This window comes from Streptomyces sp. NPDC040610 (assembly GCF_055594065.1).
The window spans coordinates 418062-475181 of sequence record NZ_JBVIXA010000005.1; the positions used below are offsets into that span (position 1 = coordinate 418062).

49 protein-coding genes and 1 tRNA gene (2 of these 50 running past the window's edge) are annotated in these 57120 nt (G+C 71.9%); 24 read left to right on the forward strand and 26 right to left on the reverse strand.

Annotated features, from left to right (window positions below; genetic code table 11):
• Positions 1-232, reverse strand: the 5' portion of a protein-coding gene (locus ACZ6AA_RS20625) for an ATP-binding protein (protein ID WP_471459334.1). The gene continues 464 nt to the left of window position 1, outside the view; only the first 232 of its 696 coding nucleotides appear in the window; it begins with the start codon at positions 230-232; its stop codon lies off the left edge, out of view.
• Between the two features lie 111 nt (positions 233-343).
• Between ACZ6AA_RS20625 and ACZ6AA_RS20630 the strand changes: the two genes are divergently transcribed.
• A complete protein-coding gene (locus ACZ6AA_RS20630; RefSeq protein WP_030359450.1) occupies positions 344-1132 on the forward strand; it encodes a helix-turn-helix domain-containing protein in 789 nt (262 codons plus the stop codon).
• Complete coding sequence (locus ACZ6AA_RS20635; protein ID WP_468459982.1) at positions 1129-1308, forward strand: DUF397 domain-containing protein; 180 nt, start codon at positions 1129-1131, stop codon at positions 1306-1308. The genes ACZ6AA_RS20630 and ACZ6AA_RS20635 overlap by 4 nt, the downstream gene beginning before the upstream one ends.
• A gap of 499 nt (positions 1309-1807) precedes the next feature.
• Here ACZ6AA_RS20635 and ACZ6AA_RS20640 read toward each other — a convergent pair whose 3' ends face one another.
• The 5 genes from ACZ6AA_RS20640 to ACZ6AA_RS20660 all read right to left on the reverse strand — a co-directional run bounded on the left by ACZ6AA_RS20640 (position 1808) and on the right by ACZ6AA_RS20660 (position 8654).
• Positions 1808-2656 (reverse strand): EamA family transporter, encoded by an 849-nt coding sequence (locus ACZ6AA_RS20640; RefSeq protein ID WP_468482545.1) that lies wholly within the window; start codon positions 2654-2656, stop codon positions 1808-1810.
• Entirely contained in the window at positions 2653-3204 is a 552-nt protein-coding gene (locus tag ACZ6AA_RS20645; RefSeq protein ID WP_468482544.1) for a YbaK/EbsC family protein, read from the reverse strand. The genes ACZ6AA_RS20640 and ACZ6AA_RS20645 overlap by 4 nt, the downstream gene beginning before the upstream one ends.
• 114 nt (positions 3205-3318) lie before the next feature.
• Entirely contained in the window at positions 3319-5022 is a 1704-nt protein-coding gene (locus ACZ6AA_RS20650; protein WP_471459337.1) for a penicillin-binding transpeptidase domain-containing protein, read from the reverse strand.
• Between the two features lie 151 nt (positions 5023-5173).
• Positions 5174-6811 (reverse strand): penicillin-binding transpeptidase domain-containing protein, encoded by a 1638-nt coding sequence (locus ACZ6AA_RS20655; protein WP_471459339.1) that lies wholly within the window; start codon positions 6809-6811, stop codon positions 5174-5176.
• 100 nt (positions 6812-6911) lie between these two features.
• Positions 6912-8654, reverse strand: coding sequence for a dolichyl-phosphate-mannose--protein mannosyltransferase (locus ACZ6AA_RS20660; protein ID WP_468459945.1), 1743 nt, complete (start codon positions 8652-8654; stop codon positions 6912-6914).
• A gap of 62 nt (positions 8655-8716) precedes the next feature.
• On the opposite strand from ACZ6AA_RS20660, the gene rsmI reads away from it, so the two are divergent.
• From rsmI to ACZ6AA_RS20710, 10 genes are all read left to right on the forward strand, one after another.
• Entirely contained in the window at positions 8717-9637 is a 921-nt protein-coding gene (gene rsmI / locus ACZ6AA_RS20665; RefSeq protein ID WP_471459340.1) for a 16S rRNA (cytidine(1402)-2'-O)-methyltransferase, read from the forward strand.
• Between the two features lie 270 nt (positions 9638-9907).
• Positions 9908-10342, forward strand: coding sequence for a hypothetical protein (locus ACZ6AA_RS20670; protein ID WP_468459943.1), 435 nt, complete (start codon positions 9908-9910; stop codon positions 10340-10342).
• 228 nt (positions 10343-10570) lie between these two features.
• Positions 10571-11443: a TatD family hydrolase gene (locus tag ACZ6AA_RS20675; protein ID WP_471459342.1), complete on the forward strand. Its 873-nt coding sequence runs from the start codon at positions 10571-10573 to the stop codon at positions 11441-11443.
• Positions 11444-11601: 158 nt separating this feature from the next.
• Positions 11602-13284: a ubiquitin-like domain-containing protein gene (locus tag ACZ6AA_RS20680; RefSeq protein ID WP_468459940.1), complete on the forward strand. Its 1683-nt coding sequence runs from the start codon at positions 11602-11604 to the stop codon at positions 13282-13284.
• A gap of 535 nt (positions 13285-13819) precedes the next feature.
• Entirely contained in the window at positions 13820-14734 is a 915-nt protein-coding gene (rsmA, locus tag ACZ6AA_RS20685; protein WP_468459938.1) for a 16S rRNA (adenine(1518)-N(6)/adenine(1519)-N(6))-dimethyltransferase RsmA, read from the forward strand.
• Between the two features lie 114 nt (positions 14735-14848).
• Positions 14849-15796 carry a 4-(cytidine 5'-diphospho)-2-C-methyl-D-erythritol kinase gene (locus tag ACZ6AA_RS20690; protein WP_471459344.1) on the forward strand — a complete coding sequence of 316 codons (948 nt, stop codon included), beginning with the start codon at positions 14849-14851 and terminating at the stop codon, positions 15794-15796.
• Between the two features lie 98 nt (positions 15797-15894).
• Positions 15895-17712 carry an ABC-F family ATP-binding cassette domain-containing protein gene (locus tag ACZ6AA_RS20695; RefSeq protein ID WP_468482541.1) on the forward strand — a complete coding sequence of 606 codons (1818 nt, stop codon included), beginning with the start codon at positions 15895-15897 and terminating at the stop codon, positions 17710-17712.
• A 146-nt stretch (positions 17713-17858) separates the two neighbouring features.
• Positions 17859-19631: an outer membrane protein assembly factor BamB family protein gene (locus ACZ6AA_RS20700; protein ID WP_468459932.1), complete on the forward strand. Its 1773-nt coding sequence runs from the start codon at positions 17859-17861 to the stop codon at positions 19629-19631.
• A gap of 49 nt (positions 19632-19680) precedes the next feature.
• Positions 19681-21615: an outer membrane protein assembly factor BamB family protein gene (locus ACZ6AA_RS20705; protein ID WP_468459930.1), complete on the forward strand. Its 1935-nt coding sequence runs from the start codon at positions 19681-19683 to the stop codon at positions 21613-21615.
• 293 nt (positions 21616-21908) lie between these two features.
• Entirely contained in the window at positions 21909-22634 is a 726-nt protein-coding gene (locus ACZ6AA_RS20710; protein WP_468459928.1) for a helix-turn-helix transcriptional regulator, read from the forward strand.
• On the opposite strand, the gene ACZ6AA_RS20715 is transcribed toward ACZ6AA_RS20710, so the two are convergent.
• The 4 genes from ACZ6AA_RS20715 to galT all read right to left on the reverse strand — a co-directional run bounded on the left by ACZ6AA_RS20715 (position 22631) and on the right by galT (position 26445).
• Complete coding sequence (locus tag ACZ6AA_RS20715; RefSeq protein ID WP_468459926.1) at positions 22631-23104, reverse strand: carboxymuconolactone decarboxylase family protein; 474 nt, start codon at positions 23102-23104, stop codon at positions 22631-22633. The two genes, ACZ6AA_RS20710 and ACZ6AA_RS20715, sit on opposite strands and share 4 nt — an antisense overlap.
• 122 nt (positions 23105-23226) lie before the next feature.
• Entirely contained in the window at positions 23227-24390 is a 1164-nt protein-coding gene (gene galK / locus ACZ6AA_RS20720) for a galactokinase (RefSeq protein WP_471459347.1), read from the reverse strand.
• A gap of 7 nt (positions 24391-24397) precedes the next feature.
• Positions 24398-25369 (reverse strand): UDP-glucose 4-epimerase GalE, encoded by a 972-nt coding sequence (galE, locus tag ACZ6AA_RS20725; RefSeq protein ID WP_471459349.1) that lies wholly within the window; start codon positions 25367-25369, stop codon positions 24398-24400.
• Positions 25369-26445 carry a galactose-1-phosphate uridylyltransferase gene (gene galT, locus ACZ6AA_RS20730; protein ID WP_471459351.1) on the reverse strand — a complete coding sequence of 359 codons (1077 nt, stop codon included), beginning with the start codon at positions 26443-26445 and terminating at the stop codon, positions 25369-25371. The genes galE and galT overlap by 1 nt, the downstream gene beginning before the upstream one ends.
• Positions 26446-26692: 247 nt before the next feature.
• Between galT and ACZ6AA_RS20735 the strand changes: the two genes are divergently transcribed.
• Both ACZ6AA_RS20735 and ACZ6AA_RS20740 read left to right on the forward strand, forming a co-directional pair.
• Positions 26693-28381 (forward strand): sodium:solute symporter family protein, encoded by a 1689-nt coding sequence (locus ACZ6AA_RS20735; protein WP_468482535.1) that lies wholly within the window; start codon positions 26693-26695, stop codon positions 28379-28381.
• Positions 28382-28455: 74 nt separating this feature from the next.
• On the forward strand, positions 28456-28734 hold the full coding sequence (locus ACZ6AA_RS20740; RefSeq protein ID WP_468459917.1) for a hypothetical protein: 279 nt from the start codon (positions 28456-28458) through the stop codon (positions 28732-28734).
• A gap of 221 nt (positions 28735-28955) precedes the next feature.
• Here ACZ6AA_RS20740 and ACZ6AA_RS20745 read toward each other — a convergent pair whose 3' ends face one another.
• Complete coding sequence (locus ACZ6AA_RS20745; protein ID WP_468482534.1) at positions 28956-29399, reverse strand: GNAT family N-acetyltransferase; 444 nt, start codon at positions 29397-29399, stop codon at positions 28956-28958.
• A gap of 274 nt (positions 29400-29673) precedes the next feature.
• Here ACZ6AA_RS20745 and ACZ6AA_RS20750 point away from each other — a divergent pair, with 274 nt between their 5' ends.
• Positions 29674-30450 (forward strand): response regulator transcription factor, encoded by a 777-nt coding sequence (locus ACZ6AA_RS20750; protein ID WP_030359480.1) that lies wholly within the window; start codon positions 29674-29676, stop codon positions 30448-30450.
• Here the strand turns inward: ACZ6AA_RS20750 and tamR are convergent.
• Positions 30409-30906 carry a MarR family transcriptional regulator TamR gene (gene tamR, locus ACZ6AA_RS20755; RefSeq protein ID WP_030359481.1) on the reverse strand — a complete coding sequence of 166 codons (498 nt, stop codon included), beginning with the start codon at positions 30904-30906 and terminating at the stop codon, positions 30409-30411. The genes ACZ6AA_RS20750 and tamR overlap by 42 nt on opposite strands.
• A 164-nt stretch (positions 30907-31070) precedes the next feature.
• Here tamR and ACZ6AA_RS20760 point away from each other — a divergent pair, with 164 nt between their 5' ends.
• A complete protein-coding gene (locus ACZ6AA_RS20760; RefSeq protein ID WP_468460012.1) occupies positions 31071-31910 on the forward strand; it encodes a trans-aconitate 2-methyltransferase in 840 nt (279 codons plus the stop codon).
• Positions 31910-32287: a VOC family protein gene (locus tag ACZ6AA_RS20765; protein WP_468459913.1), complete on the forward strand. Its 378-nt coding sequence runs from the start codon at positions 31910-31912 to the stop codon at positions 32285-32287. The genes ACZ6AA_RS20760 and ACZ6AA_RS20765 overlap by 1 nt, the downstream gene beginning before the upstream one ends.
• A 243-nt stretch (positions 32288-32530) precedes the next feature.
• Here the strand turns inward: ACZ6AA_RS20765 and ACZ6AA_RS20770 are convergent, their stop codons facing one another.
• Together ACZ6AA_RS20770 and ACZ6AA_RS20775 are read right to left on the reverse strand one after the other, a co-directional pair.
• A complete protein-coding gene (locus ACZ6AA_RS20770) occupies positions 32531-33250 on the reverse strand; it encodes a TetR/AcrR family transcriptional regulator (RefSeq protein ID WP_468482532.1) in 720 nt (239 codons plus the stop codon).
• Positions 33247-34278, reverse strand: coding sequence for an acyl-CoA desaturase (locus ACZ6AA_RS20775; protein ID WP_471459355.1), 1032 nt, complete (start codon positions 34276-34278; stop codon positions 33247-33249). The genes ACZ6AA_RS20770 and ACZ6AA_RS20775 overlap by 4 nt, the downstream gene beginning before the upstream one ends.
• 355 nt (positions 34279-34633) lie before the next feature.
• On the opposite strand from ACZ6AA_RS20775, the gene ppc reads away from it, so the two are divergent.
• Complete coding sequence (gene ppc / locus ACZ6AA_RS20780; RefSeq protein ID WP_468459907.1) at positions 34634-37402, forward strand: phosphoenolpyruvate carboxylase; 2769 nt, start codon at positions 34634-34636, stop codon at positions 37400-37402.
• Between the two features lie 84 nt (positions 37403-37486).
• Here ppc and ACZ6AA_RS20785 read toward each other — a convergent pair whose 3' ends face one another.
• The 7 genes from ACZ6AA_RS20785 to ACZ6AA_RS20815 form a co-directional block, all read right to left on the reverse strand.
• Positions 37487-37942 (reverse strand): hypothetical protein, encoded by a 456-nt coding sequence (locus ACZ6AA_RS20785; RefSeq protein ID WP_468459905.1) that lies wholly within the window; start codon positions 37940-37942, stop codon positions 37487-37489.
• Positions 37943-38027: 85 nt separating this feature from the next.
• The gene (gene pth, locus ACZ6AA_RS20790; protein ID WP_468459903.1) at positions 38028-38624 is read right to left on the reverse strand and encodes an aminoacyl-tRNA hydrolase; all 597 of its coding nucleotides are present in this window, start codon (positions 38622-38624) and stop codon (positions 38028-38030) included.
• Between the two features lie 88 nt (positions 38625-38712).
• A complete protein-coding gene (locus tag ACZ6AA_RS20795) occupies positions 38713-39303 on the reverse strand; it encodes a 50S ribosomal protein L25/general stress protein Ctc (RefSeq protein ID WP_468459901.1) in 591 nt (196 codons plus the stop codon).
• 223 nt (positions 39304-39526) lie between these two features.
• Positions 39527-40513 carry a ribose-phosphate diphosphokinase gene (locus ACZ6AA_RS20800; protein WP_468459899.1) on the reverse strand — a complete coding sequence of 329 codons (987 nt, stop codon included), beginning with the start codon at positions 40511-40513 and terminating at the stop codon, positions 39527-39529.
• 125 nt (positions 40514-40638) lie between these two features.
• Entirely contained in the window at positions 40639-42096 is a 1458-nt protein-coding gene (gene glmU, locus ACZ6AA_RS20805; RefSeq protein ID WP_468459897.1) for a bifunctional UDP-N-acetylglucosamine diphosphorylase/glucosamine-1-phosphate N-acetyltransferase GlmU, read from the reverse strand.
• A 114-nt stretch (positions 42097-42210) separates the two neighbouring features.
• A tRNA-Gln gene (locus tag ACZ6AA_RS20810) sits at positions 42211-42285 on the reverse strand.
• Positions 42286-42313: 28 nt separating this feature from the next.
• Positions 42314-43171, reverse strand: coding sequence for a hypothetical protein (locus ACZ6AA_RS20815; RefSeq protein ID WP_471459358.1), 858 nt, complete (start codon positions 43169-43171; stop codon positions 42314-42316).
• 189 nt (positions 43172-43360) lie between these two features.
• Here ACZ6AA_RS20815 and ACZ6AA_RS20820 point away from each other — a divergent pair, with 189 nt between their 5' ends.
• Entirely contained in the window at positions 43361-44710 is a 1350-nt protein-coding gene (locus ACZ6AA_RS20820; RefSeq protein WP_468459893.1) for a sensor histidine kinase, read from the forward strand.
• A gap of 42 nt (positions 44711-44752) precedes the next feature.
• Here the strand turns inward: ACZ6AA_RS20820 and ACZ6AA_RS20825 are convergent, their stop codons facing one another.
• Together ACZ6AA_RS20825 and ACZ6AA_RS20830 are read right to left on the reverse strand one after the other, a co-directional pair.
• A complete protein-coding gene (locus ACZ6AA_RS20825) occupies positions 44753-45241 on the reverse strand; it encodes an SUKH-3 domain-containing protein (RefSeq protein ID WP_468460010.1) in 489 nt (162 codons plus the stop codon).
• 83 nt (positions 45242-45324) lie between these two features.
• Positions 45325-45891 (reverse strand): YwqJ-related putative deaminase, encoded by a 567-nt coding sequence (locus ACZ6AA_RS20830; protein ID WP_468460008.1) that lies wholly within the window; start codon positions 45889-45891, stop codon positions 45325-45327.
• Between the two features lie 266 nt (positions 45892-46157).
• Between ACZ6AA_RS20830 and ACZ6AA_RS20835 the strand changes: the two genes are divergently transcribed.
• From ACZ6AA_RS20835 to ACZ6AA_RS20845, 3 genes are all read left to right on the forward strand, one after another.
• On the forward strand, positions 46158-47147 hold the full coding sequence (locus ACZ6AA_RS20835) for an SMI1/KNR4 family protein (protein WP_468459891.1): 990 nt from the start codon (positions 46158-46160) through the stop codon (positions 47145-47147).
• 7 nt (positions 47148-47154) lie between these two features.
• On the forward strand, positions 47155-50028 hold the full coding sequence (locus tag ACZ6AA_RS20840) for an SUKH-4 family immunity protein (protein ID WP_471459360.1): 2874 nt from the start codon (positions 47155-47157) through the stop codon (positions 50026-50028).
• Between the two features lie 303 nt (positions 50029-50331).
• The gene (locus ACZ6AA_RS20845) at positions 50332-51297 is read left to right on the forward strand and encodes a cellulose-binding protein (RefSeq protein WP_471459362.1); all 966 of its coding nucleotides are present in this window, start codon (positions 50332-50334) and stop codon (positions 51295-51297) included.
• 13 nt (positions 51298-51310) lie between these two features.
• Here the strand turns inward: ACZ6AA_RS20845 and ACZ6AA_RS20850 are convergent, their stop codons facing one another.
• The 3 genes from ACZ6AA_RS20850 to ACZ6AA_RS20860 form a co-directional block, all read right to left on the reverse strand.
• The gene (locus ACZ6AA_RS20850) at positions 51311-52933 is read right to left on the reverse strand and encodes a sodium/solute symporter (protein ID WP_471459456.1); all 1623 of its coding nucleotides are present in this window, start codon (positions 52931-52933) and stop codon (positions 51311-51313) included.
• A gap of 13 nt (positions 52934-52946) precedes the next feature.
• On the reverse strand, positions 52947-53435 hold the full coding sequence (locus ACZ6AA_RS20855; RefSeq protein WP_468459885.1) for a DUF485 domain-containing protein: 489 nt from the start codon (positions 53433-53435) through the stop codon (positions 52947-52949).
• A gap of 111 nt (positions 53436-53546) precedes the next feature.
• Entirely contained in the window at positions 53547-55250 is a 1704-nt protein-coding gene (locus tag ACZ6AA_RS20860) for an MFS transporter (protein ID WP_471459364.1), read from the reverse strand.
• Between the two features lie 432 nt (positions 55251-55682).
• Here ACZ6AA_RS20860 and ACZ6AA_RS20865 point away from each other — a divergent pair, with 432 nt between their 5' ends.
• Positions 55683-56471 carry an ABC transporter ATP-binding protein gene (locus ACZ6AA_RS20865; RefSeq protein ID WP_030360651.1) on the forward strand — a complete coding sequence of 263 codons (789 nt, stop codon included), beginning with the start codon at positions 55683-55685 and terminating at the stop codon, positions 56469-56471.
• On the forward strand, positions 56468-57120 hold the 5' end (the start) of the coding sequence (locus tag ACZ6AA_RS20870) for an ABC transporter permease (RefSeq protein ID WP_471459366.1). Its footprint extends 1933 nt past the window's final position; 653 of the gene's 2586 nt are visible here — the first part of the coding sequence; it begins with the start codon at positions 56468-56470; the stop codon falls past the right edge of the window. The genes ACZ6AA_RS20865 and ACZ6AA_RS20870 overlap by 4 nt, the downstream gene beginning before the upstream one ends.

Here is a 57120-nt window from a genome sequence, read left to right on the forward strand (position 1 = left end):
GGCTGACGATCTCGAATTCTCGTTGCTCTCCCGGGAGGGCCCGTCGGCAGTTCAGGCGCCTCGTCTCCCAGGAGAGGCCTGCGGGCCGAGTCACCGTCAGCACCTCACCGTCCGCAGCCGTCACTTGGACGACGCGCCCTCGGCGCGTGTCCACGACGACGTCCCCCACGGCCGTCGCCGTGCTTGCGTCAGGCGGCTCCATGCGCTGGCGCGTCCCGTTGTCGTTGGTCATGGGTGGTACCTCGTAGGGGAGATGGTCCTTCTGTGGGACTCCCAGACTGCTCACCTGCGGGTACGTTGACCAGGAGTAGCGATTCCGGAACCGGACCGTGGAACGGGGCATATGCCAGGCGCTAACGAGCTCGATCCGGCCGAGAGCCTTGAGGCGTACATCGGGAACCAGGTCAGGGAGGCGCGGCGGGCGAAGGGCTGGTCCCAGACCGACCTCGCGGCCAAGGTGTTCAGCAACAAGAGCAGGATCTCCGAGGTGGAGAACGGGGAGGCGCTGGACCGCGCCCTGGCGGCCAAGCTGGGTGTGGTGCTCGAACTGGGCGACTCTCTGACGGACTTGGTCAAGATCCAGGAGCGGAAGACTGTTCGCGAATACGCCAAGCCGTACCTAGCGAAGCAAGAAAAGGCGGCGCTGATCCACACCGCTGGATTCGTCGTTCATGGACTGCTTCAGACTCCTGACTATGCACGCGAGCTCATTCTGGCTGGCCAGGATGATGACCCGTCCGTCGTCGAGTCATACGTCGAGCAGCGCATGGAGCGCCAGAAGCTGTGGGAGCGGGATAACCCCCCGTGGTTCGCAGCCGTCCTCGACGAGGCCACCATCGCTCACGCCACAGCCCCTCAACTGGAACGCCTGCGTGAGGCGCAGGAGCAGCCGAACATCACGCTCCAGCTTCTCCCCTTCGGAGCTGGCAGGATCATGGGAACCATGGCTGTCCTGACGCAGCCGGACGGTTCGCGAGGCGCGTACACGGAGGGCCTTCTGGTCGGCCAGTACTTCGAAGAACCAGCAGCTGTCCTGCGGCTCCAACGAATCTATGATCGGCTCGCCTCCAGCTCATTGACGGCTGAAGCGACCACAGTTCGCATCGAAGAAGCATTGAAGAGGTACAAGTGAGCAACCCGAATTGGCACAAGTCGACTTACAGTGGGAACGCCACCAACGACTGCATAGAGGTCGCCGACAACCAGCCGCTCATCCTGATCCGCGACACCAAGGACCACGCGGCCGGACTCATAGAGGTGACCCCCGCGGCCTGGGCCGCGTTCACCGGCCACGTGAGCCGAGGCTGAAGCGGACGGAGTTCCGGGCCCCAAGATCGAAGAGAGCGATCCCGTGGCTTACGAAAGCTCTAACGCCGCCCTGCCCGCCTCCGCCCAAGCCGGGCTACGGCAAGCGATCCGCACCTGACCAAGGGCGACACCGGGACCGGCACGCGTTGGGTCTTCCGCACGTACTGGACCCGTACCCGCTGACGTGCACCGCGGCGCCACCCAGGTCCGCCGCGCCCTCGCCGGGCGGGCTGTTCCGGCAGGCAGTAAGGGCGGGTGGGTGGGGGAAAGCCCGTCCGGCGATTGAGGACGAGGCCGGAGGCCGACTCTCTGGGACCACCCCGTTCGGCGCCCGAGAGTGCCGGGCTGTTGGGCGGCCCCGGGGATGGTTGGGCGGGTGGGTGGGAGAAAGCCTGTCCGGCGGTCTGAGGACGAGGCGCGGAGCGCCGATCGGGGGGAGTTGTCCCACCCGCACTGGACGTGTGCGCAGGCCGAGGTCCAGCAAGGCGCCCCCGCCAGCTCACGCGTGGAGCATCAGGCCGATCCCCGCAACCATGACCCCCGCCGCAACGATCCGCGACCACCCGAACTTCTCCTTGAAGAAGAGCGCCCCGATGGCCGCCCCGACGATGATGGAGGACTCGCGGAGGGCGGAGATGGGCGCGAGGTCGGCCCGCGTCTGGGCCCAGAGGACGAGCCCGTACGCGGCGACGGACAGCGCGGCCCCGAAGAGCCCGACGCCGACGAACGGCCGCAGCCGCGCCCCGAGTTCCCCGCGCCACCGGTACCAGGCGTACGCGGGCACGGCGATCCCTTCGAGAATCATCAGCCAGGCGATGTACCCGAGGGACGACCCGGAGGCGCGTACCCCGAGCCCGTCCACGACGGTGTACGCGGCGATGGACACCCCGGTCGCCAGCGCGGCCCCGATCGCCGCCCAGTCGGGCCGCCGCCCGGACCCGCGGATCCCCCACACGGCGAGCCCGGTGAGCCCGGCGGAACAGACGAGGACCCCCGCGGCCTGCCACCCGCCGGGCACCTCACCGGCGAAGACGGCGGCGAGCACGGTCACGACGAGCGGCGCGCTGCCACGGGCGATGGGGTAGGCCTGCCCGAAGTCCCCGAGCCGGAAGGACCGCATGAGCAGCACCATGTAGGCGACGTGCAGGACGGCGGAGAGGAGGAGGTAGGGCCAGGCTCCGGCGGCGGGGAGCGGGGCGAAGGGGGCGAGGAGGAGGCCGATGAGGGCGCCGCCGCCGGATATGAGGGTGAAGCCGAGGAGCTTGTCGGTGATGTGGTGGGCGATGGCGTTCCAGCTGGCGTGGGTGACGGCGGCCAGGAGGACGGCCCCCGCGACCAGCGGGGTCACTGAGCGGAGCCGGAGGTACCGGACTGCTCGCCCGCGCCGGACGGCGCCTCGCGTACGTCCACCAGCGTTCCGCCCGCCTGCGCGACCAGCTCCTCCGGCGCCATCGGGAAGACGGTGTACGGCGTACCCGCGGCGGCCCACACCACGGAGTGGCCGAGCAGCGACCGATCGGCGAGCACCCGCGTCGGGTTGGCGTGCCCGAAGGGCGGGACACCCCCGATCGCGTACCCCGTGGTCTCACGCACGACGTCCGCCTTGGCCCGCGTGACCTTCTCCGCGCCCAGCGCCCGCCGCACCAGCTCCACGTCGACACGCGACGAGCCGTCCATGAGGACGAGGACGGGCACCCCGTCGGCGGCGAAGATCAGCGACTTGCAGATCTGGCTGAGCTCGCAGCCGATCGCGGCGGCCGCCTCGGCCGCGGTCCGGGTCTGGTCCGGGAAGCGGCGGATGCGGTCGGGCAGGTCGTCGAGGCCGAGCCCGCGCAGGGCCTCGACGAAGCGGGGGTGGGCGCCGGATGCGCCCGTGGCGTTGTCCGTAGTGCTCATGCGCCGCACGCTAGCGGTACGTGTGTGGGCCACGCGACTGCGTATCGCGGCATCCCGGATACCGGACACCCGGCCCCGCGCACGGGACCAGGCGCACCCCGCACCCCGCCGTGCCTACTTCCCCACCAACAACATCTGCCGCACCACCGGCCCCGCCGCTTCCCCACCGTGCCCGCCGGCCTGCACGACCGCCGCCGCGGCCACGTCCCCGCGGTACGCGGTGAACCAGCCGTTGGGCTTCTTCTGGCCGTCGACCTCCGCGGATCCGGTCTTCGCGCCGGAGTCCGAGCCGAGGCCCGCCATGGGCTTGGCGGCGGTGCCGGACACGCCGGTGTAGTGCATGAGGTCGCGCAGGGCGGACGCCGTCTTCCCGGACATCTTGCGCGGCGCCGTGGCGAGTTGGCGGTCGTCGACGTCGGGCGAGACCAGATAGGGCTGGCGGAACGTGCCGGACTTCACGGTCGCGGCGACCGACGCCATGTTCAGCGGGTTCATCCGGACGCCGCCCTGGCCGATGAGCGAGGCCGCCATCTGCGCGTGGGACTGCACCGGCACGGCGCCGTCGAACGAGGAGACGCCGACGGACCAGTTGTCACGGCCGAGGCCGAACACGTCCTGGGCCTGCTTCGTCAGGTCGTCGTTCGACAGCTTCTTCGCCTGCGTGATGAAGGCCGTGTTGCAGGACCGCGCGAAGCTGGCCCGGAACGTGCCGCCCTTGATCTGGAACTTGTTGTCGTTCTGGAACTTCCAGCCGCCGTACGTCTCGTACTTCGGGCACGGGTGCTTCTTGTCGACGCCCGCGAGACGCTTCTCCAGGAGCATCGACGAGGTGATGACCTTCATCGTGGAGCCGGGCGCGAGAGAGCCCTGGAAGGCCGTGTTGAAGCCGCCGGGGTTGGAGTTGGCGACGGCGAGGATCTCGCCCGTGGACGGCCTCACCACGACGACCGAGGCCTGCTTGCGCTTCGCCGTCTGCTTCTCCGCCTCGGCCTGCGTGCGCGCGCTGATCGTCGTCTTCAGCGTGCCCGGGGTGCCGGGGGACAGGGCGAGGAGCGTCTTGTCGGGGGTGTCCTTCGCGTCGCTCTTCTTCGCGGCGCCCTTGGCGCCCTTGGCGTCGTCGGCCGACTTCGCGTCGGCACGCACCACCCGCAGCTCGACGCCCGCCTTGCCGCCCGCCTCCTTGCCGAACTTCTCCCGCAGGCCGTCCAGGACCGTGCCGAGGGAGGGGTACTTGGCGGCCGTCAGCGGACCGCCGTTCCGGTCCACGGCCTTGATCGGCGGCACGCCCGCCGCGCCCGTGACGAGCCGGTCGCCGTCCCGCAGTTCGGGGTGGACGACCGACGGCCGCCAGGAGACGAGGACCCGGCCGTCGGCCGCGCGGCGCGCGACGCTCAGCGTGGAGTCGTACGCGTACCGCTTGTCCTTTCCCCCGTACGAGATCGTGGCCGCCGCCTTGAACGGCACCTTCGCGCTCTTGCGGGTGGCGGGCTTGCCCGGCTTCAGGCGCACCGCGGAGACCTTGGCCTCCTCGCGGTAGGCGGTGAGCGCGGCGCGGGCCGCCTTGCGGTCGTCCGTCAGGGCCGCGGCCGCGGCCACGTCGCCCTTCTCCCAGGCGGTGAGGAACGCCCGCGTGGTGGTGCGCACCTCGGCGGCGGTCGGTGGTCCCGTCGCCACCGTCTTCCCGTCGGACTCGCCGTCGCCCCCGCCGGACAGCGCGTACGCGGCGACCCCCACGCCGCACACGATCGCCACCGCCGCGCCGCCGAGCACGGCCGGGTGCGCCTTCTTGCGCTCGGTCGCACGTCTTCTCTTGCCCACAGACCCTCCGCCAATCCCCTTCGGCCCCCGCCGCACCCAACTCACCGGCTGCCCAACCTAGCGGCACCCGCGCACCCCTTCGACCACGGCATCGCCCGCCCGGGCGACCGGGCGCAGCAGCCGTAGCCCTGTCGTCACCCACGCGCACCCGTCACGCGCCCGTACGCAGCACCGCCGCCACGATCGGCCCCGCGGTGTCCCCGCCGTGCCCGCCCTCCTGCGCCATCGCGGCCACCGCCAGGTCCCCGCGGTAGCCCGCGAACCAGCTGTTGGGCCGCCGCTGGCCGTCGACCTCCGCCGACCCCGTCTTCGCGCCGACGTCCCCGCCGAGCCCCGCCATGGCCCGCGCGCCCGTGCCCGCGACCGCCGTCCGCCGCATCATCTGCCGCAGTTGGGCGACGGTGCCCGCGGACAGGCCGTGCGCGGTGGCCAGTTCCTCGCCGATGAGGGACTTCGGTACGAGGACGGGCTGGCGGAAGGAGCCGGTCATGGCCGTCGCCGTCACCGACGCCAGGTTCAGCGGGTTCAGCTGCACCTGGCCCTGGCCGATGGCGTTGGCGGCGCGGTCGGGCCCGGTGGACGCGGGCACCACGCCGTCCGACGACGTGATGCCGGTGCGCCAGTCGTCCCGGCCGAGCCCGAAGTTGCCCTGCGCCTCCTCGGTCAGCGAGGCGTCCGTGAGCGGCTTCTCGTCGACCAGCTTCACGAACGCGGTGTTGCAGGACCGCGCGAAGCTGTCCGCGAGGGTCGCCCTGCCGTTCGGCGCCATGCCCTTGAGGTTGTGGAAGGTCTGGCTCTGCCAGGTCGCCTCGGGGGTGCAGGGCGCGGGCCCCGAAGCCTTCGTGACGCCCCGGTCGATGAGCATCGCCGCCGTCACGATCTTCATGGTGGAGCCGGGCGCCAGCTTGCCCTCGAAGGCCGCGTTGAACTCGTCCTCGCGGTGGTTGGCGACGGCGAGCACCTCGCCGGTGCTGGGCCTGACCGCGACCACCGACGACTCGGCGTACCGGGCCACCGCGCCCTCCGCGGCCCGCTGCGCCGCGGCGCTCAGCGTCGTCCGCAGCGTGCCGGCCCGGCCCTCGGCGAGGGTGAGCAGCGTCGTCGTACCGGTGTTCGCGCCCTCACGCTCGATGTACAGCTCGACGCCGGGCCTGCCGCCCGCCCGGTCGCCGTACTTGGAGCGGAGCTGCTCCAGGACGGGCGCGAGCGACGGGTACGCCTTCGCGGTCAGCGTCCGGCCGTCGCGGTCGACGGCCCTGATGGGCGGCGCCGCGGCCTCGCCGGTCTCCAGCGTGTCGCCCGCGCGCAGGTCCGGGTGCACGACGTCCGCCCGCCAGTCCACCAGGGCCCGCCCGCTGTGGACCCCGCGGACCACCTTGAAGGCGGAGGAGTACCGCAGCGGCTTGCTCTTCCCGTCGTACGCCACCGTGGCGCGCACCGTGAACGGCACCCGCGCCCCGCTGATCCGGCCCGCCGTCAGCCGCACCTTCCCGATGTGCGCGTCCTCGCGATAGCCGGTCAGGGCCTCGGCGGCCACCGCCGCGTTGTCCGTGTACGCCGCCGCGCCGTCCGCGTCGCCCTTCGCCCAGGCGGCGAGGAACGCGGCGGCCGTCTCCTTGACCTCCGCGCGCGTCGGCGGCCCGCTCCTGCGCGCGGCGCTCTTCGCCGAGGACGACGAACCGCCGTCGGCGTTCACCGCCGTCACCACGTTGTACGCGCCATACCCGGAACCCCCCACCAGGACGGCGAACACCCCACCGACCAGAGCAGCCTTCGCTCCTTTGCGCATCAAGCGCTCCCTCCCCAGGAATCCCATCAGCCTAAGAGGGCCCCGGGACGGGAGGCGCGAAAAGCGTCGGGTGTTATCCGAAGGTGTCCGTTTATCGCTGTCAGACCCAGGTATCAAGCCACATTCTGGACCGCCAGGAATCGATCGGGATCGCCTGGCCGGTATAGATCGGCCAGAAGTAAATGAAATTCCAGAAGATCAGCAGGACCAGTACGCCGGACGCCGCCGCGCCCACCACCCGGCGGCGTTCCGAGGAACCCGGTGGTCCCAGGATCGCGCCGATCATCATGGCGAGGGCCAGGCACAGGAACGGCACGAAGACCACGGCGTAGAAGTAGAAGATGGTCCGTTCCTGGTACATGAACCAGGGCAGATATCCCGCCGCGACCCCGCACACGATCGCGCCCGCGCGCCAGTCCCTGCGGAAGAACCAGCGCCACAGGACGTAGAGCAGCGCGATGGCGGCCGCCCACCAGAGCAGGGGCGTGCCGAGCGCGAGGACCTCGCGGGCGCACTTCTCCTTGGTGTCGGCGGGACAGCCGTCCGTGCCGGGCGAGGGCGACTCGTAGAAGTACGAGACCGGGCGGCCGTCGACGATCCAGCTCCACGGGTTGGACTGGTAGGTGTGCGGCGAGGACAGGCCGACGTGGAAGTCGTAGACCTTGTTCTCGTAGTGCCACAGGCTGCGCAGCCAGTCCGGCAGCCAGGACCAGCCGCTGTCCTTGCCGTCGGTCGCCGCCCAGTTGCGGTAGTAGCCGCCGCTGCCGTCGCTCGGCGAGAGGATCCAGCCCAGCCACGACACCAGATAGGTGAACACCGCGACCGGCACCGTGGCCACGAACGCGGGCAGCACGTCCCGCCGCACCGCCGCCAGATACGGCCGGTCCGCCCCGGCCACGCGCCGCGCGCCCACGTCCCACAACACGGTCATCAGGCAGAAGAAGACCATGATGTAGAGGCCGTTCCACTTCGTGGCGAAGGCCAGGCCCAGGCAGAGCCCGGCCGCCCAGCGCCACGGCCTCCGCCCCAGGCGCAGGGTGTGCGCCACGTACGCGTCCGGGCGCGCGATCCCGTCGGCGTCCACCGGCAGCGCCGCCGCGAGTCTCGCGCGCGCCTTGTCCCGGTCGATCAGCAGACAGCCGAACGCCGCGAGCACGAAGAACATCAGGACCTGGTCGAGCAGCGCCGTGCGGCTCATCACGAAGTGCAGGCCGTCCACGGTGAGCAGCGCGCCCGCGAGACACCCGAGGAACGTCGAGCGGAAGAGGCGGCGCCCGATCCGGCACAGCATCAGGACCGACAGCGTGCCGAGCACCGCCGTCATGAACCGCCAGCCGAACGGGTCGAAGCCGAACAGCCACTCCCCGACGCCGATCACGTACTTGCCGACCGGCGGATGCACCACGTACGCCGGGTCCGTGGGCAGCGCGATGTCGCCGCCCTGCTTGATCACCGACTCGTTGATCTTGTCGGGCCAGCTCAGTTCGTAGCCCTTGTGGATGAGGGCCCAGGCGTCCTTCGCGTAGTACGTCTCGTCGAATATCACGTCCTTGGGGCTGCCGAGGTTCCAGAACCGCAGCACCCCCGCCACCAGCGCGACCGCCAGCGGGCCCAGCCAGCCCGACCAGCGCATCAGCCGCTGCGACAGCTGCCGGGGCACCCCGAGCGCCACCCACAGCCGCTCACCCGGCTGCGCGTACGGCGGGACGAGCCGCTCCCGCACATCTCCTCTGGGCCGGGCCGCGTGGCCGAAGCGGCGCAGCCGGTGCTGCCACGACGACGGCTGGCGCTCCTCGGCTGCCTGGCCCTGGCGGGTGTCCGGGGAAGACGCGGTACTGGTCACCGCGCCATCGTAGGGAACCCGACTGTGACAGTCCCGCGCCCGGCCCCTGCGAGGATGGATCCGTGACAGGAAGCGCAGATTCAGTCGTCAGTCCGTCCGGAAGCGCCGAGACCCCGGCTTCCGTCGGCACCCTCGTCCTCGCGGGCACCCCCATCGGCGATGTCGCGGACGCGCCGCCGCGGCTCGCCACGGAGCTGGCCGGGGCCGATGTCGTGGCCGCCGAGGACACCCGCAGGCTGCGCCGGCTCACGCAGGCGCTCGGCGTGCAGGTGGGCGGCCGGGTCGTGTCGTACTTCGAGGGCAACGAGGCGGCGCGCACGCCCGAGCTGGTCGAGGCCCTGGCCGACGGGTCGCGGGTACTCCTGGTGACGGACGCGGGCATGCCGTCGGTGTCCGACCCCGGCTACCGCCTCGTGGCCGCCGCCGTCGAGCGCGGCATCCGGGTCACGGCCGTGCCGGGGCCCTCCGCCGTCCTCACCGCCCTCGCCCTGTCCGGGCTGCCCGTGGACCGCTTCTGCTTCGAGGGCTTCCTGCCGCGCAAGGCGGGCGAGCGGCTCTCGCGGCTTCGCGAGGCGGCCGAGGAGCGGCGCACGCTGGTGTACTTCGAGTCGCCGCGCCGCCTGGACGACACCCTCGCCGCGATGGCGGAGGCCTTCGGCGACGAGCGCAGGGCCGCGGTGTGCCGGGAGCTGACCAAGACGTACGAGGAGGTCCGCCGCGGCTCGCTGAAGGAGCTGGCCGAGTGGGCCGCGCCCGGCGACGTACGCGGTGAGATCACCGTGGTGGTCGAGGGCGCCCCCGAGAAGGGTCCCGCGGAGCTGGGTCCTGAGGAGCTGGTGCGCAGGGTCCGGGTGCGCGAGGAGGCGGGGGAGCGGCGCAAGGAGGCCATCGCTGCGGTCGCGGCCGACGCGGGGCTGCCCAAGCGGGAGGTGTTCGACGCGGTGGTGGCGGCGAAGAACGCGGGGGCCCGAGCGGGCGGGTGACCCGGCGCACAGGTCACGGTTCCGGCGCAGGGGGCGCGCGGAAGAGCCCATCGGCGGGCAAAGGACTATCGTGAATGTTAAAGCGCGGGTCGCGCACCAGGCCGGTTTTCTATGGAAAGGCCAAATCGCGCCCAACAGTCGACAGGTCTGATGCGCTCGCTTCGGGAAAGGCGTCCACTGGTTTCAGGGGCGCACCCGTCCCACACTGTCGGACCGGGTCAGGAAAGATCCCGGCCGGCGGTGCTTGTCCAGCGGACAAGAGGAGCTGGCATGAGTGAGATCGCAGACACCGGTCACCGCACCGCGGCTGTCAATGTCGTCCATGAGTCCTATGCCTTCGCCTGCATGCGCTGCGGGCACGGCTGGGAGCAGTCGTACGAGATCGAGCACCACGTCGACGGCAAGGGCCAGGAATTCGTGATGTACGTGGCGGACGGCCAGCGGGTGCCGTCGCCGCTGACCCGGCCCACCTGCCTGAACTGTGGCGGGCACGTGGTGCGCATCATGCGGGCGGGTCAGGTGTCCTCGGTGCGGTCGGCACTCGAGTCGCTGCATCATCGGCAGGCCGCTCAGCGTGTGGCCCGGGGCGGGACGGCTGCCGCCGCAGAGGGCGCGCCCGCCGCCGACGAGTCGGGCCCCGAGCCCAAGCACCACTGGCACCTCTCGGACCTGCTGCACCCCTTCCACCACCGCAAGGCGGGCTGACCTTCGCGGGGCGCCCCAGGCCCGCCCCTTTCCCGAAACTGGGGCTCCGCCCCAGACCCCGCTCCTCAAACGCCGGAGGGGCTGGATCTTGCGGCACATATCCAGCCCGTCCGGCGTTTGAGGACGAGGCGCGGAGCGCCGATCAGCGGGGTCCAGGGGGCGCAGCCCCCGGTTTCGGAGAAGGGGCGGGATTGGGGAAAGCCCCGCAGGGCTTCGTACGATCGCCGCATGCCTGCCGACAAGAACGCCGCACCCCCGCAGCCGGAACCCCTGCGCGTGCCGGTCGCCGACTCCCACACCCACCTCGACATGCAGTCGGGCACCGTCGAGACCGCCCTCGCCAAGGCGGCCGAGGCGGGCGTGACGACGGTCGTGCAGGTGGGCTGCGACGTGGCGGGCTCCCACTGGGCCGCCGACACCGCGGCCACCCACCCGCAGGTGCACGCGGCCGTGGCCCTGCACCCGAACGAGGCACCACGCATCGTGCACGGCGACCCCGACGGCTGGTCGCGCCAGGGCGCCCGCCCCGCCGGGGGCGAGAGCGCCCTGGACGAGGCGCTCGCCGAGATCGACCGGCTCGCCGCCCTCCCGCACGTGAAGGGCGTCGGCGAGACCGGCCTCGACCACTTCCGCACGGGCCCCGAGGGCAAGGCCGCCCAGGAGCGCTCCTTCCGCGCCCACATCGAGATCGCCAAGCGGCACGGCAAGGCCCTGGTCATCCACGACCGGGAGGCCCACGAGGACGTGTTGCGGATCCTGAAGGAGGAGGGTGCCCCCGAGCGCACCGTCTTCCACTGCTACTCCGGCGACGCCGCCATGGCCCGGATCTGCGCGGAACACGGCTACTTCATGTCCTTCGCGGGCAACGTCACGTTCAAGAACGCCCAGCCGCTGCGCGACGCGCTCGCCGTCGCCCCGCTGGAACTCGTCCTCGTCGAGACCGACGCGCCCTTCCTGACCCCCGCCCCGTACCGCGGACGGCCCAACGCCCCCTATCTCATTCCGGTCACGCTCCGCGCCATGGCCGAGGTCCGGGGCATCGACGAGGACACCATGGCCGCGGCGATCTCCTCGAACACGGCCCGCGCCTTTGATTACTGATCGATAACGACCGAAGGTTTCCCGGGCCTGACAGCTTGGGTCAACACGGCGACACAGAGTAGTCATCCTGCTTTGGAGAGTGACGGCACCTCCGCTAGGTTCTGCAAGCCGATCTGCACTTGGCTTGTCAGTGGTCACTTGTCAGCTGGAGCGTCGTCGTGAGCAAACCGCAGTACGAGACGTACGAACAGCCGCAGTACGCGCCGCACGGGCCGCACGGTTCGTACGACGCCTACGACGCCTACGACCCGTACGGGCCCGCGTACGGATACGAGGGCGCGGGCGTCGGCGGGGGCGCGGCGGACGGGCCCGCGACGCAGGTGTTCACCGCCGCGGAGTTCAGCGCGGCGGACGCGTTCGACCGGGCCGAGGGGTTCGCCGGGAACGGGGTGCCCACGCAGGTCTTCGGGGCGGGCGGCGCCGTCGTGGACGAGCTGCCGACGCGGGCGTTCACGCCGGACGCGTTCGCCGGGGGCGGCTTCGCGGTGGATCCGTCGGTGGACCGGGGCGGGGGCGCGTACGGGTATCCGCACTCCGGTGCGCAGGGGTACGCGGGGGCGGCGGACGGGCGGGACGGCCGGGGGGCCGGCGAAGGGGTGGCGGGGGACGTGGCGTTCGACGACGAGGGGCTCGGCGACGGGGTGGCCGGGGACGAGGGGGGCGACGGCGAGGCGTTCGACGGCGATGGCGACGGGGTCGGTGACGGGCGGGCCGGGGCGCGGCGGGGGGCGCGGCGCAGGCGGAGCGCCGAGCGGCCCGACGGACTGCGCAGGCTCGTGCCGCAGGCGCTGGTCGTCGCGTTCCTCGCGGGCGGCACCTCCGCCTTCATCGCCAACGACAAGGCCGTCCAGCTCACCGTCGACGGCAAGGCACGCACCCTGCACACCTTCGCCGACGACGTGGGCGAACTCCTCGCCGACGAGGGCGTGGACGTCGGCGCGCACGACATCGTCGCCCCCACCACGGCCACCGCCCTCGCCAGCGGCGACGAGATCGCCGTCCGCTACGGACGGCCCGTCCAGCTCACCCTCGACGGCCACCGCCGCGAGGTCTGGACGACCGCCCGCACCGTCGACGGGGCGCTCCAGCAGCTCGGGGTGCGCGCCGAGGGGGCGTATCTGTCGGCCTCGCGCAGCAAGCGCATCGCCCGTGAAGGGCTCGACCTGGACGTCCGTACCGAACGCACCGTGACGATCATGGCCGACGGGCGGTCCCGGACCATCCGTACGAACGCCGCGACCGTCGGCGAGGCCGTCGAGGAGTCCGGGGTGACCCTGCGCGGCTCCGACACCACCTCCGTGCCGCCCGGCAGCTTCCCGCGCGACGGGCAGACCGTCACCGTCATGCGGATCTCCGGCCGCAAGGAGGTCCGCGAGGAGCCGATCCCGTTCGACGTCCGCAAGACCGAGGACGCCTCGCTGCCGCGCGGCACGGAGGTCGTGGCGCAGGCCGGGCGGGCGGGCGCGCGGCGGATCACGTACTCGGTACGCACCGTCAACGGCGTGAAGCAGAAGCCGAAGCGGTTGCGGAGCGAGGTGGTGCGGGAGCCGCAGACGCGGATCGTGAAGGTCGGCACGAAGGTCGTGCCGACCGCGGTCGCCGGGGCCGAGGGGCTCAACTGGGGCGCCCTCGCGGCGTGCGAGTCCGGGGGGCGGGCCTCGGCCGTCGACCCCTCCGGCACGTACGGCGGGCTCTACCAGTTCGACACCCAGACCTGGCAGTCCCTCGGCGGCGCGGGCCGCCCCCAGGACGCCCCCGCCGCGGAACAGACCCACCGGGCGAAGAAGCTCTACGTCCAACGGGGTGCCAGCCCCTGGCCCCACTGCGGCCGCCGCCTCTGACGTGCGACTGGCGCAACCAGCCCCTCCCCGCCGCTCCGCGGCGGATGCCTCCCACCCGCCCACCCATGACTGGAACCGCCAGGCTTCGGGCCGGCACCAGACTCCCCGGCACCACACCCCCAGCCACCCCGTGCTCCCGGTGCCGCGTCCGGCTGTTCGGCGTCGCTGGGGTGGGTGGGGGAGGAGGGGGCTCCGAGCGAGCCCAACGGTCGGGATTCCGGCCTGTCCGGCACTTGGGCACGGGCAGGGGTGCGGTGGCGGGCGGGGTTCCGTTCTGTCCGGCGTTCGGGGACGGGCAGGCTGCGGCCGACGGTGGGTGTTTCAGCCCGTCCGGCGTTTGAGGACGAGGCGCGGAGCGCCGACAGCGGGGGACAGGGGCGGAGCCCCATAGTCGGGGCGGCCGGGCCGAACGGCCCGGCGGCGGGCGCGGGCCGAGGGGGGGCGCGGGCCGACCGGCCGGCGGGGCCGGGGGCGGCGCGCCCCCGGGGCAACCGCACGAGCAGGTGAGCGGCGGACCCAGGGCTACCCTGGGGCGGTGAGCACCACCGAGCAAGGCCCCCTCCTCGGCCCCGCCGACATCCGCGACCTCGCCGCGACCCTCGGCGTACGCCCGACCAAGCAGCGCGGCCAGAACTTCGTCATCGACGCGAACACGGTCCGCCGTATCGTCCGCACCGCGGACGTCGGCCCGGACGACGTCGTCGTCGAGGTCGGCCCGGGCCTCGGCTCGCTGACCCTGGCCCTCCTGGAGACCGCGTCCCACGTGACCGCCGTGGAGATCGACGACGTGCTCGCCGCGGCCCTCCCGGCGACGGTCGAGGCCCGCATCCCGCAGAAGGCGGCCTCCTTCGACCTGGTCCACAGCGACGCCATGCTGGTGCGCGAGCTCCCGGGGCCCGCCCCGACCGCCCTGGTCGCGAACCTCCCGTACAACGTCGCCGTACCGGTCCTGCTGCACATGCTCGACACCTTCCCCAGCATCGAGCGCACGCTGGTGATGGTGCAGGCGGAGGTCGCCGACCGCCTCGCCGCCGACCCCGGCTCGAAGGTCTACGGCGTCCCGTCGGTGAAGGCGAACTGGTACGCCGAGGTCAAGCGCGCGGGCGCCATCGGCCGCAATGTCTTCTGGCCCGCCCCGAACGTCGACTCGGGCCTGGTGTCGCTGGTGCGCCGCGCCGAGCCCCTGAAGACCACCGCGTCCAAGCGGGAGGTGTTCGCCGTCGTCGACGCGGCCTTCGCCCAGCGCAGGAAGACGCTGCGCGCGGCCCTCGCGGGCTGGGCGGGCTCCGCCGCGGCGGCCGAGGCGGCGCTGGTGGCGGCGGGCGTCTCGCCGCAGGCGCGCGGCGAGTCCCTGACGGTGGAGGAGTTCGCGAGGATCGCGGAGAACAAGGCGGGGGCCACCGCGGAGATCAAGGCCGAGCCCACCGGCGACGGGTCCACCGCCGACTAGCCCACCGCCGACCAGCCCAGCGGCAACGGGCCCCGACGGCCAGCCCGCCGCGAGCGCCCGCCGAGCACCGCCCGAAACCACCACCCAGCGCAAGGGAAACAAGGACCCCCGCCAGTGACCACGCCCCCCGGCACCACCACGCCCCCCGGCACCACCGCCCCCCGCGGCATCACCGTCCGCGTCCCCGCCAAGGTCAACGTCCAGCTCGCCGTCGGCGCCGCGCGCCCCGACGGGTTCCACGACCTCGCGAACGTCTTCCTGGCCGTCGGCCTGTACGACGAGGTCACGGTGACCCCGGCGGACGAGCTGCGGGTGACCTGTGAGGGTCCGGGCGCGGACCAGGTCCCCCTGGACCGGACGAACCTGGCGGCGCGCGCGGCGGAGGCGCTGGCCGCGCGGTACGGCCGCCGGGCCGACGTGCACCTCCACATCGCCAAGGACATCCCCGTCGCGGGCGGCATGGCGGGCGGCAGCGCGGACGCCGCGGCCGCCCTGCTGGCGTGCGACGCGCTGTGGGGGGCCGGGGCGTCCCGGGCCGAACTCCTCGACATCTGCGCCGAGTTGGGCAGCGACGTGCCGTTCGGCCTGGTCGGCGGCGCCGCCCTCGGCACCGGGCGGGGCGAGAAGCTGACCGAGCTGCCCGTCGGCGGCACCTTCCACTGGGTGTTCGCCGTCGCCGACGGCGGCCTCTCCACCCCGGCGGTGTACCGCGAGTTCGACCGCCTCACGCCGGAGGCCCCCGCCCCCGAGGCGTCCGAGCCCCTGCTCGCGGCCCTGCGCACCGGCGACGCCACCACCCTCGCGGGCACCCTCGCCAACGACCTCCAGGCCGCTGCCCTCTCCCTCTTCCCGTCGCTCGCCGACACCCTGAGGACGGGCACGGCCGCGGGCGCCCTCGCCGCGATCGTCTCCGGCTCCGGGCCCACCACGGCCTTCCTCGTCAAGGACGAGGAGGCGGCGGAGCGCGTGGCCGGGGCCCTGCTCGCCTCGGGCACCTGCCGGGCCGCCCGGGTGGCGCGGTCGCCCGCCCCGGGCGCGACGGTGATCGAGCCGCGCGCCTAGGACGGCCGCGTACGTCCCGCCCAGCGGGCACCCGCCGCCGAAGACCCCGGGGCCCGACTACGCTGGACGATCGATCGCATTCCGTCGTCAGGAGAGAAATGGCCGTCAACCTGGTCAATGTCGAGGCAGTCAGCAAGGTGTACGGCACCCGCGCGCTGCTCGACGGTGTCTCGCTCGGTGTGTCCGAGGGGGACAGGATCGGCGTGGTCGGGCGCAACGGTGACGGGAAGACGACCCTCATCCGCATGCTCGCCAAGCTGGAGGAGGCCGACACCGGACGCGTCACGCACAGCGGCGGGCTGCGGATCGGGGTGCTCACGCAGCACGACTCGCTCGACCCGGCGGCCACCGTGCGGCACGAGGTCATCGGCGACCTCGCCGACCACGAGTGGGCGGGCAACGCGAAGATCCGGGACGTGCTCACGGGCCTGTTCGGCGGGCTCGACCTGCCCGGGTTCCCGCAGGGGCTCGACACCGTCATCGGCCCGCTGTCCGGCGGCGAGCGGCGGCGCATCGCGCTCGCGCAGCTCCTGATCGCCGAGCAGGACCTGATCGTCCTCGACGAGCCGACCAACCACCTCGACGTGGAAGGCATCTCCTGGCTCGCCCGGCATCTGCGCGAGCGCCGCTCGGCGCTGGTGTGCGTCACGCACGACCGGTGGTTCCTGGACCAGGTGTGCACACGGATGTGGGACGTGCAGAAGGGCACGGTCTACGAGTACGAGGGCGGGTACTCCGACTACGTGTTCGCGCGCGCCGAGCGCGAGCGCATCGCCGCCACCGAGGAGACCAAGCGGCAGAACCTGGTCCGCAAGGAGCTGGCGTGGCTGCGGCGCGGCGCCCCGGCCCGCACGTCCAAGCCCCGGTTCCGGGTGGAGGCGGCCAACGAGCTGATCAAGGACGTGCCGCCGCCCCGCGACACCAGCGAGCTGATGAAGTTCGCCACCACCCGGCTCGGCAAGACCGTCTTCGACCTGGAGGACGTGAGCGTCCAGGCCGGGCCCAAGCTGCTCCTGAAGCATCTGACCTGGCAGCTCGGCCCCGGCGACCGCATCGGCCTGGTGGGCGTGAACGGCGCGGGCAAGACCTCGCTGCTGCGCGCCATGGCCGAGGCGGCCCGGACGGCCGGTGAGACGCAGCCCGCCGCGGGCCGGGTCGTGGTCGGCAAGACGGTCAAGCTGGCCTATCTGTCGCAGGAGGTCGCCGAGCTGAAGCCGACGCTCCGGGTCCTTGAGGCCGTGCAGCAGGTGCGGGAGCGGGTCGACCTCGGCAAGGGCCGGGAGATGACCGCGGGCCAGCTGTGCGAGACGTTCGGGTTCAGCAAGGAGAAGCAGTGGACGCCCGTCGGCGACCTGTCCGGCGGTGAGCGGCGCAGGCTGCAGCTGCTGCGCCTGCTCATGGACGAGCCGAACGTCCTCTTCCTCGACGAGCCCACCAACGACCTCGACATCGAGACGCTGACGCAGCTGGAGGACGTGCTCGACGGGTGGCCCGGCTCGATGGTGGTGATCTCCCACGACCGGTTCTTCGTCGAGCGCACCACGGACCGGGTGTTCGCTCTCATGGGTGACGCGACGATGCGGATGCTGCCGCGCGGCATCGACGAGTACCTGGAGCGCAGGAACCGGATGGCGGAGGCCGCGGCGGCCTCGGTCGCCCCGGCGCCCGCCGCCGCTGCCCCGGGCGGGACGAAGGCCGTGTCGGCCGCCGACGCGCGCGCCGCGAAGAAGGAACTCCAGAAGATCGAACGGCAGCTGGACAAGATTTCCGAAAAGGAGACCAAGCTGCACGCGCAGATCGCCGATAACGCCACAGACTTTGAAAAGGTGGCGAAATGGGACGCGGAGCTACGCGAACTTGTCGGCGAGCGCGAGGAGTTGGAGATGCGTTGGCTGGAACTCGCGGAGGATGCGTGAGTTTCCCGTAACAGACGCATTACAGGCCGGTCCTCCCTTGGGAACAGGGGCAGGACCGGCCCCGTCGATGGCCGGATCGGAGTGATAGAAAGGGCAGCCTGAGCACCACTTGGCGTGCCGAAAAATCAGTGAAGGGGGAAGCGCTGATGACTCAGCCGCCCAACCAGCCGCCCCATGGCGGCTTCGGAGCTCCACAGGATCCACAGCAGGGCGCGACCCCGCAGCCCGGCTATGGGTACCCCCAGCAGCAGCCCGGCCAGGCAGGCCCCTACGGCTATCCGCAGCAGCCAGGACCGTACGGCCAGCCCACGCAGCCGGGGCAGGCGGGCCCCTACGGCCAGCCCACCCAGCCCGGCCAGCCCGGTCCCTACGGCCAGCAGCCCGGCCCCTACGGGCAGCCCACCCAGCCCGGCCAGCCGGGCCCCTACGGCCAGCAGCCGGGCTACGGCTACCCGCAGCAGACGCCCACCGGCGCCCCGGGCACCCCGCCCCCGAGCGGCGGCAAGGGGCCCTTCAAGGGCAAGACCGCCGTGATCATCGGGGCGGCCGTGGCTGCCCTCCTGGTCGCGGGCGGCGCCGTCTTCGCGCTCTCCGGCGGCGACGACAAGAAGAAGTCCGAGTCGAAGAACAAGAACCCCAAGTCCTCCGCCCCGGCCAACCCGGGCGACGGCAGCGGCGACGGCCACGAGGGCAAGGAGAACCTCAACGAGGGCCGCCAGTCCGGCGAGGCCAAGGTCCTCTGGTACAAGGAGGCCCCCAAGGCCCCCGGCAAGGGCGCCGACGCCCCCGGCATGTGGGTCGAGGACGGCATCGCGGTCAAGGCCGCGTACCGGGAACTGCTCGCCTACCACGTCGACTCCGGCAAGCCCGCCTGGGACGCGATCAAGCTGCCGCAGGAGATCTGCGCGGCAACGCCGCAGGTCAGCGACGACGGCAAGATCGTCGTCGCGTACAAGGCCGGGATGAAGCGGACCGCCGAGTGCGACCAGCTTCAGGTCATCGACCTGAAGACGGGCAAGAAGGGCTGGCAGAAGCAGACCACGGAGAAAGGTCTCTTCGACTCCACCGTCGGCCTGGAGCTGAGCATCACCGGCGACACGCTGATGGTCGGCCGCTCCCAGTCCGGCACCGCCTACAGCGTCAGCGACGGCGACAAGCTGTTCGACGCGGAGAAGAAGGACGAGGGCACCTGCTTCCCGGCCGGGTTCACCGGCGGCGACCGCATGCTGATGAAGTTCTCGTGCGGGGCGAGCACGCCCACCGAGCACGACGAGGTCGTGGAGCTCGACCCCAAGACTGGCAAGATCCAGTGGACGAAGAAGTTCCCCAAGGGCTGGCGCCTGGAGCACGTCTACTCCACCAGCCCCACCGTCCTCTACGCCACCAACGAGGACAAGAAGCAGTGGAACATCACCACGCTGAAGTCCGGCAGCTCCGCCACCCGCTCCGAGGTCCAGGTGAACGAGGACTTCGCGCCCGAGTGCGGCTGGGGCGGCCTCGGCGGTGACCTGCAGGCCTGCTCCGGCGCCGTCGCCGACGACAAGTACCTCTACCTGCCGACCAAGAAGACGTCCGGCGCCAACCAGATCGTCGCGATCAGCCTGGCCAGCGGCAAGGAGGCCTGGCGGACGAAGTCCCCGCTGGCCACCTCGATGGTGCCGATGAAGACCCAGGGCGGCGACCTGGTGGCGTACGTCGAGCCGTCGTACGACTCCGGCGGTCGCGTCGTGTCCATCGGGACCAGCGGCTCGCACACACCGAAGACACTGCTGCAGAACCCGGCGGGGACGTCGAAGATCGAGAACGGCTTCTACTCGAAGGCGGTCGACTACGTGGACGGGCGCTTCTACCTCTCCACCACCCGGCTCTCCGGCACCGCTCAAGGCCGCGAGAAGCTGATGCTGGCCTACGGCAAGTGACCCTCCCCACCGCTCAGTCACCCCTTCCGTCCCCCCAAGGAAAGACGTCATGACACAGCCGCCCCAGCCTCCCAACCAGCCGCCGCAGGGTGGGTTCGGCGCCCCCCAGGACCCCCCGCCCGGAGGGTTCGGCGCTCCCCAGCCGCCCCAGCAGCCCGGTTACGGCTACCCGCAGGCGCCGCAGCCCCCGCAGACCCCGCCGCCCGCGGCCCCTGCCGCCCCGCCCGCGGCCCCGCAGACGCCTCCGCCGCCCCCGCAGGGCCAGCCGGGCCAGCCGAACTACGGCTACCCGCAGGCGCCGGGAGCCCCCGGCACCCCGCCGCCCGCCGCGCCCGGCACCCCGCCGCCCTCCTACGCCCAGCCGACGCAGGCGGCCTTCCCGGCCGTGGGCCAGCAGCCCCCCGGCTACGGCTACCCGGGCCAGCCCGGCCAGCCCGCCCCGCAGCAGGGCTACGGCTTCCCGCAGCCGCCGACCATGCCGATGCAGCCCCAGCCGGGCGGCGGCGGTGGCGGCAAGAAGCCCAACAAGCAGATGCTGATCATCGTCGCGGCCGTCGCGGCCATCGGCCTGATCGTCGGCGGCGGTGTCATCTACGCCGGTTCGAAGAAGGACGACGACAAGAAGAACAGCGCCGACGGCGGCGACGGCAAGGGCGGCAAGGGCAAGAAGGGCGGCTCCGACGGACCGCCCGCCGCCGGTGGCCCCGCCAAGGAGAAGGTCCCGGGGAACACCAGCGCCAAGGTCGGCTTCCAGGTCCCGGCGCCCGAGGTGCCCAAGGACAGCGTGTGGAGCGTCGCGGGCTCCTGGCTCACCGACGACACGTACGTCAAGAGCGGCTACACGGGCAAGGACAAGGACCACGCCCTCATCGCCTACGACCCCGCCTCCGGCAAGCAGAAGTGGACGATCCCGCTGGCCGGTGAGACCTGCGCGGTCTCCAAGGAGGTCACCGACGAGGGCATCGCCGCGGTCGTCTACAAGGACGCCAAGTCCACCAAGGCGAACAAGTACCCCGACTGCAGCCAGGTCTCCGCGGTCGACCTGAAGTCCGGCAAGAAGCTGTGGACGGAGAGCGTCTCCGGCAGCGGCTCGCCCGTGGAGTTCGAGGAGATCGCCATCTCCGGCGACACCGTCGCCGCGGGCGCGGGCACCGGCGGCACCGGTGCCGCCTGGAGCCTGTCCGGCAAGCTGCTGTGGAAGCCGAAGATCGGCGACGAGTGCAAGGACGCCGGTTACGCGGGCGGCGACCAGCTCGTCGCGGTCCGCAAGTGCGGTGGCTACGGCGACGAGAAGCTGAAGATCCAGCTCCTCGACCCGAAGACCGGCAAGGACAAGTGGAGCTATCCGCTGACCGCCGGCGTCGACAACGCCAAGATCATCTCGACCAACCCGATCGTCTTCGGCCAGGACACCGAGGAGATCACGGCGAGCGGCGCCACGGACGTGTTCTCGCTCAGCAACGCGGGCAAGCTGCGCGCCCGCATCAAGCTGGAGGACGGCAAGTACTCGCACGACTGCGAGGTCAACAAGTGGGCGAGCTGCAGCGCCATCGTCGTCGGCAACGACAAGCTGTACGTGCCCACGCGCCAGCACGACGCGGGCGGCTCCGACTACGGCTTCACCAACGAGATCATCGCGTTCTCGCTGGCCACCGGCAAGACGACCGGTGACCGCGCCGACGCGGGCGACGACGGCGAGATGTTCCCGATCCGCATGGACGGCGGCAACCTCCTCGCGTACAAGGGCGGCGGCTACAACAAGGGCGCCAAGGTCGTCTCGCTCGACGGCAAGTCGATGAAGGAGACCACGCTCCTGCAGACGCCCGCGACCGAGTCCGTCAGCCGCGCCATCAGCGGCATGGTCCCGAAGTCCAACGAACTCCTCTACACCGGCGGCAACTTGTTCTTCGGCAAGAAGCTGATCAGCAAGCCGTACTCCAAGGACGACAAGGAGTTCATCGCGCTGGGCTTCACCACCCAGTAGCCGCTCCCGAAGCGTCACCCGGCCCCGCGCTCGCCCGAACGAGTGCGGGGCCGTTTCGCGTTGCCCGGGTTCACGCTCCGTACTCGCGTGCTGGACCCGCTGTGCGCATACCGGGAGGCCGCCGTGTCCATGCTTCTGAACGGCCTTGATTGAGGCATTCCGGGCCGCTTCTGCACGGTAGGGGCAGCGCAATGTCGAACAAGCGTGTAGCTTCCGGGGGATGGAGGGCCGGGGCCCCCGATCCGTGGGGGGATCATTGGGGGAATCCGTGGGGGACTTTGGGGGGTTGCGCTGTGGGTGTGCGGCTCATGGTGGTCGACGACCACCGATTGCTCGCCGAGGCACTCGCCTCGGCGCTGAAGCTGCGCGGGCACCGGGTGCTCGCCGCGGCGGCGCCCGCCGCCGGGGCGGCGGAGCTGGTGATCAGTCGGGCGCCGGAGGTGTGCCTGCTCGGCACGGCCACACCGGCGGAGCCGGGCATGTTCGACCCGGTGGTGCGGATCAAGCGGGAGCGGCCGCAGGTCGCCGTGGTGGTGCTCGGGCCCGTTCCGTCGCCCCGGGGCATCGCCGCGGCCTTCGCCTCCGGCGCGTCCGGATACGTACGTCATGACGAGCGCATCGAAGGAGTCGAGCGCGCCATCATGAAGGCGCGCGCCGGGGAGGCCGCCGTCGCGCCCCAATTGCTCCAAGGCGCCTTCAGCGAGCTGCTCAATCCCGCCGCCCAGCCCGACGACGAGGGGCAGCGGCTCCTTCAGATGCTCACTCCGCGTGAGGTGGAGGTGCTTGTGCGGGTCGCCGACGGGGAGGACACGCGGCTCATCGCCGCCGGGATGGGGATCGCGCCCAGTACGGCACGGACCCATGTGCAGCGGGTGCTGATGAAGCTCGGGGTCGGGTCCCGGCTTGAGGCGGCCGCGCTCGCCGCGCGGACGGGGCTGCTCGATCGGGCCGAGCGGAGTGGGGGTGGGGAGGGGGAGCCCGCCGGGGGCGGGGAGCCCCACGACGGGCTGAAACGTTAGGCGTACTGGCCCGGGACGTAGTCGCCCGCGGGCTGTTGGGTGATGACGTTTCCCCGGTTGAAGGTGTTGATGAGGGCGATCTGGCCCACCAGTGCGGCGAGTTGCTCCTCGTCGTAGTGCTTGGCGGCGTTCGCCCAGGCCTCGTCCGTGACTCCGCCCGCGGCGTCCGCGATGCGGGTGCCCTGTTCCGTCAGCTCCAGGGCGGCGCGCTCGGCGTCGGTGAAGACCTTGGCCTCGCGCCAGGCGGCGATCAGGTTCAGGCGGAGCGAGGTCTCGCCGGCGGCCGCCGCGTCCTTGGTGTGCATGTCGAGGCAGCCGCCGCAGCCGTTGATCTGGCTGGCGCGGATCTTCACCAGTTCGAGGGTCGCGGCGGGGACCGTCGACTCGGCGAGGACCTTGTTCGCCGCGATGATGTGCTTCCAGAACTTCATCGCGGTCGGGTTCGCGAACATGTTCAGACGGGCTTCCATGGCGTGCTCCTCTGCCGTTGTCATGGGCTTGCACACCTAGGACGGAGGTGGGGCGGGGCCATGTGACATGGACGGGTGTGACCTGCGTCGCAGCAGTCCGGTGAGCCCTCCCTCCGGTGGTCCTACAGGCGGTGCGCCCCCGCCGACGCCACCGCGGGGAAGACGCGCGGCTCCGCGTGACCGGCCGCCGCGAACGCCTCCTGGACCGACTTCGCGAGGGACTCCGCGTCCGCCGCCTCGGCCAGGACGACCGCGGAGCCGCCGAAGCCGCCCCCGGTCATCCGGGCCCCGAGCGCCCCGGCCGCGACCGCCGTCTCCACCACGAGGTCCAGCTCCGGGCAGGAGATGCGCAGGTCGTCCCGGAGCGAGGCGTGGCCCTCGGTGAGGACGGGGCCGATGCCGCGCACGTCGCCGGCGTCGAGGAGGGCGATGACCCGCTCGACGCGGTGGTCGTCGGAGACGACGTGCCGGACGTAGCGGCGCACCTTCTCGTCGTTCAACCGGCCGAGGGCGGTGGGGAGTTCGGCGTACGGGACGTCGCGGAGGTGGGAGACGCCAAGGGCCCGCGCGCCCGCCTCGCATCCGGCCCGCCGCTCCGCGTACGCCCCGTCGCCGAGGGCGTGCTTGACGCGGGTGTCGACGACCAGGAGCGTCAGGCCGTGCGCGGTCAGGTCGAAGGGGACGTGGCGCACGGACAGGTCGCGGCAGTCCAGGTGCAGGGCGTGCCCGGGCTCGCAGGCCGCGGCCGCCATCTGGTCCATGACGCCGCAGGGCACGCCGACGAAGGCGTTCTCGGCGCGCTGGGCGAGCAGGGCCAACTCGCGGCGGGTCAGGTCCAGTTCGTAGAGGTCGTTCAGGGCGAGGGCGGTGACCACCTCCAGGGCGGCGGAGGAGGACAGGCCCGCGCCGGTCGGGACGGTGGACGCCAGGTGCAGGTCCGCGCCGCCGACCGCGTGGCCCGCGTCCCGCAGCGCCCAGACGACACCCGCCGGGTACGCGGCCCAGCCCCCGTCGGACAGCGGCGTCAGGGAGTCCACGGCCAGCTCGACGACGGGGCCCCCGATGTCCGCGGAGTGCAGGCGCAGGACCCCGTCGTCACGCCGGGCCACCGCGGCGACCGCGGTGTGCGGCAGCGCGAGGGGCATCACGAAGCCTTCGTTGAAGTCCGTGTACTCGCCGATGAGGTTGACGCGGCCCGGTGCCGCCCACACCCCGGCGGGCTCGTGGCCGTACAACGCCCTGAAGGCGTCGATGAGTTCGGCGGTCGGCTTCGTGACGGCGGACATCTGCGGGTTACCCCCTCTGCTGGGCGAAGGCCCAGGCGTCGGCGACGATGCCCGCGAGGTCCGCGCGGGACGGGTTCCAGCCGAGCCGCTCACGGGCGGTGGCGGCGGAGGCCACGAGGACCGCCGGGTCGCCGCCGCGGCGGCCCGCGACGACCTCGGGGATCGGGTGGCCGGTGACCTGGCGGGCGGTCTCGATGACCTCGCGCACGGAGAAGCCGTTGCCGTTGCCCAGGTTGCAGATCAGATGCTCGCCGGGCGTCGCGGCGTCCAGGGCGAGCAGATGGGCGTCGGCGAGGTCGGCGACGTGGATGTAGTCGCGCACGCAGGTGCCGTCCGGCGTCGGGTAGTCGTCGCCGAAGACCGAGATGGCCTCGCGCCTGCCCTGGGCGACCTGGAGGACGAGCGGGATGAGGTGCGACTCGGGGTCGTGCCGCTCGCCGCAACTGCCGTACGCACCCGCCACGTTGAAGTACCGAAGGGACACGGCACCGAGTCCGTGCGCCGCCGCCTCACCGGTGATCATGTGGTCGACGGCGAGCTTGGAGGCGCCGTAGGGGGAGGTGGGGGCGGTCGGGTCGGTCTCGGTGATGGGGGTGCTCACGGGTTCGCCGTACGTCGCCGCCGTCGAGGAGAACACCAGCTTGCGCACGCCCGCCTCGCGCATCGCGGAGAGCAGCGCCATGGTGCCGCCGACGTTGTTGTCCCAGTACTTCTCGGGCTTCACCACGGACTCGCCGACCTGCGAGAAGGCGGCGAAGTGCAGCACCGCGTCGTACGGGGCCCCGCCGTCGACGTGCAGCCACTTGGCGGCGTCACGGATGTCGCCCTCGATGAACGTCGCGCCCGCGGGCACGCCCTCGCGGAAGCCGGTGGAGAGGTTGTCGAGGACCGTCACCTCGTGCCCGGCCTCGATCAGATGCTGGGCGACGACACTGCCGACATAGCCGGCGCCACCCGTGACCAGGTACTTCCCACTCATCAACTCGCTACCTCTCGCAGTCGCTGGGCCGCGGCCTCCGGCGGCACATCGTTGATGAACACACTCATGCCGGATTCGGAACCCGCGAGGAACTTCAGCTTGCCCGAAGTGCGGCGAATGGTGAAAAGCTCGAGGTGGAGCGCGAAGTCGTCCCTGTTGACGCCCTCGTACTCCGTCAGCGCCGTGAACGGCGCCTGGTGCCAGGCCGCGATGTACGGCGTCGGCGGCTCGGCGCCGCCCTCGCGCTCGCCCGCGCCGAAGATCCGGTCGAAGCGCCGCAACAGTTCCAGGTACACCTGGGGAAACTCTGTGCGAGCCGCTTCGTCGAGGCCGAGCAGGTCGGGCACGCGGCGCTTGGGGTAGAGGTGCACCTCGTAGGGCCAGTGCGCGGCGTACGGCACGAAGGCCACCCAGTGCTCGGCGTCCAGGACGACGCGCTCACTGGCGCGCTCCTCGGCGAGGACGTCGTCGAAGAGGTTGCGTCCTTCGGTGGCCGCGTGGTGGTCGGCCAGGGAGCGCAGCATCAGGGCCGTGCGCGGGGTGACGAAGGGGTAGGCGTAGATCTGCCCGTGCGGGTGGCCGAGGGTCACGCCGATCTCGGCGCCCCGGTTCTCGAAGCAGAAGACCTGCGCGACGGACGGCAGGTGCGACAGCTCGGCGGTGCGGTCCGTCCAGGCGTCCAGGACCAGCGCGGCCTGCTCCTCGGTGAGGTCGGCGAAGGACGCGGTGTGGTCGGGGGTGAAGCAGACGACCTCGCAGCGGCCCGCGTCGCCCGCGAGGGAGGGGAAGCGGTTCTCGAAGACCACGACGTCGTACGAGGAGTCGGGGACCTCGGTGCGGCGGCCGCCGGTGGAGGGGCACAGGGGGCACTCGTCGGCCGGGGGGTGGTAGGTGCGGCCCTGGCGGTGCGAGGCGATGGCGACGCTGTCGCCGAGGAGGGGGTCGCGGCGGACCTCGGAGGTGGTGGCGACGGGGTCCAGGGGCCTGCTGTCGACCGCCGTGCGGACGGCGTCGTCGCGCACGTCGTAGTAGATGAGCTCACGACCGTCGGCGAGACGAGTCGAGGTCTTCTTCACGTTCGGGGCTCCTTACACCGCCCGCCAACAGAACCGAACACAACAAACCACAAGCCAACAAGCTCGTCAATGCCTGCGGTGCTTGTCGGAGCGTCGCCCCCTCGCCCAGCTCGCCCGATGATCCACGGCGAGAAACGATCATGGACTCGATCACAATCAAACAAAGAACATCAACAGAACTGTTCACTTACTGAAGGTCGAGGCGTAGGTTCCGGTCTGATCAGTTCGCGCGACGAAGCGAGTTCACATGCAGTCCCCTGCGCACATCACCCTCGCCGAAGGGCTTCGGCTGCCCACCAACGGGCTGGACTACGCGATCCTGGCGATCTACTTCGTGGTCGTCCTCGGCATCGGATTCGCCGCCCGGCGCTCCGTGAAGACCAGCCTCGACTTCTTCCTCTCCGGACGCTCCCTGCCCGCCTGGGTCACCGGCCTCGCCTTCGTCGCCGCCAACCTCGGCGCCACCGAGATCCTCGGCATGGCGGCCACGGGCGCGCAGTACGGCGTCGCGGTCGTCCACTGGTACTGGATCGGCGCCATCCCGGCCATGGTCTTCCTCGGCCTGGTCATGATGCCCTTCTACTACCGCAGCAAGGTCCGCTCGGTCCCCGAGTTCCTGCTCCAGCGCTTCGACAAGTCCGCCCACGTGCTCAGCTCGGCGCTCTTCGCCTTCGCCGCCGTGCTCATCGCGGGCGTCAACCTCTACGCCCTCGCGATCGTCGTCGAGGCCCTGCTCGGCTGGCCGCAGTGGGTCGCCATCGTCGTCGCCGGGTTCTTCGTGCTCGCGTACATCACCATCGGCGGCCTGTCCTCGGCGATCTACAACGAAGTGCTCCAGTTCTTCGTCATCCTCGCCGCGCTCATCCCGATCTGCGTCATCGGCATGAAGAAGGTCGGCGGCTGGGACGGGCTCACCGGCTCCATCGAGAAGCAGCACGGCGAAAACTTCATGACCGCCTGGGGCGGCACCGGCATCGGCGACGCCAACCCGCTCGGCGCCAACTGGCTCACCATCGTCCTCGGCCTCGGCTTCGTGCTCTCCTTCGGCTACTGGACGACGAACTTCGCCGAGGTGCAGCGCGCCCTCTCCGCGAAGAACCTCTCCGCCGCCCAGCGCACCCCGCTGATCGCCGCCTTCCCCAAGATCTTCATCGTCTTCCTGGTGATGATCCCCGGCCTGGTCGCCGCCGTCCTCGTGCCGCAGATCGGCACCAAGGGCTCCGACCTCACCTACAACGACGCGATCCCGTACCTGATGCAGGAGTTGCTGCCCAACGGCGTGCTCGGCATCGCCGTCACCGGGCTCCTCGCCGCCTTCATGGCGGGCATGGCCGCCAACGTCTCGTCCTTCAACACCGTCTTCACGTACGACATCTGGGCCAAGTACGTCGTCAAGGGCCGTGAGGACGGCTACTACCTGAAGTTCGGGCGGCTCATCACCGCGATCGGCGTCTTCGCCTCCATCGGCACCGCCTTCATCGCCTCGTCCTTCTCGAACATCATGAGCTACCTCCAGACCCTCTTCTCCTTCTTCAACGTCCCGATGTTCGTCGTCTTCATCATCGGCATGTTCTGGAAGCGGGCCTCCATGAAGTCCGGCGTCTGGGGGCTGTTCGCCGGGACCACCGCGGCGATGGTCAACTACTTCTGGATCTACAAGCAGGGCGTCATCGACATCCCCACCGACCAGGGCGCCAATTTCGTCTCCGCCATCGTCGGCTTCGTCGCCGGTGCGGTCGTCATGGTCGGCGTCACCCTCTTCACCGCGCCCAAGCCGGAGGCCGAGCTGGCCGGGCTCGTGTACGGGACCGTGTCGCCGGGCGCCGAGGACGACGTGGTCGAGGCGGGGGACGATGCCTGGTATCGCAGGCCCGCGTTGCTGGGGTGGGGGGCTGTGGTGCTGGCCGCCGCGTGCTACGTCCCGTTCTCGTTCTGAACGCGACCCCTTGCCCTTCCGCTCTCCTCCCCTCTCCTCCTCGCGTCCCGACCCCACTCACATCCTGAGGAATCATGTCCGACCTGCATAAGGAAGTCTCCGAGCTGGAGCGGAAGTCCGCTACGGCCGCGCGTCTCTTCGACATCCGGCGCATCATCGGTGGGCTGTTCGTCGTCTATGGCGTCATCGTCACCATCGCCGGGGTCACCGTGTCCGACGCCGACCTCGACAAGGCGGAGGGCATCAACATCAACCTCTGGACCGGCCTCGGCATGCTCGCCCTCGGCCTGTTCTTCCTGGCGTGGCTGTGGCTGCGGCCGGCTGCGGCGCCGGGGCCGGAGGGCGAGGCGTAGGCCTCGCGGGGCGCCCCAGTCCCGCCCCTTCTCCGAAACCGGGGGCTGCCGCCCCCTGGACCCCCGCTGATCGGCGCTTCGCGCCTCGTCCTCAAACGCCGGACGGGCTGAAACCTTGCCGCACCGGCGACATATGTAGCCCCTCCGGCGTTTGAGGAGCGGGGTCTGGGGCGGAGCCCCCAGTTTCGGGAAAGGGGTGGGACTGGGGCGCCCCGCGAAGGTCAGGCGAGGCGCTTCGTCAGCGTGAACTCCTTGTGGCCCTCGGGGTAGTCGGGGATGACGGCGACGACTTCGTAGCCCTGCCCGCGGTAGAAGGCGGGAGCCTGGAAGTCCCAGGTCTCCAGGCGGGAGTTGAGGCAACCGCGCTCCACGACGGCGAGCCGCTCGGCATCGGCGAGCAGCCGCCCCCCGAGCCCCGCCCCCCGCGCGTCCTCGGCGACCCACAGCAGACCCACATGCAGCCACCGCCCCCACGTGTACCCCGAGAGCCCCCCGACCAGCTCACCCCGGTCGTCCAACGCCCAGACACCGACCGGCTCTTCCCGCTCGTCGGGCGTGCCCTGGAGGGCGCGAAGCGCAGCGGAGGCATCCCGGTTGGAGTCCCGCAGCCGCCCCCGAAGCAGACGAAGACGTTCTTTGTCGACTCCTGTCTCAATACGAAACATACGGCCCACCATAAACGCGCTGGCCAATCAGTTCTGCAAATCCGCTTCCGCTCGGGGCCCCCGTCCGTACTCTGAAGGGCAGCGCCGGTGGGGGCCGGCGCCGATCAGGGGGCGAGACAGTCGGGTGCGACGCCCGGCGTGGGGGTGGCAGTCACGGCACGGCGGCGGCCGTGCGGCTGCGGCGTCCCCACTCCGGGCGCCGCGCCTGTTCCGGTCGCTCTCCGACGTTGGGGTATCCCCTGCTCCGTTCAGGAGCTTGGGGAAGGGGGTTTCCGTGGTTCGAATCCGAGTCCTGGTCGTCGACGACCACCGTATCTTCGCCGAGTCGCTGGCCGCGGCGCTCGCCGCGGAGCCCGACGTGGAGGTGTCCGCCGCGGGCAGCGGCCCCGCGGCCCTGCGCTGCCTGGACCGCGCGGCCGCGGAGGGCCGCAGATACGACGTTCTGCTCGTGGACGCCGACCTGGGCAGCTCCGCCTCGGCGCTGCAGGGCGCCCGCCCCGCCGTGCCGGTGCACGACGGCCAGGCCGACGGGCTCGTGGACGGCATCTCGCTGGTGGCGGGCGTGCGTTCGGGCCAGCCCGCCGTGCGCACGGTCGTGCTCGCGGAGAAGGACGACCCGCGCCGCGCGGCCCTCGCCCTCGGCGCCGGGGCGTCCGGCTGGGTGGCGAAGGACTGCTCGCTGTCGCGGCTGCTCACGGTCATCCGGGGCGTGCTGCGCGACGAGACACATCTGCCGCCCGCGCTGCTCACGGGCGTCCTGCGCGAACTGACGGCGGCGCGCAAGCATCGTACGGAGAGCGAGCGGCTCGTGGAGTCCCTCACCCCGCGCGAGCGCGAAGTGCTGCGGTGCATGGTCGCGGGGCTCGGCCGCAAGGCCGTCGCCGAGCGGCTCTTCCTGTCGCCGCACACCGTCCGCACCCATATGCAGAACGTCCTCGGCAAGCTGGGCGTGCACTCCACGCTCGCCGCCGTCGCCCTGGCCCGCCGGGCCGGGGTCGGCCCCGCCGACCTAGCCGGGGACGTTGTCGAACGGGGCGGTCAACTGGCGTAGCAACGCCGCCAGTTCACCGCGCTGGGCGCGTGAGAGCTCACCGAGGATCGCCCGCTCCTGGTCGAGCAGGCCCGCGAGGGCCTGGTCGGCCCGGTCGCGGCCCTCGTCGGTGAGCCGCACCAGGACGCCGCGCCGGTCGCTGGGATCCGGCAGCCGCTCCACCAGGCCCTTCTTCGTGAGCCTGTCGATGCGGTTGGTCATCGTGCCGGACGTGACCAGGGTCTGGGTGAGGAGCTGGCCCGGCGAGAGCTGATACGGCGCGCCCGCGCGCCGCAGCGACGTCAGCACGTCGAACTCCCAGGGCTCCAGCTCGTGCTCGGAGAACGCCAGCCGACGCGCGCGATCGAGGTGGCGCGCCAGCCTGCTCACGCGGCTCAGCACCTCGAGCGGTTCCACGTCGAGGTCAGGGCGCTCCCGACGCCATGCAGCGACCAGCCGGTCGACCTCGTCCTCCATGACGATCAGTGTAGGGGGTCCCTCGACATGAAGTCTCTTGACGTCAAGATACTTCGGGTCGAGGATGGGGCCGAAGGTGGAGCCGACCGATGCGGTACGCGTTCACGGCGACGTCGGTCGTGCGCCACCTCGCCGTCGTCACCGCCGTCGCAGAGGAGCACCCCATGCCGCCCACCGCGTCGCCCACCTGGGACCCCGACCAGTACCTGCGCCACTCCGGCCACCGCGCCCGCCCCTTCCGCGACCTCCTCGCCCGGGTGCCGCCGCTGCCCGCCCACCCCGACGGCCGCCCGCCCCGCATCGCCGACCTCGGCTGCGGGCCCGGCAACGTCACCGTCCTGCTCGCCGAGCGCTGGCCCGACGCGCACATCACCGGCTACGACAACTCCCCGCAGATGCTGAGCCAGGCCGCCGCCCTCGCCGGGCCCACGGCGGGCGGCGGGCTCCTGGAGTTCGCGCCCGCCGACGCCGGGGACTGGGCGCCCGCCCCGGGGACGTACGACCTGATCCTGTCGAACGCCACCCTCCAGTGGGTGCCCGGGCACGCCGACCGCCTCCCCGACTGGGTGGCGGCGCTGCGGCCCGGCGGGGTGCTCGCCGTCCAGATGCCCGCCAACTTCGGGGCGCCCAGCCACACCCTGATGCGGGAACTGTGCGGGAGCGGGCGCTGGCGGGAGCGGCTCGGCGGGGTGCTGCGGCACGCCGACGCCGTCCTCGAACCCGCCGCCTACCTGGAGCGGCTCACCGGGCTCGGCTGCGCGACGGACGTCTGGTCGACCACGTACCAGCATCTGCTCACCGGCGCCGATCCCGTCCTCGACTGGGTCAAGGGGACCGGCCTCCGGCCCGTCCTCACCGCCCTGGCCGACGATCCGGAGGCTCGGGACGCGTTCCTCGGCGAGTACCGCGATCTGCTGCGTGTGGCCTATCCGGCCGGGGCGCACGGGACCGTGTTCCCCTTCCGGCGGCTCTTCGCGGTGGCCCGCGAGGGCGGTGCGGCCTGATGCTCGCCGCCGTCGACCATGTGCAGCTGGCCGCACCGCCCGGCAGTGAGGGCGCGCTGCGGGCGTACTACGTGGACGTGCTCGGGATGGCCGAGGTGCCGAAGCCGCCTGTTCTCGCGGGGCGCGGGGGGTGCTGGTTCGAGGCGGGGGCCGTCCGGCTGCACCTCGGCATCGAGGCCGACTTCCGGCCCGCCCGCAAGGCGCACCCCGGCCTGCTCGTCAGGGACATCGAGGCGTACGCGGCCCGGGTCGCCGCCCTCGGTGCCCGCGTCACCTGGGACGACCACCTCCCCGGCCACCGGCGCTTCTACTCCGAGGACCCGGTGGGCAACCGCCTCGAATTCCTGGAGCCCTACGTGGCGGTGCCCGCGTCCTGACCCACCCGGCAACCCCGCCCCCGCTGCGCGGGGCCGCCTCCCACCCGCCCACCCGTTGCGGAGGTCCCCGGGGCGATGGCCCCTTGACCTCGTCGGCCCCGCTGAACGCCTGCCCCCGGCTCACCTCTCAGGTGCTGGGTAAACGGGTGGGCGGGTGGAAAGCCGCCGTGTGCAGCGCGGTGGAAAGCACCCACCGGGCCGCACGGGGTACCGACCCGTGCGGCCCCGTGAGGTCAGGCGCCCTCAGGACTTGCGGTGCCCTATCAGGCGCGGCTTGGGTTCCAGGCCGTCCAGGCCGTGCCAGGCCAGGTTGACCAGGTGGGCCGCCACCTCCGCCTTCTTGGGCTTGCGGACGTCCAGCCACCACTGCCCGGTGAGGGCCACGCTGCCGACGAGGGCCTGGGCGTAGAGCGGGGCGAGCTTCGGGTCGAAGCCGCGGGTCTTGAACTCCTGGCCGAGGATGTCCTCGACCTGCGTGGCGATGTCGGAGATGAGGGAGGCGAAGGAGCCGGTGGACTGGGGGATGGGGGAGTCGCGGACGAGGATGCGGAAGCCGTCGGTGTACTCCTCGATGTAGTCGAGGAGGGCGAAGGCGGCCTGCTCGCACAGCTCACGGGGGTGCCCGGCGGTGAGGGACCCGGTCACCATGCCGAGGAGCTGACGCATCTCACGGTCCACCACGACCGCGTACAGCCCCTCCTTGCCCCCGAAGTGCTCGTACACGACGGGCTTGGAGACACCGGCCTTCGCCGCGATCTCCTCGACCGACGTGCCTTCGAAGCCCTTGGCGGCGAACAGGGTGCGGCCGATGTCCAGCAGCTGCTCACGGCGCTCGGCGCCGGTCATCCGGGTCCGGCGGGCCCGCCGGGGCTTGTCGTTGTTCGAACCCGCGGAGCCCTGCGGGGCCCGCGCGGAGCGCGTCGTACTCGGATTGCTGGGGTCGGTCGCCACGTGGTCCATCATGCCGCGTCTACGGCCTGAGGCTTGCCCGGGGCGGGAATCGCACCCGCTCCTTCGGCCCCGTCGGGCGCCTTGCGGCGGGCGTCGATGCGGGACTGCGACGGCCACCGCACGTCGTACGCCCAACCGAGCTGTTCGAACCAGCGGATCAGCCGCGCGGACGAGTCGAGCTGGCCGCGCATCACACCGTGGCGCGCGCTCGTCGGGTCGGCGTGGTGCAGGTTGTGCCAGGACTCGCCGCAGGAAAGGACCGCGAGCCACCACACGTTGCCGGAGCGGTCACGGGACTTGAAGGGGCGCTTGCCCACGGCGTGGCAGATCGAGTTGATCGACCACGTCACATGGTGAAGGAGCGCCACCCGCACGAGTGAGCCCCAGAAGAACGCCGTGAACGCGCCCCACCAGGACATCGTGACCAGGCCGCCCACCACCGGCGGCAGCGCCAGCGACACCACGGTCCACAGAACGAACTGACGCGAGACGTTCCGGATCGCCGGGTCCTTGATCAGGTCCGGCGCGTACTTCTCCTGCGGCGTCTGCTCCTCGTCGAACAGCCAGCCGATGTGCGCCCACCACAGGCCCTTCAGCAGAGCCGGGACCGTCTCGCCGAAGCGCCACGGCGAATGCGGGTCGCCCTCCGCGTCGGAGAACTTGTGGTGCTTGCGGTGGTCGGCGACCCACCGCACCAGCGGGCCCTCCACGGCCATGGATCCGGCGATCGCCAGAGCGATCCGGAGCGGACGCCTGGCCTTGAAGGAGCCGTGCGTGAAATAGCGGTGGAAGCCGATGGTGATGCCGTGGCAGCCCAGGTAGTACATGAACACCAGCAGGCCGAGGTCCAGCCAGCTGACCCCCCAGCCCCAGGCCAGCGGCACCGCCGCCACCAGGGCAAGGAACGGGACGGAGATGAAGAGGAGCAGCGCGAGCTGCTCCACGGAGCGCTTCTGCTCACCGCCCAGGGTGGCGGACGGAAGCGGGGCGCCCGTCGGCGCCCCCTTTGATTCGTCGATGACGTCGGGGCTCGTGGTCATAGGGGCTTCCCCTGGGGGGTCGAGGGTGACTGCGGGAATGCGGAAATCTGAAAGTTCGGAGGTGTCGACACGTGCCGGGCGGGAAGGCACCGGACGGGCGGGTGCCCAGGGAAGGGCCCGCTCATGCGCGTGGCTACGGGACCGTAGGTTACGGCCTCGTAAGTATCGCAGTGCGCGGCATCGCGGCAAGAGGCCGCGAGTCTGCCAAGACCCATCGACACCTATCCTTGGATCGGTCGGACAGCGCGGTCCGCTCTGTATCTCCCCCGGTTCCACGGCCGGGACCCCTCCCAGACGTGCCCACCCCCCGTTCCCCCTGGGGAAACGGCGGGCTTCACCGCAAGGAGCCGCACCTGTGAGCAGTGCCGACGACCAGACCGCTACCACGGCCACCGCGAGCACCACGTCCACCTCGGCCGGGACGAACAGCGAGCTGCGCGCCGACATCCGTCGCCTCGGCGACCTCCTCGGCGAGACCCTCGTACGTCAGGAGGGCCCCGAGCTCCTGGACCTGGTGGAGAAGGTCCGCCGCCTGACCCGCGAGGACGGCGAGGCCGCCGCCCGGCTCCTCGGCGGCACGGAGCTGGAGACGGCCGCGAAGCTGGTGCGCGCCTTCTCCACCTACTTCCACCTCGCGAACGTCACCGAGCAGGTGCACCGCGGCCGCGAGCTGCGCGCCCGCCGCGCCGCCGAGGGCGGCCTGCTCGCCCGCACCGCGGACCGCCTCAAGGACGCCGACCCCGAGCACCTGCGCCAGACCGTCGAGCACCTGAACGTGCGCCCGGTCTTCACCGCGCACCCCACCGAGGCCGCCCGCCGCTCCGTCCTGAACAAGCTGCGCCGGGTCGCCGAGCTCCTGGAGACCCCGGTCATCGAGTCCGACCGGCGCCGCCACGACACCCGTCTGGCCGAGAACATCGACCTCGTCTGGCAGACCGACGAGCTGCGCGTGGTCCGCCCCGAGCCCGCCGACGAGGCCCGCAACGCCATCTACTACCTGGACGAGCTGCACGCCGGCGCCGTCGGTGACGTCCTGGAGGACCTGACCGCGGAGCTGGAGCGCGTCGGCGTCGAGCTGCCGAGCGAGACCCGCCCGCTGACCTTCGGCACCTGGATCGGCGGCGACCGCGACGGCAACCCGAACGTGACGCCCGCCGTCACCTGGGAAGTCCTGATCCTCCAGCACGAGCACGGCATCAACGACGCCCTCGACCTGATCGACGAACTGCGCGGCTTCCTCTCCAACTCCATCCGCTACACCGGCGCCACCGAGGAACTGCTCGACTCCCTCCAGTGCGACCTGGAGCGGCTGCCGGAGATCAGCCCCCGCTACAAGCGGCTCAACGCCGAGGAGCCCTACCGCCTCAAGGCCACCTGCGTCCGGCAGAAGCTGGAGAACACCAAGCAGCGCCTCGCCAAGGGCACCGCGCACGAGCCGGGCCGCGACTACCTGGGCACCGCCGAGCTCCTGCACGACCTCACGCTCATCCAGACGTCGCTGCGCGCCCACAAGGGCGGCCTGTTCTCCGACGGCCGCATGAACCGCACCATCCGTACGCTCGCCGCCTTCGGCCTGCAACTCGCCACCATGGACGTCCGCGAGCACGCCGACGCCCACCACCACGCCCTCGGCCAGCTCTTCGACCGGCTCGGCGAGGAGTCCTGGCGGTACGCCGACATGCCGCGCGAGTACCGGCAGAAGCTCCTCGCCAAGGAACTGCGCTCCCGCCGCCCGCTCGCACCCTCGCCCGCGCCCCTCGACGCGGCCGGGGAGAAGACGCTCGGCGTGTTCGGCACCGTCAAGAAGGCCCTGGACGTGTTCGGGCCCGAGGTCATCGAGTCGTACATCATCTCCATGTGCCAGGGCGCCGACGACGTGTTCGCCGCCGCCGTCCTCGCCCGCGAGGCCGGACTGATCGACCTGCACGCGGGCTGGGCCAAGATCGGCATCGTCCCGCTCCTGGAGACCACCGACGAGCTGCGCGCCGCCGACATCATCCTGGACGAGATGCTGGCCGACCCCTCCTACCGGCGGCTCGTCGCCCTGCGCGGCGACGTCCAGGAGGTCATGCTCGGCTACTCCGACTCCTCCAAGTTCGGCGGCATCACCACCTCCCAGTGGGAGATCCACCGTGCCCAGCGCCGACTGCGCGACGTCGCCCACCGCTACGGCGTACGCCTGCGCCTCTTCCACGGCCGCGGCGGCACCGTCGGCCGCGGCGGCGGCCCCTCGCACGACGCGATCCTCGCCCAGCCCTGGGGCACCCTGGAGGGCGAGATCAAGGTGACCGAGCAGGGCGAGGTCATCTCCGACAAGTACCTGGTGCCGTCCCTGGCCCGGGAGAACCTGGAACTGACGGTCGCCGCCACCCTCCAGGCCTCCGCCCTGCACACCGCGCCCCGCCAGTCCGACGAGGCCCTGGCCCGCTGGGACGCCGCCATGGACGTCGTGTCCGACGCCGCGCACTCCGCGTACCGCAGGCTCGTCGAGGACCCGGACCTGCCGACCTACTTCCTCGCCTCCACACCGGTCGACCAACTCGCCGACCTGCACCTGGGCTCCCGGCCCTCCCGCCGCCCCGGCTCGGGCGTCTCCCTCGACGGCCTGCGCGCCATCCCCTGGGTGTTCGGCTGGACCCAGTCACGGCAGATCGTGCCCGGCTGGTTCGGCGTGGGCTCCGGCCTCAAGGCGCTGCGCGAGGCGGGCCTGGACACCGTCCTCGACGAGATGCACGAACACTGGCACTTCTTCCGCAACTTCGTCTCCAACGTGGAGATGACGCTCGCCAAGACCGACCTGCGCATCGCCCGGCACTACGTGGACACACTGGTGCCCGAGGACCTGAAGCACGTCTTCGACGCCATCGAGGCCGAACACGCCCTCACCGTCGCCGAGGTCCTGCGCGTCACCGGCGGCGAGCGCCTGCTCGACTCCAACCCGGTGCTCCAGCAGACCTTCTCGATCCGCGACGCCTACCTGGACCCGATCTCCTACCTCCAGGTCGCGCTGCTCAAGCGACAGCGCGACGCGGCAGCCGCGGGCGACGAGGCCGACCCGCTGCTCGCGCGGGCACTGCTGCTCACGGTCAACGGGGTCGCGGCGGGGCTGCGCAACACCGGCTGACCGCCGCACGTCCCGCCCGGGCCCCGCACCTGACGAAGGTGCGGGGCCCGGGGCCGTTCCGAAGACTCCGGGGCCCTCGCGGGCTCAGAGCGCGAGCGCCGCGAAGGCCGCCGTCAGCTGGATCCCGCCCGCGAGGGCGAGAATCGCCGCCACCTTGGTGAGCCGCAGCCCCCCGGCCACGACCACCGCCGCGAGCAACAGCGCCCCGCCCAACGGCAGCCAGGCGTGCAGGAACCCCGGGCCGCCGCTGCGCACGGCCTCGTCGGAGCCGGGCTTGACCACGACCGGGATGCGCTCGCCCTCGCGGGCCGCCACCGACTTGTCGATGACGACGCGGTCCCGCACCTCGCTGCCGGACGCGGGAGCGTACGGCCCGGTGCACTCGTCACCGCCGCAGCGCGCGAGCGAGAGCATGCCCCGCTCCCGCCCGTCGTCGGGAACCATCACGTGCCGCGCCGTCCCCCACGACGCCCAGACACCGGCGGTCAGGATCAGGGCCGCGACGAGCCCCGCCGCGCCCCGCAGTAGGTATGCGGGCATGGCGGCGATCCTTGGGGAGGCCGGCACGCTCCGTCAACAGCCGACGGGTCGAACGTCCCGTACGCGAGAGTTGTCGTCCCGTACGTCAGGAGTTGTACGCGCCCTGCGCCCGCTCCAGACCCTCCGTCACCAGACACTCCACGGCGTCCGCGGCACGGTCCACGAAGTAGTCCAGCTCCTTGCGCTCGGCGGAGGAGAAGTCCTTCAGGACGAAGTCGGCGACCTGCATGCGGCCGGGCGGGCGCCCGATGCCGAAGCGGACCCGGTGGTAGTCGGCGCCCATCGCCTTCGTCATCGACTTCAGACCGTTGTGGCCGTTGTCGCCGCCGCCCAGCTTCAGGCGCAGCACGCCGTAGTCGATGTCCAGCTCGTCGTGCACGGCGACGACGTTCGCCGTCGGAACCTTGTAGAAGTCGCGCAGCGCCGTGACCGGGCCGCCCGACAGATTCATGTACGAGGCGGGCTTGGCGAGGACGACCCGGCGGCTGCCGGGGCCCATCGGGCCGATCCGGCCCTCCAGGACGTGCGCCTGCGCCTTGGCGGCCCGCTTGAAGCTGCCGCCGACGCGGTCGGCCAGCAGATCGGCCACCATGAAGCCGACGTTGTGCCGGTTCATGGCGTAGCCGGGGCCGGGGTTGCCGAGACCCACGATCAGCCAGGGGGCGCTCGGGTCCGTCGTCATCTGTGTGTCTCCTTCATGGCACCTTCATAGCGCAACCGCCGCCCAGCGCCTGGGCGCTGAGCGGCGGTCGGTACTGCCGGGTCGAGGATCAGGCCTCGGCGGCCTCGTCGCCCGCGGCCTCGGCCGGGGCCTCCTCGGCCTGCGCGGCCAGGACCTGCAGGACGACGGTGTCGTCCTCGACGGCCAGGGAGACGCCCGAGGGCAGCGCGATGTCCTTGGCGAGGACGGAGGCACCGGCCTCCAGGCCCGCGATGGAGACGCTCAGGGACTCGGGGATGTGGGTGGCCTCGGCCTCGACCGGAAGCGCGTTGAGGACGTGCTCCAGGAGGTTGGCGCCCGGGGCCAGCTCGCCCTCGGCGACGACGGGGATCTCGACGTTGACCTTCTCGCCGCGCTTCACGAGGAGCAGGTCGACGTGCTTGAGGATGCCCTGACGGAGCGCGTCGCGCTGCACCGCCTTCGGGATGGCCAGCTCGGACTTGCCCTCGATGTCCAGGGAGATCAGGACGTTGGAGGTACGCAGGGCCAGGAGCAGGTCGTGGCCGGGCAGGGTGATGTGGACCGGGTCGGTGCCGTGGCCGTACAGGACGCCGGGGACCTTGTCCTCGCGGCGGATGCGGCGGGCGGCGCCCTTGCCGAACTCGGTACGGACCTCGGCGCTGAGCTTGACCTCAGACATGGTGCACTCCTCGTAGAAAAGGTGAACTGAAGTGGTCACCCGGCCACGACTGGCCTGCTACGAAGAGCGCGTCGATAACGGACCGCCACACACTGCGTTCGTGAAAACGCGAGTGCGGCCTCCCTCGCCGAGCAACTTCGACAGTCTACTCGGTGAGGCAGGCCGCACCCAAAAGGATCTTGCGGGACGCCCGGGAACCCCGGAACGACCGCGGTCACGCGCCCTACGCGGGGCCGCTCTGCTCCTCGAAGAGGCTGGTCACCGAGCCGTCCTCGAAGATCTCCCGGACCGCGTTGGCGATCGTCGGGGCGATCGAGAGCACCGTGATCTTGTCGAGCTCCAGCTCGTTCGGCGTCGGCAGCGTGTTGGTGAACACGAACTCGCTGACCTTCGAGTTCTTCAGACGGTCCGCGGCCGGGCCGGACAGCACACCGTGCGTGGCCGTCACGATGACGTCCTCGGCACCGTGCGCGAACAGCGCGTCGGCGGCGGCGCAGATCGTGCCACCGGTGTCGATCATGTCGTCCACCAGGACACAGACACGGCCCTCGACGTTGCCGACGACCTCGTGCACGGTGACCTGGTTGGCCACGTCCTTGTCGCGACGCTTGTGCACGATCGCCAGGGGGGCGCCCAGACGGTCGCACCAGCGGTCGGCGACGCGCACACGGCCGGCGTCGGGGGAGACGACCGTCAGCTTGTCCTTGTCGACCTTCGCGCCCACGTAGTCCGCGAGGATCGGCAGCGCGAAGAGGTGGTCGACGGGGCCGTCGAAGAAACCGACGATCTGGTCGGTGTGCAGGTCCACCGACACGATGCGGTCGGCACCCGCGGCACCCAGGAGGTCCGCGACCAGGCGGGCCGAGATGGGCTCGCGGCCACGGTGCTTCTTGTCCTGGCGGGCGTAGCCGTAGAACGGCACGATCACGGTGATGCTCCGCGCGGAGGCGCGCTTCAGGGCATCGATCATGATCAGCTGTTCCATGATCCACTTATTGATCGGAGCCGTGTGGCTCTGGATCAGGAAGCAGTCCGCGCCGCGCGCCGACTCCTGGTAGCGCACATAGATCTCACCGTTGGCGAAGTCGAAGGCCTTGGTCGGCACCACGCCGATACCCAGCTGATGCGCGACCTCCTCGGCCAGTTCGGGGTGGGCGCGGCCGGAGAAGAACATCATCTTCTTCTCGCCGGTCGTCTTGATCCCGCTCACAGCACAGTCTCCTCAGACGTGTTCCCTGGCCGCGAGGTGTACTCGCGCGAACCAGCCGATTTCGTGCACCTATCAGGTTTCGTGCACCTATCACGGTACGCGGTGTCAGGCGCACCTGTTTCCGGTCAGCTTTCGCCGGCCGGAGTCTCGGAGGTCCGAGAGGCCGCCTCGGCGGCCCGCGCCGCCGCGCTTCCCGGACGCTTACGGGCCACCCAGCCCTCGATATTCCGCTGCTGGCCACGGGCGACGGCCAGCGAACCGGCCGGTACGTCCTTCGTGATCACCGAGCCCGCGGCGGTGTAGGCACCGTCGCCAATCGTGACAGGAGCCACAAACATGTTGTCCGAACCCGTCTTGCAGTGCGACCCCACCGTCGTGTGGTGCTTGGCCTCACCGTCGTAGTTCACGAACACGCTCGCGGCACCGATGTTGGAGTACTCGCCGATCGTCGCGTCGCCCACATAGCTCAGGTGCGGGACCTTGGTGCCCTCGCCGATCGTCGCGTTCTTCATCTCCACGTACGTACCCGCCTTGGCCTTCACCCCGAGCCGGGTGCCAGGACGCAGATACGCGAACGGACCGACGCTCGCCCGCTCGCCCACCTCGGCGCCGTCCGCGACGGTGTTGTCCACGCGGGCGCCCGCACCCACCGTGGTGTCCTTCAGGCGGGTGTTGGGGCCGACCTCGCAGCCCTCGCCCAGGTGCGTGGCGCCCAGGAGCTGCGTGCCCGGGTGCACCACGGCGTCGCGCTCGACCGTGACACCCGCGTCGATCCACGTCGACGCCGGGTCGACGACGGTGACGCCCGCCAGCATCGCCGCCGTGAGCAGCCGGTCGTTCAGGACCCGGCGGGCGTCGGCGAGTTGGACGCGGTTGTTGATGCCCGCGATCTCGCGGTGGTCCCCGGCCACACAGGCGCCGACACGGTGCCCGGCCTCGCGCAGGATGCCGAGGACGTCCGTCAGGTACTCCTCGCCCTGGCTGTTGTCGGTGCGGACCTTGCCGAGGGCCTCGCTCAGGAGCTGCCCGTCGAAGGCGAACACACCCGAGTTGATCTCGCGGATGGCGCGCTGCGAGTCCGTCGCGTCCTTGTGCTCGACGATCGCCGTCACGGCGCCGGACACACCGTCGCGCACGATGCGGCCGTAGCCCGTCGCGTCGGGCACCTCGGCGGTCAGGACGGTCACCGCGTTGCCGTCGGCGGAGTGCGTGGCCGCCAGGCTCGTGAGCGTCGCGCCGGTGAGCAGCGGGGTGTCGCCGCAGACCACGACGACCGTGCCGTCGACGCTGCCGCCCAGCTCCTCGAGGCCCATCCGCACGGCGTGGCCCGTGCCGTTCTGCTGGGCCTGGAAAGCGGTGCGCACCTCGGCGTCGATCCCGGCCAGGTGCGCGATCACACGCTCGCTCTCGTGCCCGACGACGGCCACCAGACGCTCGGGGGACAGCTCGCGGGCGGCGGCGAGCACGTGCCCGACGAGGGAACGGCCGCAGATCTCGTGCAGGACCTTCGGCGTGGCCGACTTCATACGGGTGCCCTCACCCGCTGCGAGGACGACGACGGCTGCCGGGCGATTGGCGCTCACAGGGGTGCCCTTCGGCTTCGGATGCTTGGGGAGTGGACATCCGCAGGATACCGGGGCGTAGTGGGGCGGAAATGAGTGCGGGTCCCGACCTTGTGGGTCGGGACCCGCGCCGTGTGGCTCCCCTGCCAGGACTCGAACCTGGAACAAATCATCCAAAGTGACCCGTGTTGCCGATTACACCACAGGGGATGGTAAATGCCGCAAAACGGACAAACCGTCAGTCCGTTGAAGTGGCGGCCTCCACTATGCCGCACCACGCACCCTCGATGCGACGGTACAAGTCGGCACTCTGTCGGACTTTGATCACCAGGCAGCCGCGATAGCTGTCGCCGACGTTCTTCCGGACGGTCTTCGGGTTGTGCTTCTTGATCGTCGTCTTGTTGAAGGCGGCGGCGTCCGCGCCGACGAGATCGGCCCAGTAGCGCTCGGCCCCCGGCACGTCGGCGGTCTCGTGGATCATTACGCAGAAGCGCAGTCGCTCCCGCTCCACTTGCAGCAGGTCGAGCCAGGAGAGGAAGACCTTGATCATGCCGGGGTCGCTGTTGACGAACGTGACGTTCTCCCGCCGGTCGTACGGCTTGTCCTTGCCGCCTTCGGCCCAGTAGAGGCCCACTCCCAGGAGGAAGAGCTCACGGTCCGACATGGGGCCCGCCTCCTGCCGGGCCGCCTCCTTCGTGCGGCGTCGCTCCTCGTCCCGCACCGCGGACTCGTGCTCCCACCGCTTTCGAGCCGCGAGCCTGCCCTGCTCCGAGGGGTCCCGCCGCTGTGGCCTCGGCAGGTCCCGGACCCACAGGGAGACCGAACTCCTCGAGCAGCCCAGCTCCACCTCGATCTGGTCGTACGTGAGACCTCGCAGCCGTAACTCCCGCGCCCTCGCGCGCAGATCGTCCTTCGCGTTCGGGCGCCTGGTCCACTCGGGCGGGGGTTCGCCCTGGACGAGGCGGTTCAGGAGGTCGTTGTTGAAGACCTTCAGCTTGTCGCGGATCTGCCGCAGGCTGCAGCCCTCGCGCCGCAGGGCGACGGCCCGCGCCCGCAGGTCCTCGAAATCGGCGTGCTTGCCGGTGATCTCGGTCATGCGGACACCTTCGTCCGGAATGCGGACGTCCGGATCGAAAATTCGGGCGATTCAACTGTTCGAGGGTTACCGGGGGGTTTCGCTGGCGCGGGGCACCGGTGAGTACCGGATCCTGCCTCGCCCTGCCCGGGATCACAGGGCGGGAAACTCACCGGATACGGGAGCGCCGACGCCCGTACGCTGGAAGGCATGACCACGACGGGGGAAAGCGACACCGCGGCCGGGACCGGGCCGTGGTGGTGGGAGAGGCGGCGCAGTGCCGTCCTTGATGTGGGGCTCGGGCTCGTGTCGGCGGCCGAGTGCGGGGTCGAGGGTGTGCAGTTCGCCGACGACGCGGGCATTCCGGTCGCGGTCGGCGTGGGCTTCGGGGTGCTCGCCGGGTCCGCCCTCGTGCTGCGGCGCCGCTGGCCGATCGCGGTCGTGCTGATCTCCGTCGCGATCACGCCCGCCCGCATGGGCATCCTGATGGCCATCGTCGGCCTCTACACCCTCGCCGCCTCCGAGCTGCCGCGCCGCATCATCGGCGCCCTCGCGGGCATGTCCCTCGCGGGCACCCTGATCGTCACGTTCGTGCGCACCAACCAGGACATGGCCAACGGCGACCTGACCTTCGGGGAGGGCTTCATACCGTTCATCGCCATCAGCACCTCGCTGGGCGTGACGGCCCCGCCGGTCCTCCTCGGTCTGTATGTGGGCGCCCGCCGCCGTCTGATGGAGTCCCTGCGCGAGCGTGCCGACAGCCTGGAGCGGGAGCTGCAACTGCTCGCGGAGCGTGCCGAGGAGCGCGCGGAGTGGGCCCGCGGCGAGGAGCGCACCCGTATCGCGCGTGACATGCACGACGTGGTCGCGCACCGGGTGAGCCTGATGGTCGTGCATGCGGCGGCGTTGCAGGCCGTCGCCCGCAAGGACCCCGAGAAGGCCGTGAAGAACGCCGCTCTGGTCGGCGACATGGGTCGCCAGGCCCTGACGGAGCTGCGTCAGATGCTCGGCGTGCTGCGGGCGGGCGACACTCCGCCGAAACCGGCGCCCGCGCCCGCCCCCGTCCCGCTGGCCGCCGTCGGCGAGGCCGCGGCGCAGGCCGCGTCCCGTGCCGAGCCCGCCGTCGGCCCGGGCCCCGCCGCCCCCGATGTCCCCGAGGGCCCGTGTCTGGCCGAGCTGGACGAGTTGGTGGACCAGTCGCGGGCCGCGGGCATGGCGGTGGACCTGTCCGTGGAGGGTGACAGCCGGGCGTACGCGGCCGACGTGGAGGAGACGGCGTACCGCGTGGTCCAGGAGGCCCTCACCAACGTGCACAAGCACGCCGCGGGTGCGAAGACCTATGTGCGGCTCGCGCACCGTGCCGCGGAGATCGCGATGCAGGTGGAGAACGGTCCGCCTCCGGAGGCGGGTCCGGCGGAGGTGTTGCTGCCGAGCGGGGGCAATGGCCTGGTCGGCATGAAGGAGCGGGTGACGGCGCTCGGTGGGGTGTTCGTGTCGGGGCCGACGGACGCGGGCGGGTTCAAGGTGTCGGCGGTGCTTCCGGCGTCGGCCGGTCAGTGATCTTCCTCGTGCGGTTGCCGGATCCGGGTGCGCGGGCGGGGTTCAGCCCGTCGTGAGCCGGGTCGGCCGGGTGCCGGCGACGAGGGTGGTGAGGGCCTGGTCGATGTGGCGGCCCAGGAACCAGTCGCCGCTGTGGTCGAGGCTGTAGACCCGGCCTTCGGCGTCCATGGCGAGCAGCGCCTGTGTCTGTGTCTCCTCGCCGATCGGGCAGACCTCCGTGCCGAGGGCCCGTCCCAGGTCGCCGAGGGTGCGGGCCATGTGCAGGCCGTACATGGGGTCGAGGTGGAGGGTCGCCGGGGCTATCTGGCGGCCGGGGCCCTGCGGGGTGATGTGCAGTCCGCCGAACTCCGCCCAGGTCTCCACGGCCGCCGGGAACACGGCGTGCTGGTGGCCCGCCGGTGAGGTGTGGCGGCGCAGGACGTCGGCCCAGATCTCGGCCTGCTTGATGTCCCAGCGGCCGGGCCGCCAGCCGGCGGTGCGCAGGGCGGCGTCGACGGGCACGGGGAAGCGGGTGGAGTTCTCGGTGTGCATGGCATGGCCCTCGTGGTGCGGGTGCGGATGGCGGCGGCCGGTGCGGGTGGCACCGGGGGTCGTCGGCTGGTGGGCGCCCCGCGTCACGCGTCGGGTGCGGTCGGGTCGACGACGCGGACGCCGAAGTGCGCGGTGAGGGCGGTGCAGGAGCGGCACGGGCGGGCGAAGGCGCCGTGCAGGGGGTCGCCGTCCTCGCGGATGCGGCGGGTGGTGAGTTTGGCGTGCTTGAGGGCCTTGCGCGCTTCGCCGTTGGTCATCGGCTTGCGGGAGGCCCGTTTGGAGCGGCCGGCGTCGGCGGTGGTCAGGTGCCGGGAGATGAGGACGGCCTCCGCGCATCGTCCGGTGAAGCGTTCGCGCTGGCCGCTGGTGAGGGTGTCGAGGAAGTCCTGGACGAGCGGGTGCAGGTCCGGGGGGTCGTCGCCGCGCCTCGGGGTGCTGGTGAGGGTGGTGCCGCGGACCGAGAGCGCGGCGGCCACGGTGGGCAGGATGCCGTCGCGGCGGTGGTGCAGGACCGGGGCGCCGACGGGCTCACTGCTCCAGCCGACGCGTGGGTCTCCCGGCTCGGCGGTGGCGGTCGTCCCGGTGGTCTGGCCGGGTGCCGTGCGGGTGGTGCCGGAGCCGGTGGCAGGTGTGCCGTGTGCGTTGGGCATGCCGGTTGGTGCCGTGTGCATGTGGTGTTTCCCTCCCCGTGCCCGCGGTGTCAGCCGCTGGTGCCACGCCCCCGCGTTGCGGGAACAGACTGCCAAATGGGGCGCGTGGTGCGGAAGCTGGGGCTGTACGACACGCCTGGGTTTCGCCTCTGGGTGACTGGCTCGTGGCGGGTGGTCACGGTTTCGGGGCCCGGTGACCGGTGTCGTGCTTGCGCATAGGCTGTCGATGTCCGTGAACCTCACAGTGCCGCAGGAGGGCATCCGCCATGACGCAAGGTGGGCCAGGTCGGCTCGGGCAGCAAGCCGCGCCGCCGAACGCGGCCTACGCCGGGCAGGTGGTCCACTTCCCGGACCCGGTCCGGGCCGCCCGTCACCCCAGGGGGGTGCGGGTGGACGGTGACGGCTACCCGGACTTCTCGCCGTATGCCCGCGCGGCCGCCGAGATCGCCGAGCCGCCCGAGGGCTTCGGCGTGGACGAGCTGCGTCTCACGGACTACGTCTCGGCGAACGCGGCGCTGGCCGCGTCCGGCCACGAGCTGTGGGACACGATTCCCGCGGTCGCGACGCCGCACGGCTGGACCTGGCACCACGCGCCGCACGGCCGCCGTCTGGAGCTGGTCCCCGTCGAGGTCAAGGCCCTGCTGCGGCATCACGGCGGCATCTCGACGGCGCCCGTCGACCAGGACAAGCGGGGCACGCGTCCGCTGCAGGAGACCCGCCCCGCGCACCTGGCCCTGCCGAAGACGGCGGTGGCCGTCACCGAGGGCCAGATCGTGGGTGTCGAGGAGGACCTCGGCTATCGCCTGCCCGGTGCCTACCGCTCGTTCCTGAAGGCGGCCGGTGGCTGCGCGCCGGTCGGCACGGCTCTCGACGCGGAGCTGGGGCTCCTCATCGACCAGCCGTTCTTCACGGTCCGCGACGAGGCCGCGATCAACGACATCCTGTACGTCAACAAGTGCCTGCGCGACCACCTCACCAAGGACTATCTGGGTGTGGGCTTCGTGCAGGGCGGTCTGCTCGCCGTGAAGGCCAAGGGCGACCGGATCGGCTCGGTGTGGTTCTGCGCGTACGACGACGTGCGGGACGTGGACGCCTCCTGGGCGCCCGCCGAGCGCGTGCAGCGTCTGCTGCTGCCGTGCGGCGACGACTTCGACGCCTTCCTCTCCCGGCTCGCGGGCAGTCCGCCCGAGCTGGAGACCGTGGCGAACCTGATGGTGGACGGCGGCTTCGCGCGCGCTGTCCCGGTGGGGGAGTGAGCTTCCGATGGTGACCTTCGCGCAGGCGCAGGAGCGCGCCGAGGAATGGATCAACGGTGATGTGCCCGGGCCCGGCCACCGCGAGGTGCGGGTGCGGGAGTTCGAGCTGGGCTTCGTGGTGTGGGCGGAGGACCGCGAGGGCGGTCCCCGCTCGGACGGCGGCCACCAGCGGCTCGTGATCGCCCGGGACAGCGGCGAGGCGACTCTGTGGCCGGGTCTGCCGGTGGGCGAGGTGATCCGTCGCTACGAGGAGGAGTACGGCGTGCCGGAGGCGGCGCCCGAACCGGCTCCCGAGCCGCCGCAGCGGATGGATCTGAATCAGACGTCGTTCTTGTTGAGCCCCCCGGAGTGGCTCCAGGAGGCGGCGGACAAGCTGGGGATCCCGGACCGGCGATCCGGTGGGGACACGGGCGGGGGTGCCCAGGGTGGTGCTGGGGCCGGTGCCGGTGATTCCGCCGGTGCTGGTGCCGGTACGGGGGTTGGCGCTGGTACGGGTGCCGGGGTCGGCGCCGGTGCGGGGGCTGCCGGGCAGTCGGTGGGCGAGCCGCTTCCGACCATGGCCGGGCCGGGTCCGGCGGCCGCGCCCGAGGTTCCGGCCGCGCAGGTCGCCCCCGGTGTGCCCGACGGCGGTACGCCGTGGCCGTCGGCCGGGGCGCCGGGTGGCGCGTCGGGCGCGGGCGCCGGTGATGGTGCGGCGGTGCCCGGTGTGCCCGCGTCGGCGACGCCGTGGGCCGGTACGGACACGAACACCGACGCCGACGACGTGGCGGTGCCGCTGCCCGCCACGGTGTTCTCGCCGCCGCTGACGTTCGACGGCGGCGACGCCGACGAGGAGCAGCCGCCCGCGGCGTCCCCCGAGGCCAAGACCGCGCTGATGTCCGGCGGCAGCCAGCTTCCGAGGACGGCCATCGCGCCCGCCCTCGACGAGCCGGTGCCGGGTGCGCCGGGTGCGGGGCCGAACCTGCCGCCGCCGCCCGCGGGTGCCGCGGTGACGGGTCCCGACCTGCCGCCGCCGCCCGCCGGGTACGCGCCCGCCGGTTCCACGCCGCCGCCCGCCGGGTCGCCGGTCGGTGGCCCCGACTTGCCGCCGCCTCCGGCCGGTTCGGCGGTCGGTGGCCCCAACCTGCCGCCGCCTCCCGCTGGTTCGGGGGCGGGCGCTCCGTCCCCGTACGGGTATCCGCAAGGGCCGGACGCGTCCGGCGCGGGTGCCCCCGGTGCTCCTGCCGCTCCCGCCGGGAGCACGCCGCCTCCGGGCGCGCAGCCCGCTCCTGGTGCTCCCGCTCCGGGGGCCACGCCGCCGCCCGCGGCCGGTGCTCCGGGTGCGCCTGCGGGTGGATACGTACCGACGCAGCTGATGTCGCCGCTCGGGCCGGACGGGCAGACTCCCGGTGCGCCGGGGGCTCCTGGGGCTCCGGGTGCGCCTGCCGCGCCTGCGGCGCCCGGTGCGCCCGGTGCTCCGCAGCCTCCTGGTGCGCCGGGTGCTCCGGGTACGCCTCCTGGTGGGGTGCATCACGCGGCGACGATGTTGGCCGATCCGAGCCTGGGCGGTGGCCTGAAGCCGCCGGGTGCTCCCGGCGCGCCCGGCGCCCCGCAGCCTCCCGGCCCGCCCGGTGCCCCTGGTGCGCCCGGCGCACCCGGTGCGCCACAAGCCCCCGGCGCCCCCGGCGGCGGCGTCCACCACGCCGCCACCATGCTCGCGGGCCCGGCCGTCGGCGGCCCCGCCGCACCCATGCCGCCCGGCGCTCCCGGCGCACCCGGAATGCCCGGCGCCCCCGGCGCACCCCTGCCTCCCGGCGTGCCCGGTGGCCCGGGTGCACCCGGCATGCCCCCGCCCGCCCAGGGCATGGCCCCCGCCCAGGGCATGCCCCCCGGCCAGCCGTACGGCTACCCCCAGCCGCCGACCGGTCAGCCCACCGTCGGCCCCGGCTACCAGGCCGTGCTGCGCTATCGCGCGCCCGACGGGTCCGAGCAGCAGGTCATCCGGCGTTCCGCGCCCGGGACGCCGCACCCGGAGTGGCAGATCTTCCACGAGCTGCGCTCCATGAACATCCCGCCGGACCAGGTCCTCGAACTCCACACCGAGCTGGAGTCCTGTGATCTGCCGGGCGCGTACTGCGCGCGGATGATCAGGGAGACCTGGCCGCAGGCGCGCATCGCCTCGATCGCGCCGTACGGCAAGGACCATGCCTCGCGCCAGCAGGGCATGCACCAACTGCTCGCGCACCAGGGCGAGCTGCACCAGGTCGCGGACGGCCCGGCGCGCCCCGCGCCGGTGCGCGCGCCGTTGCCGCAGGTGCCGCCCGCGCCCGCGGTGCCGCCGGAGGGGGTGGCCCAGGAACTGGCCGGGGCGTTCGGTCCCGGCGTCTTCCGGTTCGACCAGCGGGCGGTGTCCCGCCAGGGCGTGCCGGACGTGGTCGCGCACACGCTCGTCGTGGCCGGGCTCCCGGTCGACTTCGGGCCGTTCTTCTGGGCGCAGGCCCAGCCGGGGCGGCCGGTGCCGACGCTGGCCGAGATGGCGCAGGAGCGGGGGGTGCAGCCCGCGTCGGACGCCGGTTCGTACCTCGTCATGGGCAGCGACTTCGGGCGGGCGATCTGCGTCCAGTACGGCACCGCGAACATCGTGGCCGTGCCCGTCGAGGCGGGTCCCGGCGGCGCCCCCGTGCCGCCGCAGTTCGTGAACACGGGCCTGCCCGAGTTCACCCGCTGCCTCGGGCTCCTCGGCCGCATGTGGCGGCTGCGCTACGGGCTCAACCAGGAGCAGGCGGGCCGCTGGACCGTCGATTTCCAGACCCAGCTCGCCGCGCTCGACCCGGCCGCGCTCGCCTCGCCGGAGAGCTGGTGGTCGGTGCTCCTCGAGCAGATGTGGGACGGACTCCTGTAACCCGTACGAGGCACGGGGAAACAGCTGAACGAGGCGTCCGACCTGGGGATCAGGCCGGGCGCCTCGCTCGTGCGCGCTCGCGTACGCGGGTGGCTCGACGGGCTCGCTCAGAGCTTCGTCGTACTGCGGAACGACAACCCGATTCCGACTTCTGACCCCAATTGACGCATCCTTGACCGGATGGGATGGGCGGAGTGTCGCGTTATGACCACTTCCGCTTGATCCATCAAGATGTGCGCCAATCGCGTTGTACGCGGTCGGCGCGACGGCGAGAGTCTGTGTGGGCGAAAGAGGGGATCAAGGATGAGCGGCAGCGGTGTGTCGGTATCACCTCATGGCTTCGTCGCCGTGCGCGGGCGCGGCTACCGTCCCGGACAGGTGGACGTCTACGCCGACGCCCTGTCCCGGGACCGCGACGCGGCGTGGGAGCGGGCCGCCCGCCTCACCGTCCTCGCGAAGGAGATGGACGCGGAGGCCGCGCGCATGCGCGAGGTCGTCGCGCGGCTCGCTCCGCAGACGTACGAGACGCTGGGGCAGCGCGCGCAGTACCTCCTCGCGCTGACCGAGGAGGAGGCCGCGGCCGTGCGGGACGCGGCGGCGGCCGCGGCGCGCGAGAAGGAGGAGGCCACCGCCGCGGGCGCGGCGGCGCTCGCCGGGGCCGCGCGGGCGTACGCCGACTCGGTGTGCGGCGAGGCGGAGGAGCGGGCCCGGCAGCGGCTGCTCGCGGACGGCGCCGCCGCCGACGAGCTGCGGGTCGCCGCCCGTACGGACGTGAAGCAGTGGCGCGGCGAGGCGCTGGCCGCGCTGCGGGACATGCGGCAGCGCACCAGCGGGCTCCTCGCCGACCTGGAGAAGGAGCACGCCGAACGCTGGGAGGCCGCCGAGCGGGAGATCGCCGAGCGGGAGGCCGAGGCCGAGGCGCGCGAGGCGTCCCTCCTCGCCGCCGCCGAGGCCCGCCTCGCCGAGGCCGAACGGGCCAGGGCCCAGGCCGAGGAGGCCGCGCGGCACGGGCAGGAGGACGCGGAGGCGCGCGCCGCGGATGTGCTCGCGCGGGCGCGGATGCGGCAGGAGCGGGTCGGGCGGGAGACGGAGCGGATCCTGCGGGAGCACGGGGAGCGGTGGGACGAGGTGCGGGCGCACATGGACCATGTCCGGAGCAGTCTCTCCGCGCTCACCGGGCGGGGCGCCCAGGAGGACGGGGCTCGACCCGGTGGGCCCGGGACGGTTCCCGGGCCGAACCCGGGCTCCGGCTCCGGCTCCGGCTCCTGAGTCTGTCTGGCTGTCACCGTTCGGCCGCCCCTCGCCCGGCTCGCCGGAACCCCGTCGAGCCGCCCGCACCCCGCGCCCCCGCCAGGATGAACGGCTCCACCGCCTCGTACCGGGCCCGCTGCTCCCGTTGGACCGGCGGGCGGGACGTGATCGTGCCCAGCCAGCCGAGGAGGAAGCCGAGGGGGATGGAGGCGATGCCGGGGGTGGTGAAGGGGAACCAGTTGAAGTCGTGGGTGGGGAAGGCGGCGTTGGGGGAGCCGGAGACCAGGTTGGTGCCGGTCATGAGGACGGCGCAGCCGAGAGTGCCGCCGATGAGGGTCCACAGGAGGCCCGCCCGGGTGAAGCGGCGCCAGAACAGGGTGTAGATCAGCGCGGGGGCGAGCACGGACGCGCCCAGGCAGAACGACAGGGTCACCAGGGGCTGGAGGCTGCGGTCCTGGATGAGGACGGCGAGGGTGATCGCGAGGGCGCCCACGGCGAGCGCGCAGCCGCGGGCGAGCGTCATCTCCTTGCGGGGCGGCAGATCGCGGCGGCAGGCCGCGAACACGTCGTGCGCAAGAGAGTTGGCGCAGGCCAGGATCATCCCGGCCACCGACGCGAGCAGCGTCAGGAAGATGGCGGTGGCGACCGTGGTGAAGAGGAGGGTCTCGGCGCCGGACGCGTCCGCGCCGAACACCGCGCGCGTGCCCAGGAGATACGCCGTGTTGCCCTGCGCGTCGTGCGCCGACACCGCGGCCCGCCCGAGCATCGCCGTCGTACCGAATCCGATCACCGTGATGACGAGGACGAAGAGGGCGACCGACGACACCGCCCAGGACAGCGAACGCCGTATCTCGGGGGCGCTGCGGGCCGTGTACATGCGCATGGTGATGTGCGGCAGGCATGCCCCGCCGAGGACCACCGTCAGCTCGGAGCTGATCATGTCCAGGCGCGGTGCCGGGCCGCCGTCGAACTGCAGCCCCGACCGGAGGTAGGCGGGGCCGAGTTCGCTGCCCCGCTGGGCGGCGGCGAGGAGCGCTCCGGGGTCCCAGTCGAAGCGCCGCAGGATCAGTGCGGCGACCACCGTCCCGGACCCGAGCAGGATCACGATCTTGAGGATCTGGATGAGGGCGGTGCCCTTCATGCCCCCGATCGCCGCGTAGCTGATCATCAGCGCCCCGAGCGCGATCACGCACCCGGTCTTCAGGCCGGGGCTGGAGAACCCCAGGATGAACGCCAGGAGATCGCCCGCGCCCGCCAGTTGGACCAGCATGAGGGGGAGCAGCGCGGCCAGCGTCGCCGCGCACGCGGTCACGCGCACCACCCGGCCCGGCATCCGGCGTGCCAGGACGTCCCCCATCGTGAACTTGCCCGCGTTCCTGAGCGGTTCGGCGAGCAGGAACATCAGCAGCATCAGCGACAGTGACGTACTGAGGGCGAGGACCACGCCGTCGTAGCCGAGCAGCGCGATGACGCCGGTCGTGCCGAGCGCGGACGCGGCGGAGATGTAGTCGCCCGCGATGGCCAGGCCGTTGCGCAGCGGCGTGAGGCCGCCGTACCCGGTGTAGAACTCGCCGAGCCCGTCGCGGTCGGGGCCCGTCATCACGCACAGCAGCAGAGTCAGCGTGACGGTGGCCGTGAACGCCACCAGGGTCATGCTCTGGGTCGCGTCAGCGGCGATGTTCACGGTTCGCCTCCAGTTCCGCCAGCTTGCGCAGGCGCGCGGCGAGCTGGTCGAGGCGTCGTCGCGCCGTGAACTCGTACAGCGCTATGGCGAGGCACATCACCGGCAGTTGTACGAGGCCGAGGAGCAGGCCCGTCGTCAGGCCGCCGGAGACCTCGCTGTTCATCAGTGAGGGCGCGCAGCCGGAGAGGATCAGGAAGAGCGTGAAGTAGCCGAGCGCGGTGAGCGTGGCGACGCGGCGCTGTCTGCGGTAGGCGGTGCGCAGGACCCGCAGGTCGCGGTGGTTGCCGAGGGCGGGGTGGCGGGGTGCCGCGCGGGGTGGTGGTGGCGCGGGCGGCGGGGGGACGGGCTGCCAGGGGTAGGTGGCGTAGGAGGGGGACGAGGTGTGGGGGAGATGAGGGGGGTGATGCGGGTGGTGGGGATGGTGCGCGTGGTGCGGGTGGTGGGGGGACGCTTCGTGCGGAGGGTGGGTCATCCCGGTTCTCCTCTCCAAGCGCGGCTTCGGTCCGGTGCGGACCGCGAGGGAGCGAGGGCCGAGAACGCTACTTGCTGGTAGAGGGGGCGCGCGGGGTTTTCGCCGTACTGGTCAGTCGGTATGGGTTTCGTCGAGCGGCGAATGGGTCAACCTGGGCTTTTGGGACGGTAGTTGAGTGTCAGGGGCACGCGGTTCGTCGGGTGTGCGGGGCGTGTCCCCCGTGCCCTGCGCCCCCTGCGCCGCCGGTGCTCCCGGCCCCTCGGGCGCGCCGGAGTCCGCCGGTGCCTCCTGGATCACGGGGAACCGGCGCGGCGCCACGAGGAGCAGCACGAGCAGGCACACCACCGCCGCGCACGCCGCGCCCACGTACACGGCGTCGACGGCCGCGTCCACCGCGCGCCGCAGCCGGTCCGCGTCCGCCACCGAGTCCGGGTCGTCCAGGGCCTTCGCCACCGCGTCGAGGGAGCCCGCGCCGCCGAGCTTCGCGCTGAGCACCCCGTTGGCGACCGCGCCGAACAGCGCGGCACCGACGGTCTGGCCGATCTGGCGGCAGAACAGCACCGAGGCGGTGGTCGTGCCGCGCTCCGCCCAGCCGACGGTCGACTGGACGCCGACGATCAGGGGGAGCTGGAAGAGGCCGAGCGCCGCGCCGAGCAGCAGCATCAGCAGGGCGGGCTGCCAGGCCGAGCCGGGGTAGGGCAGCAGGGGGAAGGCGAACAGGACGCAGGCCGCGGCGCCGATGCCGAGCATCGCCGTGTTGCGGAAGCCGATGCGCCGGTAGACGTGCTGGCTGAGCGCCGCCGACACCGGCCAGCTCAGGGTCATCACGGAGAGCACGAACCCGGCTGCCATGGGCGCGAGTTGCAGCACCGACTGGGCGTACGTCGGCAGGAAGACCGTGGGCGCCACCATCACCAGGCCGAGCGAGCCGAGCGCCAGGTTCACGGCGGCGATGGGGCGCCGCCGCCACACCCAGCCGGGTATGACGGGGTCGGCCGCGCGCCGCTCGATGACGACGACCGCGGCGACACACAGCAGGCCCGCGGCGAACAGCGCGAGCGACGGCGCCGACAGCCACGCCCAGGCGACCCCGCCCTGCACGAGCGCGGTCAGCAGGACGCCCCCGGCGGCGAAGACGGCGAGCGCGCCAGGCCAGTCGATACGCTTCCCCACCTCGCCGCGCGGCCCGGCCGCCGCGGTCGTACGGGCGGGCTCGTGCAGATGGCGCACGATCAGCCAGAGCGCGACGGCGCCGACCGGCAGATTGATCAGGAAGATCCAGCGCCAGTCCGTGTACGCCGTGACGAGGCCGCCGACCGCGGGGCCCGCGACCGCCGAAGTGGCCCACACCGTCGACAGCTTGGCCTGTATCTTCGGGCGCTCCTTGAGCGGGTACAGGTCGGCGGCGAGGGTCTGGACGGTGCCCTGGAGGGCGCCGCCGCCGAGGCCCTGGACGACGCGGAAGGCGATCAGGGCGCCCATGTTCCAGGCCAGCGCGCACAGCGCCGAGCCGAGCAGGAACAGGACGCTGCCGACGATCAGGACGGGCTTGCGGCCGAAGGTGTCGGAGAGCTTGCCGTACACCGGCAGGGTGACCGTGGCGGCCAGCAGATAGCCGGAGAACAGCCAGGAGAAGACGGAGAAGCCGCCGAGCGTGCCGACGATCTGCGGGACGGCCGTGGAGACGATGGTGGCGTCCAGCGCGGCCAGCGCCATGACGAGCATGAGCGCGGCGACGACGGCCCCGCGCTTGTCGGTACCCGGCTCGGTACGCGGCTCGGTACGCGGCTCGGTACTCGGCTCGGTACTCGGCATCCCAAGATTCCTTCCCCCTGCACCTATTGCCTCGGGTCACTTTCTCACCGGCGGGGCCCTCGGGGGAGGGTGGAGGGACTCTCGGCTGGTAGGGCGGGATCTCGGTCGGCGGAAGGGTGGAGCGACCCTGAGAACCGCTCCACCGCCGGGTGGAGAACCCCTAGGGGGACCTCCGTACTACGGACAGGGAGACGTTGGTACCGGCGGAGGACGAACGGCTCTGACCTGGTCCTTAGATTGGCTTTATGCCGCGGGGCACGGAGCACGGGCCCGCGGCACTGAGACGAACCTCAGCTTCGGGGGTGGGGTTTTCCCCAGGAAAAGACTGCGCTGCGCACCAGGGCGCCGGACACCCCCCGCGGACCAGACTGATCAGTGTGAGCGAGCGGCATGTGATCGGGCTCATCTCTTCACCCACATAGGAGACTTACCGTGACAACGGCTGTGACCACTCCCAGGCACGGGGGTACTGGAGGGCGTACGGCCGTGGCGGCTCGGGCACGCCAGGTCGTCAAGGCGTACGGCACCGGCGAGACCCGGGTCGTCGCCCTCGACCACATCGACGTGGACATCGCCCGCGGGCAGTTCACCGCGATCATGGGCCCGTCCGGGTCCGGCAAGTCCACGCTGATGCACTGCCTCGCGGGCCTCGACACCGTCTCCTCCGGGCAGATCTATCTGGACGAGACCGAGATCACCGGCCTGAAGGACAAGAAGCTCACGCAGCTGCGCAGGGACCGGATCGGCTTCATCTTCCAGGCGTTCAACCTGCTGCCGACGCTCAACGCCATCGAGAACATCACGCTCCCGATGGACATAGCGGGCCGCAAGCCCGACCGCGGCTGGCTGGACCAGGTCGTCGAGACCGTCGGCCTCGCCGGGCGCCTCAAGCACCGCCCGACGGAGCTGTCCGGCGGCCAGCAGCAGCGCGTCGCCGTGGCCCGCGCCCTGGCGTCCCGCCCGGAGATCATCTTCGGCGACGAGCCGACCGGAAACCTGGACTCCCGCGCCGGCGCCGAGGTCCTCGGCTTCCTGCGCCGCTCGGTGACCGAGCTGGGCCAGACCATCGTGATGGTCACCCACGACCCGGTGGCGGCTTCGTACGCGGACCGGGTGCTGTATCTCGCCGACGGCCGCATCGTCGACGAGATGTACAACCCCACCGCGGACCAGGTCCTGGACCGCATGAAGCACTTCGACGCCCGGGGGCGCACGTCATGACCGTCCTCAAGACCTCCATGCGCAACTTCCTCGCGCACAAGGGACGCATGGCGCTCTCCGCGATCGCCGTGGTCCTCTCGGTGGCCTTCGTGTGCGGCACGCTCGTCTTCTCGGACACGATGTCCACCACCTTCGACAAGCTCTTCGCGGCGACGGCGTCCGACGTCACCGTCCAGCCCAAGGGCGCAGGCGACGCCGGTGACGACGGGCCGAAGACGGGCAAGCCCGAGTCGCTGCCCGCCGCCGCCATCGCCCAGGTGAAGAAGGCCGACGGCGTGAAGTCCGTCGAGGGCGCCATCACCAGCGACAGCGTCACGGTCGCCGACTCCGACAACAAGAACATGGGCCCGTCCTCCGGCGCCCCCACCCTCGCGGGCAACTGGACGAAGAACGACCTGCGTTCCATGGAGATCACCTCCGGGCACGCCCCGCGCGGACCCACCGAGGTGATGGTCGACGCCGACACCGCCGACAAGCACGGCCTCAAGATCGGCGAGGAGCTGCGCACCATCACCGCCGCCGGTGACTTCAAGGCGAAGATCTCCGGCATCGCCACCTTCAAGGTGACCAACCCCGGCGCGGCCGTCTTCTACTTCGACACCGCGACCGCCCAGCGCGAACTGCTCGGCGCCACCGGCCGGTTCACCCA

Coding starts and splice junctions, on each gene's coding strand:
- ACZ6AA_RS20820 (WP_468459893.1), top strand. CDS start 43,361: ATGACCACGACGGGGGAAAGCGACACCGCGGCCGGGACCGGGCCGTGG.
- galE (WP_471459349.1), bottom strand. CDS start 25,369: ATGAGTGGGAAGTACCTGGTCACGGGTGGCGCCGGCTATGTCGGCAGT.
- galK (WP_471459347.1), bottom strand. CDS start 24,390: ATGTCCGCCGTCACGAAGCCGACCGCCGAACTCATCGACGCCTTCAGG.
- ACZ6AA_RS20830 (WP_468460008.1), bottom strand. CDS start 45,891: ATGCCCAACGCACACGGCACACCTGCCACCGGCTCCGGCACCACCCGC.
- ACZ6AA_RS20735 (WP_468482535.1), top strand. CDS start 26,693: ATGCAGTCCCCTGCGCACATCACCCTCGCCGAAGGGCTTCGGCTGCCC.
- ACZ6AA_RS20845 (WP_471459362.1), top strand. CDS start 50,332: ATGAGCGGCAGCGGTGTGTCGGTATCACCTCATGGCTTCGTCGCCGTG.
- ACZ6AA_RS20745 (WP_468482534.1), bottom strand. CDS start 29,399: ATGTTTCGTATTGAGACAGGAGTCGACAAAGAACGTCTTCGTCTGCTT.
- pth (WP_468459903.1), bottom strand. CDS start 38,624: ATGACGACGGACCCGAGCGCCCCCTGGCTGATCGTGGGTCTCGGCAAC.
- ACZ6AA_RS20785 (WP_468459905.1), bottom strand. CDS start 37,942: ATGCCCGCATACCTACTGCGGGGCGCGGCGGGGCTCGTCGCGGCCCTG.
- ACZ6AA_RS20815 (WP_471459358.1), bottom strand. CDS start 43,171: ATGACCGAGATCACCGGCAAGCACGCCGATTTCGAGGACCTGCGGGCG.
- ACZ6AA_RS20655 (WP_471459339.1), bottom strand. CDS start 6,811: ATGCGCAAAGGAGCGAAGGCTGCTCTGGTCGGTGGGGTGTTCGCCGTC.
- ACZ6AA_RS20855 (WP_468459885.1), bottom strand. CDS start 53,435: ATGACCCACCCTCCGCACGAAGCGTCCCCCCACCACCCGCACCACGCG.
- ACZ6AA_RS20860 (WP_471459364.1), bottom strand. CDS start 55,250: ATGCCGAGTACCGAGCCGAGTACCGAGCCGCGTACCGAGCCGCGTACC.
- ACZ6AA_RS20700 (WP_468459932.1), top strand. CDS start 17,859: ATGACTCAGCCGCCCAACCAGCCGCCCCATGGCGGCTTCGGAGCTCCA.
- ACZ6AA_RS20840 (WP_471459360.1), top strand. CDS start 47,155: ATGGTGACCTTCGCGCAGGCGCAGGAGCGCGCCGAGGAATGGATCAAC.
- ACZ6AA_RS20740 (WP_468459917.1), top strand. CDS start 28,456: ATGTCCGACCTGCATAAGGAAGTCTCCGAGCTGGAGCGGAAGTCCGCT.
- ACZ6AA_RS20835 (WP_468459891.1), top strand. CDS start 46,158: ATGACGCAAGGTGGGCCAGGTCGGCTCGGGCAGCAAGCCGCGCCGCCG.
- ACZ6AA_RS20715 (WP_468459926.1), bottom strand. CDS start 23,104: ATGGAAGCCCGTCTGAACATGTTCGCGAACCCGACCGCGATGAAGTTC.
- ACZ6AA_RS20825 (WP_468460010.1), bottom strand. CDS start 45,241: ATGCACACCGAGAACTCCACCCGCTTCCCCGTGCCCGTCGACGCCGCC.
- ACZ6AA_RS20645 (WP_468482544.1), bottom strand. CDS start 3,204: ATGAGCACTACGGACAACGCCACGGGCGCATCCGGCGCCCACCCCCGC.
- ACZ6AA_RS20705 (WP_468459930.1), top strand. CDS start 19,681: ATGACACAGCCGCCCCAGCCTCCCAACCAGCCGCCGCAGGGTGGGTTC.
- ACZ6AA_RS20795 (WP_468459901.1), bottom strand. CDS start 39,303: ATGTCTGAGGTCAAGCTCAGCGCCGAGGTCCGTACCGAGTTCGGCAAG.
- tamR (WP_030359481.1), bottom strand. CDS start 30,906: ATGGAGGACGAGGTCGACCGGCTGGTCGCTGCATGGCGTCGGGAGCGC.
- ACZ6AA_RS20695 (WP_468482541.1), top strand. CDS start 15,895: ATGGCCGTCAACCTGGTCAATGTCGAGGCAGTCAGCAAGGTGTACGGC.
- ACZ6AA_RS20670 (WP_468459943.1), top strand. CDS start 9,908: ATGAGTGAGATCGCAGACACCGGTCACCGCACCGCGGCTGTCAATGTC.
- ACZ6AA_RS20675 (WP_471459342.1), top strand. CDS start 10,571: ATGCCTGCCGACAAGAACGCCGCACCCCCGCAGCCGGAACCCCTGCGC.
- ACZ6AA_RS20760 (WP_468460012.1), top strand. CDS start 31,071: ATGCCGCCCACCGCGTCGCCCACCTGGGACCCCGACCAGTACCTGCGC.
- ACZ6AA_RS20770 (WP_468482532.1), bottom strand. CDS start 33,250: ATGATGGACCACGTGGCGACCGACCCCAGCAATCCGAGTACGACGCGC.
- ACZ6AA_RS20630 (WP_030359450.1), top strand. CDS start 344: ATGCCAGGCGCTAACGAGCTCGATCCGGCCGAGAGCCTTGAGGCGTAC.
- ACZ6AA_RS20765 (WP_468459913.1), top strand. CDS start 31,910: ATGCTCGCCGCCGTCGACCATGTGCAGCTGGCCGCACCGCCCGGCAGT.
- ACZ6AA_RS20775 (WP_471459355.1), bottom strand. CDS start 34,278: ATGACCACGAGCCCCGACGTCATCGACGAATCAAAGGGGGCGCCGACG.
- ACZ6AA_RS20850 (WP_471459456.1), bottom strand. CDS start 52,933: ATGACCCTGGTGGCGTTCACGGCCACCGTCACGCTGACTCTGCTGCTG.